We start from the raw sequence: 57,139 nt of genomic DNA, 5'->3' as shown, positions 1-57,139 counted from the left end.
CCGGAACTCTGGGGTTATTCGGACTGAAAGTTATGTTTGTTGGGCCTGGGGGCTCAAATTTGTGGTAGCTCAGTGATCAGTTTACAATATGTCGGCTCGCAAAGTCTCCACCATCCTGTGCGGTGAAAAGACTGGACAGAAGCGGGTGATCAAAGGATTCCGTCTCTGCACATACTTCCAGATTATCCTCCGCGACATAGGTCGTATGGGTCTCACCGTCCACAAGGACGTGGTACCAGGGGCGATCTTTCGGGGGGTGCGAGCTAGCCATAATGTCATACCATTCAGGAGACTGGCTATACACCGCATCCACATCAAAGATCAGGCCGCGATATCCGAACCGGCGGTGGCGGATAACCGTACCGGGGGCGAAGCGGGCTTTGTGGAAATGTGCCATTATTCTTCTCCTACTTGTCGACCACTATCTTCAAATCTCTGTGCTTGCTTCAAGTCGACCAGATCATTTCTTGACCTGTTATCTGCCATTGTACAGGGCGTGCCTTAATAAATGCTGAACTAAAAATACAAAACCGTTAAGGTTTTGGTAATTATCTTACAAAGGTAAATGCCGAGAGGGAGGGATGCTGCAGCTGCGAAGGCTATGCAACTTGCGGAAAATCTTTGACAAAACCTGTACTGCGTCGCATAGGCAGAGCAATCGCGGTTTACTGAGGATATGTAGGATGAGCAAAGATATTTACAAGGGGCTCGGGCAGCTTGGCGCCAAGGTTGAGGCCCCGCAAAAGCCGGAAGACGCACAGCTTGAGTATGTGCCCAACCCGCGCCCCAAAGTCGATTATCTGGTGCGTTTCACATGCCCTGAGTTCACTTCGCTGTGCCCCGTGACAGGCCAGCCGGATTTTGCCCATCTGGTGCTTGATTATGTGCCCGGAGAAACCTTGGTGGAAAGTAAAAGCCTGAAGCTGTTTTTGCAATCCTTCCGCAATCACGCCGCTTTTCATGAAGACTGCACGGTGGGCATCGCCGAGCGGTTGGTGGATGAGATGAAACCGAAGTGGTTGCGCTTCGGCGGATACTGGTATCCGCGCGGCGGCATCCCCATTGACGTATTTTTCCAGACAGGCAAAGCGCCCGAAAGTGTCTGGATTCCGGAACAGGCAGTGCCCACTTACCGAGGCCGGGGCTAGGCGCGGGAGTTTTTATGCACCTTGTTTATCTTGCCTGTCGTTCAACCGTGCCTAGCTCGACAAATCGCCGTGTGGATGCGTTTGAACATGACCAGATGATGGATTGCCTCCGGCGGGCTTTCGAGCCGCATGGCGGCAAAGTCAGCGATGTTGCGTGGGACGATCAAACGGTGGACTGGTCTACGTTTGACGCGGCCCTGATCGGTACGGCGTGGGATTATCCCGACAACCTCCCTGCCTTTTTGGCTGCGCTGGATATGATTGGTGCAAAAATACCGGTCTTTAATTCTCGCGCGCTGGTGCAGTGGAACACTGACAAGGGCTATCTACGTGACCTTGGCGACAAAGGCGTACGGCTTATTCCGACCATATGGCTGGACAAGGTTATCCCACGTGCGTTTGGCGAGGTGTTCGACGCGTTTGGCGTGGACACGATTATTGCTAAACGGCAAGTAGGTGCGGGCGCCGACGGACAGCACAAGATCATTCGCGGCGACGCGGTGCCCGAAATGCCGCACGCTATGATGATCCAACCCTTCATGCCGTCCATAGTGGCGGAAGGGGAAATCAGCTTTATCTTCATTGGCGGCGAGTTCTGCCACGCACTTCTGAAAACTGCCGCAGCAGGGGATTACAGAATCCAGTCATGCTATGGCGGCAAGGAAACGCCTTTGACGCCGTCAGCAGATGACATCGCGGCGGCAAGCGAGGTGCTTGGTGCCTGTGACGAGACGCCGCTTTATGCCCGGGTTGACATGGTGCGTGCGGACGATGGCGGGCTGGTGCTGATGGAAATAGAGCTTGTTGAGCCCTTCCTGTATCCCCTGCAGGGGCCGGAGCTCGGCCCGCGGCTTTATCAGGCGATCAAAGCCAGACTTTAGGGTATGCCGACAAATTTGTGGGTCTGTACGCTCAGATGCCACTTTGGGTGGGCTTTGACATACTCCACCGCAGCCGCAGTGTTTTCTGCCTGCATGGGGCTGTCCATCGGCTGCAGGTAAAAATGTTTGAAGTCCAGCGCTTCGAACTGTGCCGGGTCACCGCCCGCTTGCGGGTAAACCAGTTTCAGTTCTTCGCCCTTCTGCACAATCATGTCCGAGCCGATTTTAGGGCTGATACAAAGCCAGTCGATACCCTCTGGCGGTTCGACTGTGCCATTGCTTTCAACCGCGATCTCAAATCCGGCGTCATGAAACGCCGCAATCGCCGCGTCATCCAGTTGCAGCAGCGGTTCCCCGCCGGTGCAGACGATAAACGGGATGCCGCCTGCACCAGCAGGCCACAGGGCTTTAACAGCCTCGGCAAGGTCATCCGCTGCCTTGAATTTGCCGCCACCGTCACCGTCGGTTCCCACGAAGTCGGTGTCGCAGAACTGGCAAATGGCCTTGGCGCGGTCCTGTTCGCGTCCGGTCCAGAGGTTACAACCGGAAAAACGGCAGAACACAGCCGGACGACCGGCATTCGCTCCCTCGCCTTGCAGAGTGTAGAACATCTCTTTGACCGTATAGACCATATCTAGTCCTGATACCGGGTTGGATCGGTCAGCCCGGCTTCCTTGAAGCCCTTGGCGCGCAACTGGCAGCTGTCGCAGTGACCGCAGGCGCGGCCTGCCGCGTCGGGGTCGTAACAGCTGATTGTCATGGCGTAATCCACGCCCAGTTTTGTACCCGCACTGACGATTTCAGCTTTTGTCATATCAATAAGTGGAGTCTGGATGCGAATTTTCTCTGCGTCTGTCACACCTGCCTTGGTGGCGAGGTTCGCCATCGTCTCATAGGCCGTGATATAGTCTGGTCGGCAGTCCGGATAGCCGGAATAGTCCAGCGCGTTCACGCCGATGAAGATGTCTTTAGCGCCGATCACCTCAGCATAAGCCAGTGCAAAGGATAAGAAAATAGTATTGCGGGCAGGCACATAGGTGACGGGGATATCATGGCTCATGTCATCGTCTGACCGGTCTTTGGGCACGTCGATGTCCGCCGTCAGTGCGCTGCCGCCAAACAGGCGCAGGTCAAGCTCCGCGGTTTTATGTTCGCTGACACCAAGATGCTTCACTACGCGGTCAGCGGCCTCAAGTTCAACGCTATGGCGTTGGCCATACCGGAACGAGATCGCGTGCACGTCAAAGCCCTGATCGCGGGCGATCGCAATCACGGTCGCGCTATCGAGCCCGCCCGAGAGAAGCACTACGGCTTTTTTCTGCTTATCCATCATTTCACTCATATAAATCAAAACTGCCGGGCGCCCTATAGCACCCGGCAGCCGGATTGATAAGAAAAAACCTGTGCGGAACGCTTGGCAGCCTTAGTCTACCGGTTCTGCAAGGAAGACTTTTTCGTCCAGTTCGCCTTCCCATTTGGCAACAGCGGTGGCAACAGAGAGGTCGCCGGTGACATTGACCACCGTACGGACCATGTCGAGCGGACGGTCAAACGGGAACACAAACCCCACGATGATAAAGGTTTGCGCATCGTCAATGCCCAGTACGCTCATGACCGTGGCCAGAAGGAACAGGGACGCCGACGGCACGGCGGCTGTGCCGATGGACACCAGCGTGGCGGACAGGGCGACCAGCAGGTATTCTGCGATACCCATGTCGACGCCCAGCGCCTGAGCGGCAAACACAGCGAGAATACCGACATAAATGGCCGAGCCGTCCATATTGATTGTGGCACCCAGCGGTAGCACAGAACTGGCAACCGATTTTTTCACGCCGAGGTTTTCCTCAGCCACCGTCATGGTGACGGGCAGGGTGCCCGAGCTGGAAGAGGTGGAGAAGGCGACGAGTTGCGCGCCTGTGATGTCGCGGAAAAATCGGCTCGGTGGCAGTTTGAGCAGAAACTTCATGATACCGCCATGCGTGATCAGCACATGCAGCAGGCTCGCCGCCATGAAGGTTATTACCAGTGGCAGCACGTCAAGCAAAAGGCCAAGGCCACCCTGGCCAACGAGGCCGGCAATAAGCGCAAATACACCAAAAGGCGCAACTTCCATCACAAGGTGGGTAATTTTCAACATGACCTCGGAGCCGGAATCGAAAAGCTTGCCGACTGCATCGCCCTTTTTACCCGTCAACAACACGCCCGTGCCCAGAAGCAGCGCGAAGAAGATGATCGCCAGCATGTTGCCGTCCACCAGCGCCTGCACAGGGTTAAGAGGAATGATCGTAAGCAAGCGGTCCTTAAGGGATTGTGCCTCGGCAAGGCCCTTGGCCTCAGCGCCGGCCAGATCAACACCGATGCCGGGCTGGATGATCGCCGCCATGGTCAGGCCGATAGTGATCGCGATCAGGGTGGTGCCAATATAGAGGCCAAGCGTTTTGGCGCCCAGTGAACCAAGGCGCTTTGGATCGCCCATGGCAACAACACCGGACACCAGGGTCACGAACACAAGCGGTACCACAATCATCCGGATCAGGCGCAGGAAAATATCGCCCATCCAACTGACAGACAAGGCATTTTCGCCAGCGACGGCACCAAAGATAATGCCAAGGACCAGCATCGCCATGATGCGTTTCCAAAGTGTAATTTTGAACCAAGCGGATACCATGGCGTGTTCTCTCCCCAGACAGCCTTACTTATTTTGAGCCTAGGGTTAAGCTATTCTGTGGTCAAGGCAAGGGTGAATTGCAGATTACCCCCCTCCTTTTTGCTACAGATATGCTGTTACTGTTTGTAATACTTGTTCTTTTCATGTTTCGACTGACGGCGCACGTGCTGCCGCAATGCGCTTGCTCTGACACAAAACTGCGCTAGGGTAAGGGGTGAATAGCCAAAAAAGGGGACACAGGGTGCGCAACACAGGTTTTTGGAGAAAGGCGCAGGCCATGGCTGCGGTCATGGTGCTCTGCACTGCAGGATCAGGCATCTCCGCGGCGACCGACGATGCGGGCGATAATGACTTGCCGATCCCGGCCCCGATGCGGGTTGAGACAAGCCACAAGGGCATTTTTGGCGGTGTCAGGACAGAATATAAAGCCATCGTTTCCAACCTGTCGCTCAAGAATGAAGCGGGTGAAGTGTATGCAGATGCAGTCACCACAGCTTATATATCGGAGCGACAGCCGGGCCGTCCGGTGACTTTCGTGTTCAATGGTGGGCCGGGCTCGTCGTCCATATGGCTGCATATGGGGCTGGTGGGCCCGAAACGTGTTGTGGTGCCAAGTGACGCTGAAGACCCCGGTCTGGCACCATACCGAGTGGTGGATAACGAGCATTCGCTCATCGGTGTGTCGGATGTCGTGATGATCGACCCCATCGGCACCGGCTACAGCCGCCTGGCTGGCAAGGGCGCGCCTGAGGATGTGTACGGCCTGGCGGAAGATGCCCGCACAGTGGCCCAGATCATCCGCGAATGGGTGCGCGCGAACAACCGCTGGAATACACCGGTTTATATTCTGGGCGAAAGCTTCGGCACCACCCGTGCCGCCGCCATGCTGCCGTATCTGGAGGGGGGCGCCGAGCCGCTGAGGGTAAATGGCTTAATCCTTATATCCCAGGCACTTGACTATACCGGTAGCTCTCCGTTTCCTGATAACTTCGTCGCTTATGTCACGTATTTGCCGACCGAGGCGGCAACTGCATGGTACCACGGCAAGGTTGCGAAACAGGGCAGTCTGGAAGACTACCTTCAGGAAGTTCGCGCTTTTGCGGTGGGGGAATATCTGCCAGCACTTTTCAAGGGTTCAAGCCTTGGCAAGGACGAGTTGGAGCGGGTGGCCGGCAAGCTGGCTGGCTATCTGGGGCTTGATGTCGGCTACGTCAAGCGCGCCAACCTGAGGGTGCTCGGTGGGCGCTTCGTGAAGGAACTACTGCGTGATAAAGGGCTTGCTGTTGGTCGTCTTGATAGCCGCTATGTGCTTGATGAGATTGACGATACCGCAGATGGTCCGCGTACCGATGCGGCGAGTGCTGCCATTTCCGGTCCGTATTCCGCCGCCTTCCACAGTTACATGAGAAATGACCTTGGCGTGGAGCTGGACAGGCCTTATTATGTATCAGGCCCCGAGGTGGGGCGTGAATGGGTCTGGGTTCGTGAACCTGAGGGGTATTATGAGCCCGAATATGTAAACACGGCACCGGATCTGGCGGAAAGCATGCGCTCAAACGCAAGCCTTCGGGTGATGGTGGCATCGGGTTATTATGATTTTGCGACCCCGTTTTTTGACGCTGAGTATACCTTCTGGCGTCACGGGATCGATATGAGCCGGGTGACAATGACATATTATGAAGCGGGCCACATGATGTACCTGCACCAGCCATCGCTTGAAGCGGTTGCCAGGGACATAAAAGCGTTCATAGCGGGGGAATAAAGCAGGTTAGCGTTTTGAGCCTGCAGTATTGGGCAAAAAAAGTTAACGCACGGGAGTGAAAAACAAGTTTCCTGACGTTCATGCTTTTTTTATAGACCTCTGCTAGAGTGTGCAAAACTGGCTGGATTCTGTGCAGAAAGTGAGCAGGGTTTCTGCCAGATCTGTGCAGGATATGTGTCGGGTTTGTGCAGTGCTGTGCATGAAATTGGCGCACGGGAACGTAAAGCGGAAGAGTGGGTATATGATCAAAAAGGCATGGCAAAAATTTATTGCCTCAGGGGCGGTAGCGGCGGTGATGAGTACGGCTGCTTCAGCGTCTTGTGTCTCAGTCGAGGAACTGCGTGCCGATCAGGTACGGTTTCTGGATATGCAGTTGCGCGTGGCGGCGCTTCAGTGCCGCAACCGGGGTAACGGTTTTCCCGGATTATATAACGCGTTTGCCTTGACCCACAAAAAATCGATACAGGCCAGCCGCATGCCGGTTGAACAATATCTCGCCCGCCTAAGTCACATCAATATGGACGGCTATACCACCCAGTTGGCTAACCGTCTGTCGTTCGAGAGTATAAAGGTTAAGAATTTCTGTGAAGAGGCAGCACTGTCTGCTGTCTTCATGGTGGAACTGGCGGACCCGCTGGACGGCCTTGACCTGATGCCCATCAACTACAGCGCCCCGCGCGGCATGTGTGCCGATACCGCGATGTTTCTGGGCGAATCACGGCTTGGGCCAGCCACCTTGCGTTAGCCCGATACCGAATGCTGGAGAAGACCGAACGCGGTATGACCATGTGCCGGGCGGAGCCAGCCTCAAAACCGCATATAGAAAAAGGCCAGCCGGTTAGGGCTGGCCTTTTCTTTTTTCATGAGCTGAAGTTTAGCGCTTCAGGACAATTTCAGCACGACGGTTTTGCGGTTCACGCACGCCGTCACCGGTGGAGACGAGCAGATTGCTCTCACCCTTGGCATCGGTCATGATGTTGTCCGCATTCACGCCTTCCGCGATGAGGGCCGCTTTCACAGCTTCAGCACGGCGCTGGGCAAGGCGCATGTTGTAGGCTTCGGTGCCTACCGTATCGGTGTGGCCCGTGGTTGCCAGCCGCACGACCTTCTGTTCTTTGAAGGCTTTTGCAGCTTCCCGGATAATGCGGGCGGCATCGGCTGTGATGTCGGCTTTATCGAAATCAAAGAATACGATGAACGGGCCGGGCAATACGGCCGGTTTCGGCTCTGGCTTCGGCTCTTCTTTGACAACAGGTGTTACGACAGGTGCAGGCTTAGGCGTTGCGACCGGCGCAGGGGCGGGTGCTGGTGCAGCCTTTGGCTCTTCACCGCCAAATTTCCAGCCGAGACGCACAAACAATTCGTTGTTGCGTACAGCATAGCCCACGTTTCCGTCTTCGGAGTTCATGGTATTGTCGAAGGTGCGGAAGTGACGGGCGCCGACACCCAGTTCCATGCCGCCTTCAAATTCGCGGATCAGTTGAATCATGCCCTGACCGGCAGTAGACCAACCGCTGTCATTGCCGATAACCTTTGAACCGGTACGGAAATTGTTCACATCAATGTTGGCAACACCAAGCCCGAGACCGGCGAACAGTTTCCAGTCTTCATTGCCGGCAAGCTGATACCAGGCGTTCGCCATCAGCGCGGTTGACTTCTGGTTGCCAGCGGCCTTGCTTTCACCCAGAGGAAGAGCCAGTCCGCCACCGTTATCTACATCGATGCCTTCGATGCGGTTCTTGCGAACGGCCATCTCGCCTTCGACGCGCCAGCGCCCCATGGCTTTACCAAAGTAAAGGCCGAGCATGCCGCCGAGTTTCTTGTCGTCTTCAAGGTCAAGGCCGGTAACGGTCCGTTCCATTTCGGTATCGCGTGAAGACGTCAGGCCAGCTTCAAAGCCGCCGTACAGGTGATCGTCTGCCATGGCCATCGTGGACGCGGTGCCAAGCAGGAGAGGGAGTAGAATCTTGCGCATAATTTTCACCTTACAATTCGTGAGGTCGTATATATTGGTCGGCACTGGGGTGCCACTTGAAACAATCTTTGCTGAATTACCGGTAAATTGAGGCAGAAACAAGGAAAATAGCGCCCGGTACGCTGCATTTGTGGCAATCCTGCCGCACATCTGTTGCAGATGTATCGCAGGCAGCAATGCGCCATTTTTGCATAGCTGAGCTAGCATTGTGACGGTGATATGTGCTTCTGTGCAACTTTGGTTGGGCTCAAAATACCATAAGGCAGCAGGGCTTGACGGCGGCTGACCGTGGATGGATGCTTTTCCCCTATAGGCTGTTTTTTGCCGCTTATGGATTATTTTTTTGACAAGAAAAAGGCTCACGGACCGATGTGTTAAGTCAATGAAAGTCGCTGAGAGCTAACGAACTCAATGGTGGATGGATTGATCAAGACTTCGGCAGTTAGGATAACTTTGAAGAAGGGCAAGGCGAATGATAGACAGCACGTGTGCAAAGCCTGTTTCAGCAATTGCCTATAGCATGGTCCCCATTCAGGGGTATTATCGTTACTGTCGTCAATCGGTGATAATTGAAGAAGGGTATAGGTAGACGCATTATTCACTTTGCGATGGGTACTAGTTTTTTGGCGCTCCTCGAATTAGCGATGCTCATGGGACTTGCTCCATGGGAAGCCGATGAGAAACTCTTGTTCGCTGTTATGGCATTCATGGGCGGCGTCTATGTTTCCAAACGAACAAATTTGCAAAAGAACGATGATTAGGAGGGAGAGGCGATGGATGAGACAGAGCTCGCTATCAGAAACACAGAAATACAACAAAATCATGCTTTGACTGTTTATCAAAGCAAGATTGACCTCGCGAAGGTAGCAAGCGGGATAGGGCTTTTCTTTGTTAAGTCGCTGATTTTGATTAATGGCGGTGCAATAGTGGCTCTATTGGGGTTGCTTGGTGGTGTCGGTGGACCGGCAGGTCTAGCCGCTAAATTAGCTCATCCAACCATTACTCTGATTGCTGGTATCGTAGCGGGCATGTCCAGCGCTGGTGCCGCTTTTATTGGCCAAGGTCTTTATGTTCATGACCAATACAATTGGGGCAACCTGTGCGCCGCTCTAAGTTATATATTTGGGGTTGTTAGTTTGGCAGCATTTGCGTCGGGAGCATACAATGCTGTCACAGCAATTGCCGAGTTCAGTTCTGTCAGCTGAAGCTCAGCAAATACGCGGAATTCATGAATGAAGGCCTGATGAACTGTTACCCTGATGTTACCCCGAAAGAAAAAGGGCCTAGCTGGATTTCAGCTAAGCCCTTTATCAGATTGGCTCCCCAGGGCGGATTCGAACCACCGGCCAAGCGGTTAACAGCCGCTTGCTCTACCACTGAGCTACTGGGGATCATGGTAGATGTCCGCAGGGCTTACCGCGCCGCGAATGGGGCCTTTATACTGAAAATTTTTCGCCTGCCAAGCCCTAATTTCATTTTTCTGAAATGTGAACGCAAAAACCGGCGAACGATAGGGTTTTTAAGGCTTCGCCCTGTGTAGTTATCCCGCATAAACGCTGCGTCGGCCGAGTGAAAACATCACTATTCGTTCCCGGTGGCGGGAATTCCGCGCAGACATTTTCCGGCTGTGTCACTGCTGCGTCTTTGAGGTCACCGGCAGGCTGGCAGCCCGAGATATAAGTGCTTGTGCCGCAATGCATTGCTGTGGGAAGCTTTTGCCATTGGCATAACAATCAGGTGGGGGCAGGGATGCTGCAAGGTTTCAGTCGAGTTGTAACAGCGATACTCGTGTCTGGCGTGTTTTCGCTATCTGTCGGGGCAGCCGACTATGAAATGCCGGACGCTCAGGCGATCAAGACACTCCATGTTGATTTTGAAGACAAGCTGAAGGAGCTGAATATTCCGGGCGGGTTGATCGCGGTGTATCAGGATGGCAAAATCCTGCACATAAAACCTTTTGGCCTGGCGAACGTTGAACTTGATGTGCCGGTGACCGAAGACAGTGTTTTTGAGATCGGCTCGATCAGCAAGCAGTTCACAGCCGCCGCAGTGATGATGCTGGCCGAGGAGGGCAAGCTGGCGCTTGATGACCCGATCGGCAAGTATCTGCCCGGCTTGCCCGGCGAGTGGATGCCCGCCACCATCAGGCAGTTGATGCTGCACCAGTCTGGTATTCCGGACTATGAAGAGATTCGCAGCTATGATGTCTATCGTTTCCGACTGACGCCTGAGGAGGTGATAAAAATTGCGCATTCCCGCCCGATGGATTTTGCGCCAGGCACGGGTTTCTACTATAGCAACACCGGCTATTATCTGCTCAGCATGATCGTGGAACAGGTTGAGAAAAAGTCCCTGAGGGATGTCTTGAAGGCACGCATCTTTGACCCGCTCAAGATGACCCACACCCGGTTCGCCGACCCTGCGGCGATTATCAAACACCGGGTAGAGGGATACTGGGAAAACAAGGTGGGCGAGTTGATCAACCGGAACCCGACCGAATATTCTTCAACGCTGGGTGCGGGTGGCATGCTGACCTCGGCGGCCGACATGGCCAAATGGGATGCGGCGCTGAACGGCGACAGGCTGCTGTCTGGAAAGTGGAAAGCCGAGATGTGGACCTCCGGCAAGCTGCCAGACGGCACAGAGACCAATTATGGTTACGGCTGGGACCTGAAGCCCTACGGGGAAAACCATACAGCCCGCACCCACAGCGGGCAGGTGGGCGGCTTCACCGCTTTTTATGCCCGTCTGCCGGATGAAGGGCTGTCTTTCATGCTGTTCATCAACCGCTATCAGGCGCGTGGTGTCCGGGATGCAACCCGCAAGCTGATAGACACATTCCTCCACACCACGGCGGCGGAATAAAGCATGAGGCCGGTGTCGCAGTTCAGAACTTCCGTGCCTGAACGATATAGGCGGGGATGGTCTCATCCCCCACTGTTTTACAGGCCTCAAGCCGGTTGACACCTTCAATCAGCACATAACGTCCCTTGCCCTCGCGGACACGAACGGGTTTTCTTGCCGCACCGTCCATCATCTCGGCGACGATGGTATCGATCTCGCTTTGCTTGATCTCTTTGCGGCGATCGGTGGGGATATAGATATCTTCAATTTTGATGGGGGCGGTTTTGAGCATGATTTATCCTCTCATGCTCGCACCCTATGCTGCCTCACGCTGTGCGTAAAGCTGATCTTTCAAGCATGGCAGTATTATTGCTTCTGGTACTTGAAGCCAGGCATTGCCCGTGATTTTTTCGGGAAAAATTGGAGGCGCGGACCGGAATCGAACCGGTGTACACGGATTTGCAATCCGCTGCGTCACCACTCCGCCACCGCGCCTCTCATGGTGTTCGCACCGTATAGAACCCCGCTCAGGGGTGGTCAAGGGGCTTTTTATTGTCGGCCGCCACTCTTTGAGACTATAAGGGCGTGAGAGACAAGGTGGTGGTGGGGCATCTCCTGCGTCAGGGTATTGGCAATGCTCGCGGGGAACGGGGAGATGTACGTGGGATTTCACGAAAAAATTCTGGTGATCGATGACAGCGCCATCGTGTTGGAGATGATCGAACGCAGCGTTGGTGATATGGCCGATGTCATCACGGCGCAGACCGGCAAGACTGGCTTGCTCAGGCTGCTGGAAGAGAAACCGACCGTTATACTTCTGGATGTGAAGCTGCCGGACATTGACGGCCTGAAACTGTGTCGGGCGATCAAGGCTGATAGCCGCACAAAGCACGTGCCCGTATTATTGATCACCGGCGAGGATACCGGCGCAGACGCGGAGGCCACCGCCTTTGGCGCCGGGGCTGCAGATTTTATTCGCAAGCCCATGCATCCGGCGGTGGTGCGTGCGCGGGTGAAACTTCAGCTTGATCTGGAAATGCGCACACTTGCGCTGAATGCCGCAAATGTGGAACTGCAGCGCCTCGCCAGCCTCGACACGCTGACAGGCTGTCTGAACCGCCCTTATTTCATTAGCGCTGCCGATGCTGAACTGAGCCGCATGAAGCGGCATCGCTATCCCGTTAGCATTGCGGTGCTTGACCTTGACCATCTTGAGCATATCGGCGAGGCCTACGGGCGCGCCGTTGGCGAAGAAGTACTGCGCGGCGGAGCCACCTGCATGAAGCAGTCGCTAAGGCAGGAAGATTCGCTGGCGCGGCTTGGTAGTGGCGAGTTTGGCGTCTTGTTGCCAGTGGCCGGCGCGGAAGGCGCAAAGCGGGTTCTGACCCGTATGTGCGAACGCCTCCATAGCCTGCAGATCAAGGGCATGGACCCTGACGTTGGTTTATCTGTCAGCATCGGCCTGGCGGAAGTTCATCTTGACGATATGCATGTTGAAGACACGATTGCTCGCGCTTCAGCAGCGCTTTCTCTGGCGCGAAAAGCGGGGCCGGGTACTCTCCGCGTGGCATGACCTGTCCTGCGTGGCGGGTTGGTTTTTATTGTTAGTGTCGTAAGAAGATGTAAGCTTGCGGGGGTTGCGCCCGGCTGAAGCTGCCGTAATAATCGGCTTCGGACACGATGGCCACGAATGCGCGAGTAAAGATTTTGACTGAAGATGTGATTATGATCGTAGAGGATATTCGCGTAATGGCGAAGCTCCTGCAGTCTACCGTTTGCGATTTGGCCGAGGTCAGGGCCGTGGCAAGCGGTGAAGAAGCCTTGAGAACGGCGGCAGATTTGCAGCCCAGCCTTATTTTGCTTGATATCGTGTTGCCTGACATCGACGGTTTTGAAGTATGCAAACGCTTGAAGGCTGATGATGCCACCAAGGATATTCCGATTATCATCGTCACCGGGCTGCACACGGAAACAGAGGATGAAACCTCGGGTTTTGCCTTGGGCGCGGTGGATTATATCCTCAAGCCGTTTGAGCGAGAAATCGTAAGGGCACGGGTCAAGACTCAGTTGGAGCTTGTGCGCGGCCGCCGTGAACTGGAGGCAGCCAACAAGGAACTGGCGTATCTGGCCGCGGTGGACCCGCTGACAAAATGTTTCAACCGGCGCTATTTCATGAATACGGCGGAAAGTGAGATCGCGCGCATGAAACGCCATGGCACTAACCTGACGGTCGCCATGCTGGATATCGATCGTTTCAAGTCCATCAATGACAGGTTTGGGCACGAGGTGGGCGACCTTGCGCTGTCGAACGTTGCAGAAATATGTGAGCACACACTGAGGCGCGAAGATACGCTGGGGCGTCTGGGGGGCGAGGAATTCGGCATTATTCTGCCGGCAACAGCCCAGGAAGGCGCGATGGAAGTGCTCAACCGGCTTAAAACCCTCATCAGTCATCAGGTTTCCATGCTGGATGGGGAAACCGTTTCCTTGACAGTGAGCGTCGGTCTGACCGATGTCTGTGATCAGGACGCCTCTATTGATGATGCGCTTCGCCGGGCCGATAAGGCGCTGTATACTGCCAAAAAATTGGGTAGAAACCGTATTGTTTTTGAGCCCAGCGTGCCTGCGGCCTTACCGCCCAGCTCGTTTCCCATGCATCCCTCGCAGGAGGGCGAGCATAGGTAACGGCAGGGGCTGCATGTGTGCCCGGTTCACCGCGTGTGGTGTTCCATTTGCCGCAGCGTGGTATGGTGTCATGCCTCACTGTGGCAAAAAGCCTCGCCAAAACATGTATTTTTGCATGAAAACGCGTTGCCTAGTTGCGCTTGCCTATTTATAAAGCGGCAAAGCCGTATGCAGTTTTTATGAGATAGAGGTTCAAGCCGTGACCGAATCAGCCGTAGCCCGCAGCAATATGATCGCCCGTAGCCACATGATCGATTGTCAGCTTCGTGTGAATGAAATGAATGACGAGCGAGTAATCGACGCTATTCGCGCGGTCCCGCGTGAGCAGTTCGTGCCGAAGGCGAAGCGGTCGGTTGCGTATGTGGACGAAGACCTGCCCATCGGCAATGGCCGCTACCTGATGGAGCCGATGGTATTTGGGCGTTTGTTGAGTGCCGCTGAAATCGGACCGAAAGACCTTGTGCTGGATATCGGCTGTGCCACAGGGTACTCGGCTGCGGTGATCGCCGGCCTCGCCGACGCTGTTGTTGCGCTTGAAGCTGACGCCGACCTTGTTGCACTGGCCGAGAAAAAACTGGCCACGCTTGAAGTGATGAACGCCGCCGTTGTGCAGGGTGTGCATGCGGCCGGTGTCGCCAAGCAAGGTCCCTTCGACGTTATTGTGATAGAAGGTGCGGTAGAAGAAATTCCCGCAGCTCTTGTCAAACAGTTAAAAGAGGGTGGACGCCTTTTGTGCGTAAAACTTGAAGGTGGGCAGGGTCGCGCCCATATCGTGACGATGGAGGCGGGTATTGCCGCGGGGCGCGATCTGTTTGACGCGAACACGCCGCTGTTGCCCGGCTTCGAGAAAGAAAAAGGTTTTGTGTTTTAGAATAACCTGGAAAACCATCGCTTGTTTGATGGCGTGGTAATCCGGGTAGAGTTGATATTAGAAAGGTGGTAAAAAGCCACCACCCCTTGGTGTAAAAGCTGATAAGAAGGCTTGAAGCCAATAATAACCACAGCGAGGAAACAAGGAGACACAAATGAAAAAGGGGATCGTATCTCTGTTGGCCATGGCCACAGTGATCTCAGGGACGTTCACAGCCAGCGGCGAAACGCTCGAAGAAGCGCTCGCGGCTGCCTATGAAAGCAACCCGCAATTGATGGCGCAACGGGCAGCACTGCGTGGCGTCGATGAAAGTATCTCGCGCGCTAAGTCGGCCTTTTTGCCGTCGCTTCAGGGCGAGTACAGCTATACCGATACCAGCACAAGAGCGATAGGGGACAGCGGTGAATACGATCCCTCTACGCCGGGTGAATCCGAACAGTATGGTGTATCCGCCAGCATGAACGTGTTTCGCGGCTTTCAGGACCGTAACGCGGTCAAGGGTGCGCGTAACAATGTCATGGCCGGTCGGGCGCAATTGCAGTCGGTCGAACAACAGATTTTGCTGGATGCTGTCGCAGCCTACATGAACGTGGTGCGTGACGAAGCCGTTGTGCGCCTCAACACCAACAACGTTCAGGTGCTGGACCGTCAGCTTCAGGCCAGTCAGGACCGTTTCCGCGTGGGCGAAGTGACCCGCACCGATGTGGCGCAGTCCGAAGCGCGGCTTGAAGGTTCCAAATCGCAGTTGTTGACCGCGCAGGCAACGCTGGCTGCCAGCCGGGCGCAATATCGCCGCGTGGTGGGTCGTGCGCCAGCCACGTTGGAAACACCGGGCGGCAAACCAGACCTGCCAAGCAGCCTTGATGCCGCGATTGAACTGGCCATGGAGCTGAGCCCCGGTGTGATTGCCGCGCAATATACCGAGCGTGCTGCCGATTATTCGGTCAAGCAGGCCAAAGGTGCGCTATTGCCGACCGTTGGTGTGCAAGGAAGCTGGACTGATAGCTCTAGTTCAGGGCTTACTGAATCGCAGCAGGGACTTGTGCCTTTTTCCAATGATAGTCAACGCAGGGCGATCGGCGTACAGGTCACCGTACCGCTTTATGCCGGTGGTGCCCGCTATTCAGACATTCGCAGGGCTAAGCAAATCCGTAGCCAACGGCTGATGGAAATCCGTCAGGCTGAGCGGGTAGCGCAGGAAAATGTCTTTGTCGCGTGGGATCAGTACCGTGCTGCCGTCGGCCAGATTACCTCATCCGAGGCACAGGTTCGCGCAAGCGAAATCGCGCTGGAAGGTGTCCGCCAGGAAGCCTACGTCGGTTCCCGCACCACGCTTGACGTGCTGAACGCGGAGCAGGAGCTCCTGAACGCGCGTGTCGCGCTTGTGCGTGCCGAGCGGGATGAGTTTGTCGCTGCCTACAGCCTTGTGTCGGCAACCGGACGCCTGACCGCCAAAGACCTGGGCCTTGGTGTCACCCGCTATGACCCCGACGCCTATACCGACAAGGTGGATGACAAATTCTTCGGCATGGGTGTCGAATAGAATTTGAAGTGAATATGATGACAAAAGGGGCCTTTTGGCCCCTTTTTCTATGACCTGCGAAAGTTTTTTTGTCGCCATTGCTTTTTCGACGTGTTGTTCGTAACTTCCTTTGTTAGTTTAAGAATTATTGACACCTGACTCTCTTAACGGTACCTCTGGTCTAGGGAGTTTTAACAGTGGCTGGTCTATGAGCGATAACGCATCCGAAGACGAACCGACTATGGAAGAGATACTGGCGTCTATTCGCCGGATCATTTCTGACGAGTCGGACGATGAAGCAGCAGAGCCGGAGGTGGATGACACCTTCGATGAAGCCGCTGCGCCACAGCCTGAACCCGAGCCAGAACCGGAGCCCGAACCACTGCCCGAGCCCGAGCCACTACCTGAGCCGGAACCAGTGCCAGAACCTGAGCCGCTACCGGAACCAGAGCCAGTCCCTGAGCCTGAACCCTGGCCTGAGCCTGAACCTGTTGCCGCAGCGCCAGAGCCGGAAGAGGAAGACGTCTTTGAGCTGACCGATTTCGCCAGCGCGGGAGATGTTGAGGCTATTGTGTCCCCGCCCGTTGAAACCCGCACGGCCGAAAGTTTCGCCCACCTCACGCAAATGATGGTCGCAGGCTACGCAGGCGCTGACAACACGCTTGAAGCGCTGGTGCGCGCCATGCTTAAGCCTATGTTGCAAGGTTGGCTGGACGAAAACCTGCCCGGCATTGTGCAGGACGCGGTTGAGCGCGAAGTTGCGCGCATTTCGCGCCGTAAATAGACCAGCTTTTCATCACATCACAGCTGCATGGCGGGGTGCGCTTTCAGACCACGTTGCTTTGCTTTTTGTCAGGCATGCCTGATGTTCGGGCTCGCACCGCCCGCGCGAACCCGGTTTGCCGGGGAAATGTGCTCCAAATACCCAGTTGAGGCTTTTGTTTTGTGCCAGAATTGTGCATTGTGCGCCCCCGGATTGCCCGGAAATATGAAGGTGCTGCAACCGATGCGGCATATGTGTGACAAAACGGAATAGAAGATGCTCGACAAGACATACACCCCGGCGGATATTGAAGCCAAATGGTACGAACACTGGGAAAGCACTGGCGCGTTTGAATGTGGCAAGCGCAAGGATGCCGAGCCCTATGTCATTGTCATGCCGCCGCCGAATGTCACCGGCAATCTTCATATGGGCCACGCGCTGGATAACAGCCTGCAGGATGCGCTGGTGCGCTTTGAACGCCTGCGCGGCAAGGATGTGCTGTGGCAGCCGGGCACTGATCACGCGGGTATCGCCACCCAGATGGTGGTCGAGCGTCAGATGGACGCCGAAGGCAGCAATGTTAGCCGTCAGGACATGGGCCGTGAGGCCTTTATCGAGCGCGTGTGGAAGTGGAAAGCGGAATCCGGCGGTGCCATCACCACCCAGCTTCGCCGCCTTGGTGCCAGCTGTGACTGGTCGCGCGAGGCCTTCACCATGGATGAGCCGCGCTCAAAGGCGGTGCTGAAGAAGTTTGTTCAGCTCTATAAGGAAGGCCTGCTTTACAAGGACCAGCGCCTCGTAAACTGGGATCCCAAGCTCAAAACCGCCATTTCTGACCTTGAAGTTGAGCAAAAGGAAGTGGACGGCCATTTCTGGCATTTCAATTACCCGATTGCCGAGGAAGAAGGCCGCTTTATCGAGATTGCCACCACCCGGCCCGAGACCATGCTGGGCGATACCGCCGTTGCCGTGCACCCCGAGGACGAGCGTTTCAAGGACCTGATTGGCAAGCATGTCAAGCTGCCGCTGGTGGGCCGCCTGATCCGCATTGTAGGTGATGAACACGCCGACCCCGAGCAGGGCACAGGTGCCCTGAAGGTCACGCCTGCGCATGACTTTAACGACTTTGAAATCGGCAAGCGCCACGACCTTGAAATGATCAACATTTTCGACCGTGACGCGGCGGTGAATGAAAACGCGCCTGAGAAATATCAGGGCATGGACCGCTTTGAGGCCCGCAAGGCTATTGTGGCCGACATGGACGCCGCCGGTTTCCTCGTCAAGGTGGTGCCGCACCGGCACATGGTGCCATATGGTGACCGTGGCGGCGTGGTGATTGAGCCCTGGCTGACAGAGCAATGGTATGTGGACGCGGCCACGCTTGCGGCGCCTGCCATTGAAGCGGTCGAGACCGGCAAGACCAACTTTATCCCCAAGAACTGGGAAAAAACCTATTTTGAATGGATGCGCAACATCCAGCCGTGGTGTGTATCGCGCCAGTTGTGGTGGGGCCACCGTATCCCGGCGTGGTATGCGGCCGATGGCAGTGTTTTTGTTGAGGAAACCGAAGAAGCGGCCCTTGCCGCCGCCCGCGCCAAGCTGGGTGGGGACGTTGAGTTGACGCAGGACCCGGATGTGCTCGACACGTGGTTCTCCTCCGCCATGTGGCCATACAGTACGCTTGGCTGGCCTGAGGACACCGCTACGGTCAAAAAATATTACCCCAACAGCACGCTCATTACCGGGTTTGATATCATCTTCTTCTGGGTAGCACGCATGATGATGTCCGGCATTCACTTCATGGCCGACCCGGAGAATCCGGAAGAAATCCGTGTACCGTTCAAGAATGTGTATATCCATGCGCTGGTGCGTGACGAACACGGCGCCAAGATGTCCAAGTCCAAGGGTAATGTGATCGACCCCCTTAAGTTTATTGAGAAATATGGTGCGGATGCGCTGCGGTTCACGCTCATTGCGATGGAAGCGCAGGGGCGGGATATCAAGCTCAGTGAAAAACGGGTGGAAGGTTACCGCAACTTTGCCACCAAGCTTTGGAATGCCGCCCGCTTCTGCGAGATGAACGAGATCGCGGGCTCAGAGAGCGCGCACGCACCTGAGGCCACCCTGGCGGTGAACAAGTGGATCATTGGCGAGGTTGCCAAAACCACGGCAGCGATCACGCAGGCGTTTGACGCTTTCCGTTTCAATGATAGCGCCGACGCCATTTACCACTTCACGTGGGGTACCTTCTGTGACTGGTATGTGGAACTGATCAAACCGGTCTTCTGGGGCGAAGACGAGGCCGCGAAGGCCGAGACCCGCAAGGTTGCTGGCTGGGTGCTGGATCAGATTCTGGTGCTTTTGCACCCCTTCATGCCCTTCATCACCGAGGAACTTTGGCACGCCACCAAAGCTGACCGCCCCTATGACCTTATCCACGCGGCATGGCCAGCGGTGGACGAGGCCAGCGCGGCCGCAGGCGAGGATGTCAACTGGCTGATCCGCTTTATTGGTGAGATCCGTTCAACCCGCGCCGAGATGAATGTGCCAGCGGGCGCCAAGGCAACCGCGCTGGTGGTGGGCGCGAGCGAGGGTACCAAAGCGCGCTTGACCGAGTTTCAGGACATGCTGTGCCGTCTTGCGCGGCTTGAAAAAGCCGAAGCTGTGGACGCGGCAGACAGCAAAGGGGCCGCCCAGCTTGTGGTGGACGAAGCGACGGTGTATCTGCCACTTGCCGACCTGATGGACCTGGATGCCGAGAAGGCCCGGCTTGAGAAAAACCTTGAAAAGCTGATGAAAGAATCGGGCGCGCTGAAGGGGCGTTTGGGCAATGAGAAGTTCGTCGCCAAAGCGCCGGAGCATGTGGTCGCTGAAGCGCGTGAACAACTGGTCGAGCTTGAAGAGCAAGCGGCCAAGGTGAAGGCGGCGCTGGCGCGGCTATAGGCGCATCATTGCTTGCTTCGCCACCGGAATGATAAAAAGGCGCTCCGTCATGGGGCGCCTTTTCTATTTTTACCACCCCCCACGCCAGCGCAGCATCAGGTTAAAGTGATACTTTAAGTGTTGAGTCGCAGCTGATTCGGAATCGGGAAGTTGGGTGTATTTGCTTAGCCACCCTAATTATCGCGAAATGATCGCCGCGTAAGGGCAGTGTGTTAGTTTTTCGGCTGACGCCCTTCGGCGATCAGATACAGAATATCGCAGGCGATGGTCGCCCCGGCGAGCGCCGTGATCTGCCCTGGCCCTTCATAGTGGGGTGCCACTTCAACCTGATCGCCGCCGACGATATTCATGCCCCTGAGCGCCCTCAGCACATCGCGCGCGTAAGCCACATTGGGGCCACCCACCACCGGTGTTCCGGTTGCGGGCGCATACGCCGGGTCGAGAAAATCAATATCGAAGGTCAGGTAGGCGGGGCGGTCGCCGACGCGCGCGCGGATACGCTTTGCCATTTCCTCAGCCGGGGTGCGCAGACATTCAAGCCCGTCATGCACCAGCATACCGTGCTGGTCCGGGTTTGGGGTGCGCATGCCAAGCTGGATGGAATTGTCTGGGACGATAATGCCTTCCTGAATGGCGTGATAGAACATGGTGCCATGGTTCAGGTCTTCATCTGTCCAGGTGTCCGAATGCGCATCAAAGTGAATAAGCGCCAGCGGTCCGTGTTTGCGTGCATGCGCCCGCAACAGCGGGTAGCTGATGGAGTGGTCACCGCCAATGCTGAGGAGCTGCGCACCGGTGGCCAGCACTTTGTCGGCTGCGGCTTCCACGCAGGGCATCATGCGGTCCGTATAAGCAGTGAAGCCTGTCACGTCGCCAAGGTCGGCCACCTTGAACCTGTCACGGAAATGATACTCCCACGGCCAGACGCCCCACGGGAATTCTGCCATGGTAAGGGACATTTCGCGCACCCCGCGCGGGCCAAAGCGCGCGCCGGAACGGCCCGTGGTGGCCAGATCAAACGGCACGCCCATCACGGCGATATCGAGCCCTTCCGCTGAAGGGGCAAACGGCATGCGCAAAAAACTGATCAGGCCTGCATAGGGTTCCATCATGCCTTGGGACACGGCGAGAGCTCCTCAACGGGGTGAAAAACAAGCCCCATCTATAGGCTGCGCCTGCGTGACTGGCAATGGATTTGGGCGAAATTAAAATACAAAAAATGGCTTTTTTCTTTTCATTTCTTATCGACAGCCGCAGGCGGGGCGGCTATGGTCGCGCGGATTATGACCTACTGATGCAAGTCAGTGATAAAGCCCCTGTCCGGAGAGCCTGAAATGCCCGAGTATCGTTCCCGTACTTCTACCCATGGCCGCAATATGGCGGGCGCCCGCGCGCTGTGGCGCGCCACCGGCATGAAGGATGACGATTTCAGGAAGCCGATTATCGCGGTTGCCAACAGCTTTACCCAGTTTGTGCCGGGGCATGTGCACCTGAAGGACATGGGCCAGCTTGTCGCGCGCGAGATTGAGGCTGCGGGCGGTATCGCCAAGGAGTTTAACACCATCGCCGTTGATGACGGCATTGCCATGGGTCATGACGGCATGCTCTACAGCCTGCCCAGCCGCGAGATCATCGCCGACAGTGTGGAATATATGGCTAATGCGCACTGTGCGGATGCCCTTGTCTGTATCTCCAACTGCGACAAGATCACACCGGGCATGCTGATGGCGGCCATGCGGCTCAATATACCGGCGGTGTTTGTCTCGGGCGGACCGATGGAAGCGGGCGAGGACGATTATGACGGCGAGGTCAGGAAGCTTGACCTTGTGGACGCCATGGTTGACGCCGCAAACCCGAATGTGTCGGACGAGGATGTCGCGCGTATTGAACGCAGTGCATGCCCTACATGCGGCTCATGCTCGGGCATGTTTACCGCCAACAGCATGAACTGCCTCACCGAAGCGCTGGGCCTTAGTCTGCCCGGCAACGGCACCACGCTTGCGACCCACGCCGACCGGAAGGAACTGTTCCTGACTGCAGCCCGTGTGATCGTGCAGGCGACAAAACGTTATTATGATGAGGGCGACCAAAGTGTGCTGCCGCGCAACGTGGCCAGCTTCGGCGCGTTTGAAAACGCCATGGCGCTGGATATTGCCATGGGCGGTTCCACCAACACGGTACTGCACATCCTCGCCGCCGCGCAGGAGGGTGAGATCGATTTTACCATGGCAGACATTGACCGGCTGTCGCGCAAGGTGCCGAATCTGTGCAAGGTGGCGCCCGCAACGCAGAAATATCACATTCAGGACGTGCACCGCGCAGGCGGCATTTTCTCTATCCTTGGTGAGTTGAACCGCGCCGGGCTGATCAACGGTGAATGCACGACCGTGCATACCCGCACGATGAATGAAGCCATCAGCCGTTATGACGTGCGGCTGAGCAACGACCCGGACTTGCATCATTTTTTCCGCGCGGCGCCCGGTCGCGTGCCCACGCAAGTGGCATTCAGCCAGAACAAACGGTATGAGGAACTGGACCTGGACCGGCACGAAGGTTGTATCCGCGATGCGGAGCATGCCTATAGTCGCGATGGCGGCCTTGCGGTGCTGTACGGCAATATTGCCGAAGATGGCTGTATCGTCAAAACAGCCGGTGTGGACGAAAGCATCCTCAACTTCACCGGTCGTGCGCGCATTTTTGAAAGCCAGGACGCCTCGGTTGCCGCAATTCTGGGCGGTGAAGTTGTCGCGGGTGATGTGGTTGTTATCCGCTATGAAGGACCGCGAGGCGGGCCAGGCATGCAGGAAATGCTCTATCCCACCAGCTATCTCAAGTCCATGGGGCTTGGCAAGGAGTGTGCCTTGCTGACCGACGGTCGTTTCTCAGGCGGTACCAGCGGGCTTTCCATTGGGCATGCCAGCCCGGAAGCCGCCGAGGGCGGTGCTATCGGCCTTGTGGAAGAGGGCGACATTATCGAGATATCGATCCCGAACCGTACCATCAACGTGAAGGTGGATGCCGCCACCCTTGCCGCCCGCCGCGAAGCGATGGAGGCCAAGGGCGACACAGCATGGAAGCCGGCGCATGCCCGGCCCCGCAAGGTGTCAAAGGCGCTTCGGGCGTATGCCGCCATGGCGACATCGGCCAGCCGCGGTGCCGTGCGTGACGTCTCAAGGTTTGAGTAACGCCTATGCCGTTTCGTGATGCGCACGCGGGTGACCATACCCGCCTGTTTGAAATCTGGCATGCTGCCGTTGTTGCCACCCATGATTTCCTGACCGAGAACGACAGGCAGGAGATCGCCGAGGTCGTCAGGCATGAGTATCTGCCAAACGCTACTTTCACGGTGTATACCGATGCGCATGACCGTATATTGGGCTTCATGGGGTGCACGGGCAATAATATCGACGCGCTGTTTGTCGACCCTTCGCATCACGGGCAGGGCATCGGCCGCTGCTTCACCGAGCGTATGCAGCGCGAGTTTGACAGCGTGACCGTGCAGGTAAACGAGCAACAGCCGCAGGCGCATGCCTTCTACCGGTCGTGTGGTTTCACTGATATCCGGCGCGATGCCGTTGACGATGCCGGACGGCCGTTTCCCATTATTCATATGCGGTGGGGTCGATAGAGCTTTTCAATCTGAAATTGATTGGCTAGTTTTAGCCCTTGTTCATTAGATCAGGGGGTATCGCCGTGAACCCAAAATTTCCCATAGTCGAGTTCATAAAGCAGTCTTTTACGCAAACATTTGCCTATCCCCTGGGGTTGGCGATCACCATAGGCTTCCTCGTCGGCGTTGTCGTTCTGGCCGGCGTGGTTATCAGCCTTGCGGGTATGGTTCTGAGCGACCTTTTGCCGCAAATGCTGACTTTGGCGTTGGCATCTGTTGCGATACTTTTGGTTGTGGTCCTTGTCCTTGGGTGGGGTTTTAATTTTTGGGTGCGCTACGGGGCAGAGGGGCGTGACAATGTTCTGCCGGCAGGTTTCAAGGGCAGTATCACCCCTGCATTGGAAACCGGGTTAAAGTTGTTTTTCATTACGATCCTCCTTGCCATTGTTGCGTCGGTCATGTTTCTGATCGCCGGAATATTCGGCTTTGGCGTTTCCCTGAAAGAACTTGCCACCCTTTCCGAGATGAGCACTGCCGAGATGATTCGCAAAGTGGGCGTGTTATACCTTTTTACCTTTGGCGTGACATGTGCCGTTTATTCGGGATTTTCCTCAAACCTGACCAAAACCGCGATGGGGCGCGCAAATGAAGAGATTGGCGAACCTCACATCGGCGAATTTGCCGTGGTGCTGTTCAGCATATATTTGATTTTTTATGTTCCTTTGACCCTTATTCAACTAGCGACACCAGCGATCATCGGTGAAATTTTTGAAATTCTGGTGGGTCTTTTGCTGCTCGCGGTTGTTCCGGTGGCGCACGGCCTTCGCTATGACTGGCAACGGCAGGTATATGCTGCACGGCAGGACGGCGATATGTCTGGCGCGTGACTGTGGCGAGAAGGCCATCATATGGGGAGCACGTGGGAGCGTGCCCCAATTTTCGTCGCCATTGATGTTGACGGCAGCCCCTTCATACGCCATATCCGCTGTCGGTTGCGGGTTATTGTGCAGCCGGTAGCAAAAGGATAGGCCGTTTGAGCAAACCTCACCTCGATGGCGCATTACGCCCCTTCATGTATGGCAAGCTGCACCGTGTGACAGTCACAGGGGCTGAGCTTAATTATGTTGGCTCCATCACGGTGGATCCCGTTTTGCTGCGCGCATCCGGCCTGCTGCCCCATACGGCGGTGGATGTGGTCAATATCACCAATGGCGAACGCATCACGACCTATATTATTGAGGGCAGCGAGGGCTCAGGCGTTATCTGCCTTAACGGTGCGGCAGCGCATCAGTTCTCGAAAGGCGACCTCGCCATCATCATGGGTTACGAGCAGGTGCCGGCCCGCGACCTGCCGGGCCGTATCTCCCGCGCGGTGCATGTGGACGCCCAAAACCATATCGTCGCGGTGGATGAATATATCACGCCCAGCCTTGATGAATTAGGCAAACCTGCCAATAACCGGGAAGGCGAAGTCTACGAAACCGTGGACGCCTGAGCTTCAATCGATATCCAGTTCAATCCACACAGGCGTATGGTCGCTGGCTTTTTCCTTGGCACGAGGCAGGCGGTCCACTTGCGCATCCTTGAGCATGTCGGCTGCCTGCGGTGATAGCAGCAAATGGTCAATGCGAATGCCGTGATCCTTGGGCCATGCGCCGCGCTGGTAATCCCAGTAGCTGTACATCGGGCCGGACGGTGTGATCTGCCGGATGGCATCCAGATAGCCAAGATTGAGCAGGCTTCTGAGCCGTGCGCGGCTTTCCGGTTGTGTTAGTGCATCATCGACCCACGCTGCAGGGTTGTGACAATCTTCATCGTGGGGGATGACGTTATAATCACCCGCCAGCACAACTGGCACCTCGAGCGTACGCAGATATTTTGCCCGCTCGATCAGCCGGTCCATCCAGCCTAGTTTATAGTCAAATTTCGGCCCCGGTTGCGGGTTGCCGTTGGGCAGGTAGATGGACGCGATACGCACACCTTTGATGGTCGCTTCGATATAGCGCGCCTGTTCGTCTTCCGTATCATCGTCACCATCCATGCCGGGCAGGGCCCGTTTGATATCCTCGATCGGGTGTTTCGAGAGCAGGGCAACGCCGTTGAAGGATTTCTGGCCAAACGTCTCCACGTTCCAGCCTTTTTCCTCAAGCTCAAGGCGTGGGAAATTATCGTCAAGGCTTTTGATTTCCTGCAGGCAGGCGACATCGGGTGAAAATTCGTCCAGCCATTCAAGAAGGCGTGGCAGGCGTGCCTTCACGCCATTAATGTTGAAGGTCGCAATTTTCATTGAGGAAGTCGCCTTTTGCTGCGCGCCGTTAAATGGCAAAGGAGGAGCCACAGCCACACGATGACGTAGCATTCGGGTTTTTCACCTGAAAGGAGGCGCCGACAAGGTCTTCAACAAAATCAACTTCCGACCCCATCAGGTACAGCAGGGACATGTTGTCCACCAGAAGCTTTACGCCTTCGCGCTCGACGACAATGTCGTCGTCCTTTTGCTCTTCGTCGAAGTCAAAGCCATACTGGAAGCCGCTACAGCCGCCACCGGAAACCGAAAGCCTCAGCTTCAGGTTCGGGTTGCCTTGCTGGTCAATCAGGGCTGCGACACGTTTTGCCGCGCGTTCGCTAAAGCCCACTGGTGGTGCTTTGTCCGTCATGGTGTCTCGCTGGTTCGTTTTGGCCTCAAGGGCGTTATGTGAAGTCATGACACATATGTAGGGATAGGAAGGCCGTGCGTCAATTCACGAGCCTGTTGTTAGCAGAATAATTACGGCGCACCGCTTACTGCGCCCTCAGGGGTGGTCAGCGGTGAAGGCGGTGAAATCAAGCTCTTGCCGGTTATGTTTGCTGAAATCAAAGGCCAGCATCATGGTGTCAAGTTGGCCTGCCGCGGCATCGTAGGAAAACGGCAGCACCAAAGCGGTGAAGTCAATCCGCCTATGGTCTGTTGGTATAAAGGAGCCCTTATAATACATCGGAGCATCGGCCAGGATTGTCTCGTTCAGCATGGTATGCATCACATCACGTATATTGACATCCTGTGGCTCAACGAGACGGCCTTTGTGTGGTCCGAGCTGCAAAACCTCGGATATGGTGTCGCCCGTCAATCTGTCAGCATATTCGCCTTTGCGATTAACCGACACGACCGCGATCTGCGATAGATATTTTGCGAATTTTTGTGGTCGGAAATCGCGCTGTATCGGATAGGCGGTGCTGCGCTGGATCTGCTGCCAGTGCTCAAAGATATTTTTCTGGAATTCACCACCATGTGGTGCCAGCGTGTCTCCGATTTTGAACGAGATATCTATCATTCAGCCAACATGGTTAATATTGTATTAACAACAACATGGTATGTTAACTATTCGTTAACTGTTTGGAGTTTGCCAGAGCACTCCAGAAAAATCCAGCAAACAGTTGCTCAAAAAATTAGGCAGCTTTACTGTGCCGAAAACTGGCCCGTAATCGAGATGGAGAGACCATATGAACGAAGCTTTGCCGCGCTACGAAGAGACGCTTGCGTCCTATGCCTGCAAACCGTCCGAAACCCGCGGCCGAGTGTTCAAAGAACCTGAGACCCCGAATCGCAGCTGTTATCAGCGCGACCGTGACCGGGTGATCCACTCGTCATCGTTCCGGCGCCTGAAGCACAAGACGCAGGTTTTTGTCTATCATGAGGGAGATCACTTCCGCACGCGGCTTACGCATTCGCTTGAAGTGGCGCAGATCGCGCGCTCGATCTCGCGGTCGATGCACCTTAATGAAGACCTTGCGGAGGCATTGGCGCTGGCGCATGACCTGGGCCATCCGCCGTTTGGGCATATCGGAGAGACCGTGCTGAACGACTGCATGGGCCAGTTTGACGGTTTTGACCATAACGCGCAGGCGCTTCGCCTGTTGACGCGGCTTGAGCACCGCTATGCTTCCTTTGAGGGCCTGAACCTGACCTGGGAAACGCTTGAAGGTCTGGCAAAACACAATGGGCCCCTTGCTGACGAACCGATTGACCCGGCGAACCCGCCCGAAAGCCTGCCGTTTGGTTTCCGCGACTATCTACCGGAAAATGATCTTGAAATTCATACCTACGCGTCGGCGGAAGCGCAGATAGCAGCGCTTGCGGACGATATCGCCTATTCAAGCCATGATCTTGACGACGGCCTGCGCGCGGGCCTGTTTGAGCTGTCGGAGCTTAAGCGCATACCGGTTGTCATGCAGCTGATCGATGAAGTGAAATGGACCTACCCGGACGCGCCTAAAGATGTGACCATCCATGAACTTGTGCGTCGCCTGATCAACCGCATGGTTGCCGACCTGATGGTGGAAAGCACCAAACGCATTACAGCACTTGCCCCGAAGACGCCGGACGATATTCGCAACGCCGGGCTGCCGACAATTTCCTTTGGTGCCGATATGCAACAAGCAGTGAAGGAGTTGAAGGGGTTTCTGTTTGAGCGTATGTATCGCCACTATCTGGTGAACCGTATGGGCAGTAAGGCAAAAAGGGTGGTCACCGACTTGTTCAATCTGTATATATCCGAGCCCGAATGCCTGCCAACGGAGTGGAGCGAACGCGCCGGTGAGCGAAATTCGGCTGAGACCGCCCGTGTGGTTGCCGACTTTATCGCCGGCATGACCGACCGCTTCGCCTTCCGCGAGCACGCAAAATTGTTTGATTTGAACCGAGTATCACTATGAATGTATTTACCCATTTTCGGGGTGCCCTTGAGACGCTTCTGACCACGCTTGCCAAAGAAGGCAAGCTGCCGGACGGGCTGGATTTCAGGAATATTGCGGTGGAACCGCCCCGCGATGCCAGTCACGGCGATATTGCCACTAACGCTGGCCTTGTGCTGGCCAAGCAGGCAGGCATGAAGCCCAGCGATATTGCGGAGCTGCTGAAGCCTGGCCTTGCGGCGCTCGCTGACGTGGAAAGTGTGGAGATCGCGGGGCCTGGATTTATTAACCTGCGTCTCGCGCCTTCTTTCTGGCAAGGGCAGGTGAAAGCCATACTGGAAGCAGGCACGGGCTTTGGTGACAGCACCATGGGTGGCGGTGAGAAGATCAACGTGGAATATGTGTCCGCCAACCCCACAGGCCCGATGCATGTGGGTCACGTGCGCGGTGCCGTGTTTGGTGATGCGCTTGCGAACCTGCTGAAAAAAGCGGGCTTTGATGTGTGCAAGGAATATTACATCAACGACGCTGGTAGCCAGATCGATACGCTCGCGCGGTCTGCTCACCTGCGCTACCAGGAAGCGTTTGGCCGTGACATTGGTGAAATTCCGGAAGGGCTTTACCCCGGTGATTATCTTGTGCCGGTGGGCGAAGCGCTGAAAGCCAAATACGGCGAACAGTATCTTGATGCACCGGAAGAAGAATGGCTGACCCTCTTCAAGGTTGAGGCGTCCGACGCCATGATGGACATGATCCGTGAGGATCTGCGCCAGCTTGGTGTTGAGCATGATGTGTTTTTCTCTGAACGCAGCCTGCACGAAAGTGGCCGCATTCCCGAGGCTGTCGCCGTGCTGAAAGAACGTGGTCATATTTATGAGGGCGTGCTGGAGCCGCCGAAGGGCAAGCTGCCGGAAGACTGGGAACCGCGCGAGCAAACGCTGTTCCGCGCAACCGACTTCGGCGACGATGTGGACCGGCCGCTGCAGAAATCCACCGGTGAATATACCTATTTTGCTGCTGACATCGCCTATCACCACGACAAATACGTGCGCGGTTATCATCAGATGATCGACGTGCTGGGCGCGGACCACGGCGGTTATGTAAAACGCATGCAGGCAGCGGTGAAAGCGCTGGCCGAAGACGGCGCACTGGACGTGCGCCTGTGTCAGCTTGTCAAGCTGTACAGAGACGGCGAGCCGGTCAAGATGTCCAAGCGGTCGGGCAACTTTGTGACATTGCGTGAAGTGGTTGAGGAAGTAGGGCGCGATGTGACCCGCTTCATCATGCTGACGCGGAAAAACGATGCGCAGCTTGATTTTGACTTCAAGAAGGTCATGGAACAATCCAAGGATAACCCTGTATTTTATGTGCAATATGCTTATGCGCGGGTTTGTTCGGTGCTGGCAAAAGCCAGAGAGGCCTTCCCGACGCTTGATACGGGTGATGACGCCCTTGCTGGTGCTGACCTGTCGCTCCTCAGGTCCGAGGGCGAGATCGGCATGATCAAGCAGTGCATGGCGTGGCCACGCATGGTTGAGGCCTCTGCCGAAGCGCATGAACCGCACCGCATTGCATTTTTCCTTTATGATTTGGCGTCAGAGTTCCATACTTTCTGGAATAAGGGCAATGATGACCCAAGTTTGCGGTTTATCATCGAAGGGGATGAGGCGTTGACTGAAGCACGCATGGCGCTTGTACGCGCCGTGGCACTGGTGATTGCGAGTGGACTTTCTGTGCTGGGTGTCACGCCGCTGGAGGAAATGCGGTAACATGAGCGATAACAACAGGTCACCAAACGATCAGGACCGGCTGAGCGCGGAAAAAGATATTCCGCCATGGCTTCAGCCTGTGCCGGAAGAAGAAGAGGCTACGGGGCTGTTTTCTGGCCGCAAAATGTGGGTCATGGCCGGTGTCGCCGTGACGGTCGTTGCGCTTTTTGTAGCGGTGATCTTCGCGCTTTACGATGGCGGTGCGGTTGAGCCACCCCGCCATATTGTGGCGGATACCAGCCCCATCCGGGAAAAACCGGCAGAGCCCGGCGGTATGGATGTGCCTTATCAGGACAAGCAGGTATTTGAACGGGCGAACGGCGATGTCCTGCCGTCAGGCGAGGTGAAACTTGCGCCGCAGCCGGAAGAGCCGCTTGAGGCATTGCCGGAAGACCCGGCTTCGTCAGGCGACCCAATCGGTGACATTGTGGCAGAAGTGACGGAAAGCAAGCCTGCACCTGAAGTTCAAAAGTCGGAGCCGGCGCCTGTTAAAAAAGCCGAGGTGAGCAAACCCAAGGCGGCTGCGCCTGCAAAGGCCCCACCGGCAAAAGCAACACCAGCAAAAGCATTTATGGTGCAGCTTGGAGCTTACGGTTCGGCGGAAAAGGCTGAGAATGCGTGGCGCACAATCCGCGGAAAATACAGCAATTTCCTTTCGGGCCTGTCGCCGTCATATGAACCGGTGAACGCCGGTGGCCGCACCCTGTACCGTCTGCGGGTTGGGCCACTGGAGACACGCGCCGCCGCCGATGAGGTTTGCCTTGGCCTCCGGGCCCAGCAGCAAGCCTGCATTGTTGTAAACCCGTAGGGCCGCCGCAATGATCCCAGTAATTTTTGGCTGCTCAGGCGCGACGCTTACCAAAGAAGAACGTAGCTTCTTCGCACGGGTGAAGCCGGCCGGATTTATTCTGTTCAAGCGCAACTGCGAAGACCCGGATCAGATACGTGCGCTCGTTGCTGATCTCAAGAAAAGCGTGGGTCGCCACAAGGTGCCTATCCTGATTGATCAGGAAGGTGGCCGCGTGCAACGCATGACGGAGCCGCACTGGCGCAAATATCCGCCGATGGCAACCTTTGGCAAAGTGGCGGCAAAAGACCCCACCCTTGCGGCCAGCGCCCTCAGGCTCAATTGCCGCCTGATTGCCGATGATCTACGGCGGGTGGGTATTAATGTGGATTGCCTACCGGTGCTGGACGTGATGCGCGACGACGCGGACCCGATCGTCGGCGACCGGGCTTTCTCCCGTGATCCGGACCTTGTCGCCGCATTTGGCCGCATCGTAGTGGACGCCTTGATGGATGGTGGTGTGCTGCCGGTGATCAAACATCTGCCGGGCCATGGCCGGGCAACGGTAGATAGCCATCTGGCGCTGCCGGTGGTGGATACCCCGATCGCGGAGCTGGATAAAACCGATTTCAAACCGTTTCGGGCGCTGCGCGATGCGGCTTTTGGCATGACCGCTCACATCACCTACAGCGATATTGATGCACACCGCCCGGCAACCCTGTCGCGTGTGGTGATCGGCCGCGTCATTCGCATGAAAATGGGCTTCACCGGTATATTGATGTCCGATGATCTGTCGATGAAGGCGCTGTCGGGTGACTTTACCGAACGAACGCAGGGTGCCTTTTCTGCTGGTTGTGACCTCGCGTTGCATTGTAATGGCAACATGAATGAAATGCAGGTCATCGCAAGCGCGGCGCATCCTATCTCAGGCAAGCTTGAGAAACGCATCGCGTCGCTCATATCAGAGGCGGATCAGGCGCCTATCGCGGACCGTGCAGACCTGCGTGCCCGCTATGAAACCCTGATGGAAAAGTTCTAGAGTATAAAGGGTCGTCTGTTGGACATTCTCGCCGATAAATTCTACCTTCTCAGCATCATGGCACTGCCGTTTCTTCTGGCGGTGACATTGCATGAGGCAGGGCACGCCTACGCCGCAAACGCGTTGGGGGACAGCACCGCCAAGTCGCAAGGGCGGCTGTCGTTGAATCCTTTTGTACATATAGACCCCTTGGGCACGGTGGTTATTCCGCTTGTCGCAGTGATGGCAAGCCTGCCGTTTCTCATTGGCTACGCCAAGCCGGTCATGATTCAGCCGCGCTACTTCAAAAATATGCGCCGTGATATGATCATCGTGGCGCTGGCAGGGCCGTTTGGCAACCTGATCGTTGCATTTTTCTGTGCTTATGTGTTGCGGTTTTCTCTCGGCTTCGGGGCTGGCGGGCAGGACTGGATCACCAACACCATGTATTATGGTATCTTCATGAACTGCCTGTTTATGGTGTTTAACCTGTTGCCCATTCCGCCGCTGGACGGCGGTGGCATTGTTGAGCAGTTGCTGCCGCATGAGGCGGCCAGAAGCTATCGTTCGATTGCGCCCTATGGTTTTTTCATCCTGATGGGTATTATCCTGCTCGCAAAAGAGATAATCCTTGTACCGACGCTGTTCATGACCGACCTTGTCGTGAACCTCGTTGGTGTGCCGATATGATGGAATTTGAAGAAGACATCCAAGGTGTGAAGCCACAGGATCATGGTGTGACTCATGACCCTGACCAGCTTGTGCTGCATATGGACGGCTTCGAGGGGCCGCTCGATGTGCTGTTGATGCTGGCGCGCGCCCAGAAGGTGGACCTGACGCAGATATCTATTCTCGAGCTTGTGGAACAGTTCCTCGGGTTTGTGGCGGAAGCCAAGAAACTGAAGCTTGAACTGGCGGCGGATTATCTGGTGATGGCGGCGTGGCTTGCCTACCTCAAATCGCGCCTGTTACTGCCCAAGGACGATGACGACGAAGAGCCCTCAGCTGAAGAGTTGGCATTCAGGCTGCAACTGCGCCTGCAACGGCTTGAGGCCATGCGTGAGGCTGGCGCGCGACTGATGGCGCGCGACCGCATGGGCCGTGATGTGTTCCGGCGCGGCAAGCCCGAGGGGCTCAAGCTACTTAAAAAAGGCACATACGATGTGACAATGTATGAGCTGTTGCGCGCTTATGCAGACAATCGCCAACGTCATTCCATAACTGAAATTCGTATTGAGCGTCGCCCGGTTTATTCGCTGGAGGACGCTATAGAACGGCTTTCGGGGTTGATTGGTGATACATTCACCTGGGCGACTCTGTCGACATTCCTGCCGTCGAATTTGAAGGATGACAGGTTACGCCGTTCTGCTCTTGCCAGCATGTTTGCAGCATCGCTCGAACTGGCCAAAGCCGGCCATGCGGACCTAAGGCAGATGGAAACATTTGGGCCCATATACCTTCGCCAGCGAGCCGATGATGACGGGGCCGACACCAGTAACAAGAATGAATAAAAACGATGCTAACAACTAATGAAACAGAAGCCCGGGCGGTAAGCCCTGAGACCACAATCCAGCACCGCCGCATGGTGGAAGCGATTTTGTTTGCGAGCGAAAACCCGCTTTCGGTTGAGGATATTACCGAGCGTGTGGGTGAAGGTGTTGATGTGGCCGCGCATATCGAAGCACTGACCGAGGCTTATGCCCCGGCGGGCGTTAATCTTGTGCGTGTGGCGGGAAAATATATGTTCCGCACGGCGGAAGACCTTTCCTTCCTGCTCAGACGTGAAGTGGATGAACCGCGCAAACTGTCGCGGGCGGCGGTGGAAACCATGGCGATTATCGCCTACCATCAGCCGGTCACACGCGCCGAGATTGAGGAAATTCGAGGTGTTTCCATCTCCAAAGGCACGCTAGATGTGTTGATGGAAGCGGGTTGGGCCCGCATGATGGGGCGGAAACGTACGCCGGGGCGTCCCGTGACATATGGCACCACCGAAGATTTTCTGGTGCATTTTGGTATCGAGAGCATTAAAGATTTGCCGGGTGTGCAGGAACTCAAGGCTGCGGGCCTCCTGGACAGCGTCGATATGGCGCTTGATAAGATGGGCGGCATGCCGGACCCAGCCAAGGCAGTGGCCGAGGCTGAGGGCCAAATTGACCTTGAAGAGGCGATCGCCCGGTCAGAGCAGGCCGCAGCTGTCGATACGCGCCCACCGGCGCGAGAGAATAGCGGGGAGCCACCGGAAGCCTGACTTGTGTCAGACCGTTTGCATTGCCAGATAATGAATAGAAACCGGCGCGACATGTCGGTGAGAGGGAGAAAAACATATGTTTCCGGGTTGGCTTCAAATAGCACTTGTTGTGCTGCTTATCGTGCTGCTGTTTGGTCGAGGCAAAATTTCAGGCCTGATGGGCGATATCGCGCAGGGTATCACCAGCTTCCGCAAAGGGCTCAAGGAGGGCATGGACACGCCTGAGCATGACGAAACCGTCAAAGCGGTGGAAGATAAAAAGACCATCGACGGTGAAGTCGTGAAATCCTCCGAAAAACAAAAAGACAAAACCGACGCGTAAGCCTGTGCTTGCGTTATAGGGTCGGGAGTCTTGTTTCATGTTTGATATCGGTGCGATGGAGCTTTTTGTGGTCGCGGTGCTGGCGCTTGTGGTTGTCGGCCCCAAGGAACTGCCACGCCTTTTGCGTACGGCAGGGGGGCTGATGCGCAGGGTGCGAGAACTGTCTGCCGAATTTCGGCAAGGCGTGGAACAGCTCGCGGCCGAGGCGGATCTGGACGCTGACCCTTTTCGGGACCTCAAGAAAAAAGAAGGTCTTCGGCCCGGCATGAGCCCGGAAGACATCACCGACCACATTATGAAAAACCGCGAAGCCGAAGAAGCAGCCGAGATGGCCAAAGAGCCTATCAAGCGTAAATCTGACGGTACCACCAAAACCGGGCCAAAGGCGCCTAAGGAAGCTGCGCCTGAGACGACTGACGGTGATGCCAAAGCGGATGGGGACAGCAAACCATGATGACCCCTAATGAGATCGGCAAGCCGGATATTACCGACGAAGAAGACGACGTGGAATCCAGCCGCGCGCCGCTTCTGGATCATTTGAATGAACTGCGCGCCCGCCTGATCAAAGTACTGATCGGCATGGCGGCCGCCTTTGGCGTCGGTGTCTATTTCTCGACCGAGCTTTTCCAGATTCTGGCGCGTCCTTACATGCAGGCGCAGGCCGGTAATGAGAATGCTCGTATGATTTTCACCGGCCTGATGGAAGGTTTTGCGGTGAACCTCAAGGTGGCGCTGTATGCCGCCTTCATTGTGACCTTCCCGCTTTTGGCGACCCAGATATGGAAGTTTGTCGCGCCGGGCCTGTACCGGGATGAGAAAAAAGCCTTTCTGCCATTTCTTGTCGCTACGCCGATCCTGTTTGCGATGGGGGCGTCGCTGGCGTACTTCCTGGTCATCCCGTGGGCGTGGGAATTTTTGCTGAGCTTTGAGCAGTCTGGCGGCGAGGGCGCGATTGCGATTACCGCCGAGGCGCGGGTGAGCGAGTATTTGTCGCTGGTGATGCAGATGATCTTTGGCTTTGGTGTCGCCTTCCTTTTGCCGGTGGCTCTTACCCTGATGGGCCGTGTCGGCATCGTCTCGGCTGAATCGTTGCGGGCCAAACGGCGTTATATGGTGGTGGGTACATTCCTTGCAGCCGCTTTCCTCACTCCGCCAGACCCGATTAGCCAGATCGCCCTTGGCATTCCCATACTGCTCCTGTATGAGATTTCCATCCTGTTGATCGCCAGCACGGAACGTAAAAAGGCACGGGCGGATGAGGCGAATACGACCGACGACGCCAGCTAACGCCTTTCTGAAAAGACCGAGATCATTATGTTTGACCTGAAATTCATCCGTGAAAACCCTGAAGCTTTTGACGCAGCTCTTGCCCGTCGTGGTGAAGCACCGCGCGCGCAGGAAATTGTGGTGCTGGACGAAAAGCATCGGGCGCTGCTGACCGAGGCGCAAACTGCACAGGCACGGCGGAATGAAGCGTCAAAGCTTATTGGCCGCGCCAAGGGGCAGGGCAATGAGGACGAAGCCCAGGCTTTGATGACCGAGGTCTCCGGGCTGAAATCACGCCTCGCGGAACTGGAAGAGGAAGAGCGCGCGGTGGGCGAAGAATTGAACGCGCTGCTGATGAGCCTGCCGAACATGGTCTATGACGATGTGCCGGACGGGGCCTCTGAAGATGACAACGAGGAAGTGCGTACATGGGGCACCCCGCGCGACTTTGACTTTGCGCCCAAGGAGCATTTCGACATTGGTGAAGCGCTGGCCATGATGGACTTCGAGCGCGCGGCCAAGCTTTCCGGTTCGCGCTTTGTGGTGCTGTCAGCTGGTATCGCGCGGCTGCACCGTGCGCTCGGCCAGTTCATGCTGGACCTGCACACCGGCGAGCACGGTTATACCGAGGTTATCACGCCTTCCATGGTGCGCGATACCGCGCTTTTGGGCACTGGCCAGTTGCCGAAATTTGGTGAAGATGCCTTTAAGACGACGACAGATCACTGGTTAATTCCGACATCTGAAGTGACACTGACCAACCTGCATTCCGGTGAAATACTGGACGAGGAAAGCCTGCCTTTGCGTTTAACAGCGCACAGCCAATGTTTCCGCGCAGAAGCAGGGTCTGCGGGCAGGGATACACGCGGCATGATCCGCCAGCACCAGTTCGAAAAGGTCGAGATGGTTACTGTGACCACGGAGGATAAGTCGGACGAGGAGTTGGAACGCATGACCGCCTGCGCGGAAGAAGTGCTCAAGCGCCTGCATCTGCCATTCCGTACCGTGAAGCTGTGCACCGGCGACATTGGTTTCGGCGCGCGCCGCACCTATGACATTGAAGTCTGGCTGCCGGGGCAGGGGCGTTACCGCGAAATCTCCAGCTGCTCGACCTGTGGTGACTTTCAGGCCCGCCGCATGAAGATGCGCTGCCGGCCTAAAGGCGAGAAGCAGACACGTTTTGTGCACACGCTTAATGGGTCCGGCCTGGCAATTGGCCGTACACTCATCGCGGTGATCGAAAATTATCAGCAGGCTGACGGCAGCATCCGCGTGCCGGAGGTCCTGAAACCCTATATGGGCGGCGCAAAGGTTGTCGGCGCCTAAAACTTGAACAGGCGAGGCTTATGACCGCTATTTCCCCAGCACGTATTCTTGTTTCCAACGATGACGGCATCAATGCGCCCGGGCTTGAAGTGCTTGAGCGTATTGCACATCAGTTCAGTGATGATGTCTGGGTGGTTGCACCCGAAGAAGAACAATCAGGCGCGGGCCACTCGCTGACGCTGTCCAAGGTATTGCGGCTGCGGCAGATGGGCGAAAAACGCTGGGCCGTGTCGGGTACACCGACCGACTGTGTGATGATGGCCGTCAATAAGATCATGAAAGATCATAAACCCACGCTTATTCTCTCGGGCGTAAACCGGGGTGGCAATATGGCGGAGGATGTGACCTATTCGGGCACGGTTTCGGTCGCCATGGAAGGCCAGCTTGCCGGGGTGCCGTCCATCGCGCTGAGCCAGTGCACACGGCCGGATACCAAGACCCGTTGGGATACAGCGGAACAGTTTGCGCCTGTGGTTATCAAGCGCCTGATTGAGACTGGTTGGCCAGAGAACGTGCTGATGAATGTCAACTTCCCGGCCATCGCGCCGGAAGAGATCAAGGGTGTCAAGGTGACGGAGCAGGGCCTGAGGGAGCTGTCCGGCACCAATATAGAAGAGCGGATCGACCCGCGCGGCTTCAAATACTACTGGTTCGGACTTGGCCGCGAAATGGGCGTGCCGGGGCACGAGACGGACCTTAAGGCCATTCGCGAGGGCTGTATTTCCGTGACACCGCTGCATCTTGATCTGACACACCATGAAACCCGCCGTTCAATGCTGGGCAAGGTGGATGGCAAGCTTTAAAATCATCTGGTAAAATCGCACTGATCTGTTGCCGAGCGAGGGGCATCCAGCTATCTTTTCGATCATGATGGGCGGAGAATCAATTTTGAAAGGCATAACCCCACGCTTGGGCCTGAGCGTGGCTGTCGTTCTTGTGCTTTCTGCCTGTTCCTCACACGGCTATGTCGTGGCGCCAGCGGATATCCCTGCGGTCGACTTTGTGCGCAACGCGCCAAGACCTGTTCCGTGGCCAAGGGTGAAACCCAATCCGCCGGTGCGCTATGCGTCCACCACACCACGGTCGGCGCACGTCAGCAGTAATAGCGCAGGCAGTCATATCGTGCGCAAGGGGGAAACGCTTTATGCCATCTCCCGCCGCTATGATATTCCGATCCGCGATCTTGTATCCGCTAACAATCTGCGTGCGCCCTACACTTTGGCGGTCGGGCAGCGGTTGCAGGTGCCCACCTCCCAGATGCATACCGTCGCCAAGGGCGAAACCGGCTATAGCATTTCGCGCCGCTACGGTGTGACTGTGTCGGCACTGATGAAAGAAAACGGTATCAGGCCACCCTATACGCTGGCTGTTGGCCAAAGGCTGCGTTTGCCAGGGGGTGCGAGCTCAAGTGGTGTGACGACCGCTTCTGCCAGCCCCAGGGTCGTGAGGCCACCGCAAACGGTTGGGCGCACGGTGCCGCGCACGACACCGCCGCCACGGTCCTCCAGCGGCTTTGACTGGCCCGTGGCCGGACGGCTTGCTTCGCGCTTTGGCGCCAAGCAGGACGGCCTACACAATGACGGAATCAATATCCTCGCGCGGCAGGGCACGCCGGTTAAAGCCTCTGAAGCGGGCGTGGTTGTCTATGCCTCAAACGCGCTTGAGGGGTACGGCAACCTGTTGCTGGTGAAACATGCAGGTGGCTGGATCACCGCCTACGCGCACAATGAACGCCTGCTGGTGCGGCAGGGCGAGCAGGTCAAAAAAGGGCAGGTCATCGCCCGTGTTGGCAACACCGGCGGGGTAAGTGACCCGCAACTGCATTTCGAGATCAGAAAGGGCAGGCAAGCTCTTGATCCATTACGGTATTTAAGCAAAATGACAGCGTCTGCTGGCCATTAAAACCGCACGCGTTTGCCCAGTTCTCCAGCGACATTCACCACAAATTGCCACGCAGTTCTGCCGGAACGGTTACCCCGTGTTTTGGCCCATTCCAGCGCGGCAGGCCGCCAATCAATATTGCTTTTGAGGTCAAAGGCAGTCAGATAGCCTTCGATCATTGACAGATATTCAGCCTGATCGCAGGGGTGGAAACCCAGCCACAGGCCAAAGCGGTCCGAAAGCGCAATTGTTTCATCCATCGATTCGTTTGGGTGGATGCCGGTAGCGCTTTCCTGCTCCATCATCGTACGCGGCAACAGATGACGCCGGTTTGATGTGGCATAGAAAATCACATTGTCAGGCCGACCCTCCAGCCCGCCTTCAAGCACGGACTTGAGGGCCTTGAAGTCCTGATCCGGGTTGTTGAACGACAGGTCGTCACAAAACACAATGAAGCTACGCTCTGCGTTTCTGAGGTCGCCAAGCAGGGCGGGGAGGGAGGCGATATCCTCGCGGTGGATTTCCACCAAGGCGGGCGCTACGGTTTTGCTTTCTGCCGCCACGGCTGCGTGCACGGCTTTGATGAGAGTGGATTTACCCATGCCGCGCGCGCCCCACAGCAGCGCGTTGTTGGCGGACGCGCCCGCGGCAAAGCGCCGCGTATTATCAAGCAGGGTGCGTTTCGTGCGGTCGATCCCTTTCAGGAGCGCCAGCGTGGGGGCTGATACATGCATGACCGACTTCAGCAGGTTTGTCCCGGCGTCAAAGACATAGGCGTCTGCGCTTTGCAGGTCTTGCCCGGCTGTGTCCTTCTCAGTGCCTTGGGCTTCCAGCGCGGCGGTGAGCCGATCTATGGCAGCGATAAGCGCTGTGTTTTGCTCCTGCTTTGCGGTCAACTCTTGCATCCTTTTTAATTTGCACCCATCTAGGGTGGGCTTGATACCACGGTGATTGTTGCATTTGAAGGCAATGAAGCTATAGTCCGGCGAAAGAATTTACCCGGTGGCCGAGGGAGCCACGTCCATTAAGAGGTTTGTCACATGTTATTCTCATCTGTTCTCGCTCAGGCAACGCCAAGCCAGCCTGGCATGCTGGAGAGCTTTCTCCCCTTTATTCTGATCATCGCCATTTTCTGGTTCCTGATTCTCAGGCCACAAAACAAGAAGATGAAAGCGCACCGCGAGATGGTTGCCAATGTACGCCGTAGTGACACAGTGGTAACTGCGGGCGGCCTTATCGGTAAAGTTGCCAAGGTGAAGGAAGACGACAATGAAATTGAAGTCGATCTTGCCGACGGTGTCCGCGTACGGGTTGTGAAAAGCACCCTGACCGAAGTGCGCGCCAAAGGCGAGCCAGCACCGACAGAAGACAAAAAGAAATAATCAAACCGCCCGGCCCGTCATGGTGCCGGGCGCTTGACCGCTTAGGGGACTTCGCATGTTGACCTTTCCGCGCTGGAAAGTGCTGATGATTTTGGCCGTGTGCCTGTTCGGCGTTTTGACCGCCGCACCTAATTTCCTGACCGAAGAGCAGCGTGCAGAGCTGCCGGGCTTCATGCCCTCCAAGTCGTTGAGCTTGGGGCTTGACCTGCAGGGTGGTGTTTATCTCCTGTGGGGCGCGGAGACCGATGACGTGGTCAAGTCGCGTCTCGACAACCTCGCCGACCAGGTGCGTGATGTACGCAACAGTAACCGCCAGTTCAAGATTCGCAGTATTCGCACCGAAGGTCAGCTCGTGCGTTTCCGTGTTGAAGCGGAAGACCAGATTGAAGCAGCGCGGCAGGAATTGTTGCCGTTGACGCAAAACTCGGTCGGCGCCACCAACCCCTTGATGGGCGGCGGTGTGAAAGAAGTTGAGATGACCCGTGATGGCGGCGAATTCACCTTGGCGCTGACGGAACAGGGTATTGAGGTTCAGAAGCGGGATGCAATTGCCCGCGCAATGGAAGTGATGCGCAAGCGTGTGGACCCTGACGGGACAAAAGAAATCACACTGCACCCGCAAGGAAATGACCGCATTATTCTTGAGGTGCCGGGCGCAAGCGACCCTGAGGAAATCAAGCGTCTTATCGGGAAAACTGCGAAGCTCACCTTTCATGACGTGAATACAAACGTCAGCCCTGAAGACATTGCCCGTGGTCGCCTTGGCGCTCGCGAACGGGCTGTGCCCATGGCTGATAGCCCTGGGCAGATCGTGATCAAGGAACGGGTGATCGTGTCGGGTGATGACCTGACAGACGCTAAAGCCGCGTTCGACGGGAATACCGGCCGTCCGGCTGTGGCCTTCACCTTCAATACCGCAGGCGCCAAACGGTTCGGCAATCACACCCGCGATAATGTGGGTCGGCCCTTTGCCATTGTGCTGGATAACACCGTCATTTCCGCGCCGAATATTCAACAACCTATCCTCTCCGGTAGCGGTCAGATTACCGGCGTGGGTACCGCAGCGGAAGCGCAGGAACTTGCGACACTTTTGAAAGCTGGTGCGCTGCCGGTACCGCTGACGGTGCTTGAGCAGCGGACGGTAGGGCCGGATCTGGGCTCAGATTCGATCGAGGCCGGCGAATGGGCAGCAACAGTTGGTTTTGCGGGTGTCATTGTGTTTATGCTGCTCGCCTATGGTGGTTTTGGTCTTGCCGCCAACCTGGCGCTGATCACAAACCTTGTGCTCATTATGGGAATGCTGAGCCTGTTTCAGGCAACCCTGACCTTGCCGGGCATTGCGGGTATCGTACTGACGATCGGTATGGCAGTGGATGCCAACGTGTTGATTTTTGAGCGTATCAGGGAGGAGCAATCCAACGGCCGCAAGCCTTTTGGCGCGATGGAACATGGTTACGGTGAGGCGCTGTCGACCATTATGGATGCTAATATCACCACATTTATTGCAGCGGCTGTGCTCTATATGTTGGGATCAGGGCCGGTTCAGGGTTTTGCCGTTACACTTGCAATCGGTATTCTGACATCAATGTTTACAGCGGTCGTGCTCACGCGGCTGATCCTCGCAACCTGGCTGAAGCGGGCAAAACCCGCACGCCTGCCAATATAAGGGGAGGGGATGATGTTACTGCGTCTCGTACCAGCAAATACAAAAATCAATTTCATGGCAGCCCGCAGGGTAGCTGTTGCTATATCGGGGCTGCTGATTTTGGCATCCGTTGCGCTTTTTGCTGTGAATAGCTTGAACTACGGTATCGACTTCAAGGGCGGTATCGCGATCGAAATCGGCATGAGCGACCGAAGCGATGTACCACTTGCCACTGTGCGGAATACGGCATCGGGCCTTGGCCTCGGTAACGTCTCTGTCAAGGAGTATGGGGACGCTTCTGAAGCGTTGGTCCGCGTCGAACGCCAGCCGGGTGACGAGGAAGCTCAGTCCGCAGCCATGGTGAAGGTAAGAAATGCGCTGACCGAAGCGGTGCCGGGTATCACCTTCCGGCAGGAAAATATCGTTGGCCCTGTTGTTTCGGGCGAGTTGAAGCGTGATGGTACCCTTGCTGTATCGATCGCGGTGATCGCTGTGTTGATATACATCTGGTTCCGCTTTGAGTGGCAGTTTGGGCTGGGTGCCGTTGTGGCGCTTGTACATGACGTACTGTTGACAGTCGGCTTTTTTGCCATCACCCGGCTTGAGTTCAACTTGTCTGTAATCGCGGCGCTTTTGACGATTGTCGGATACAGCCTCAACGATACGGTGGTGGTTTATGATCGCATACGCGAAAATATTCGTAAGTTCCGCAAAAAACCAATGGACGAGCTGATTAACTTTTCGCTGAACCAGACGTTAAGCCGGACGCTGATGACATCCCTGACAACACTGCTTGCCTTGTTTGCACTATATTTCCTCGGCGGTGCGGTTATTCAGGCCTTCACCGCAGCCATGATCTGGGGTGTTGTCGTTGGTACCTATAGCTCGATCTTCATTGCATCCCCGCTCTTGCTTGTGTTCGATATTCGGCGAGACGCCATGATTGGTGAGGATGAGAAAGCTGATCCCACGGTTGATAAATCCCGTCCGACCAACCCGTTTGAGCAGATGTAAGGCAGCAAGTTAAGAAGATGACAGGCAAAAGCTTCACATCCGGTGGCGTTACACTTGAGGCGCAGTCACGCGATGACTTGCTTCTGGTGGAGAGTTACGGTGATGGAGGCTTTCGCCTGATGGGGCGCCGTGTTTCAGGCGGTGTGCTGGTGCTACCAACCGGATTTTTCCCCATTGAGGCAGAGGATGTCAAAAGCCTTAGCACCGCTGACTTCGCCAAGGCCCTGGAAGCTGAGCAAAAACCTGAGCTTGTCCTGATTGGCACCGGGGAGAAGATGCAGCTTATTCCGTCTGCTCTCCGGCAGGCGCTGGAGGCCGCAGGCGTTGGCTATGATGCGATGGACACGGGGGCAGCTGCCCGCACCTATAATGTTCTGCTGATTGAAGGTCGTCAGGTTTCAGCCCTGTTGCTGCCCGTGAATTGACCTCCGCTGTCTGTTTTTGGCGGGCTGTGACACACGGTTCGTCGCAGGTATGGTCAATTTGTCGCAGCAATCCAACCTTCCACCGAATTCATCTTCCCTGTTTTGGCCTTCAGGCGCACGGTTCTATCACAAGAGCGTGATGACGCCCCTGAGCGCGTATGTCACATCAACAGGATAGAGCCGCAAAAGCGGCCTAAGCGAGGAGGTTGGTTATGCCAGCAAAAAATTCTTTCACACGCAGCGCTGCCATTGTGGCGGGGCTTTCATTGTCTGCCTGCATGTTCGCAGGTGCGGGCCACGCCATGGTTACCAGCGATGGCAATAGCCCTAAGGCAGAGAAGGCAGAGAAGAAAATTCGCATCGTCAAGGCAGGAAAGCCCATGGGATCCGGAGCAGAAAAAGCCACACGGAAGGCACGGGCCAAAGCGATCGATGAAACTGAAAAGGCGCTTGCAAAAGTAGAAAAGCGTCTGGAAAAGGCTAGGGAAAAAGCCGAACGGCACGCGCTGGAAGCTGCTGGAGAAGGTCTGCGCACCGCACTCGAGGCGCTGAAGTCGGCGGGAGGCGATATGAACTTTGCCTATGCATATGGCCCGTCGATGTCGGAGATGCGCGAGATAGAGATCAAGGCGCTTGAAGATGCGCTTGACGGTATGGAAGACCAGTTCAGCGACCTGGGCCGTGTACGCCTTGAGTTGAATGCCGACCTTGCCGACGCCCGCGCGGATATCGCGGAGGCGCTGGCAGATATAGAGTTTGAAGTTGATATCGACGATGAGTTGCGCGAGCACCACGCCCTTGGGCTTGAAGAGGCCGCTGCGCAACTTGAGGATATGGAAGAACGTCACCTCGAGGGTCTCAAACGGGCGGAAGAGCATCTGAAGCGCGAGCGTGAGCGGCTTGAGAAGCGGCTTGAAGAACGGCGCCAGCGTCAGGCTGAAGAGGAGGCTAAGGCTCCTGAAGACCGCTAATTCAAGAGATTGTTGGTTTCCTGGGGGCGGTGGGGCATCGCGGAAGCGATGCTTTCCTCCCTTTTTTGTGAAGAGGGCTCGGGTGAAACTTCCTTGTATGAAGTGTAATATTGTAGCATTATCGGGTTAAGTTCCGGCACTTGGGGAAAGTGGCAATGAAACCAATCGCATTCTTATCATTGACAATCGCGGCACTGGTTGGTCCGTCGACCATGGCTGGCGAACGGCCCATGTCCTTTGACGGTGTTGGTTCGATGGTTCTGGATATGGCGGATGAGCCAGCGCAGACAGCAGATTTCACCTCAGGTACGGATTCAGGCATGGCATCGCAGGATGCGGAGCAATGTGAGGACGCCAAAGAGGCTTTCGAAGCACGGTATGAAGCGATGCATTCGGACCTTGAATATCGGTTACAGCATACCGAAGAGGTGTATGCGCAGATTGATTTCGGTGAACTGGCCACGATCAAACAGGATGTCTCTGAGGCCATGGCTCAACGGCCGCTCGAGATCGCTTTTGCGGAGTCGGTAGCCATTGAGGGTGTGAAAGCTACAAAGGAACATGCTGTTGAGAAGGCGCGAATCGCCATTGAGGTGCATCGGCAAGAGCTGAAGTCACGCCTCTCAAAAGTTGATAACAAACATAGCCGGATGGCCCTTCAGCAGGCGGAAAAGGCGCTGAAAATCGCACAGCAAGCATTGGCGCGGTAAAACAGACGAGTTGCCATCGGGCACGGGGAGGTATCAAAGGGTCGGGCCAGTGGTCCGGCCTTTTGGCTGATTGAGCCGGGATCTTGCGGCCATTCAAAAGATAGGCTTATCTGGCGCAACACTATTACTCGCACACATCCATAAACATTCCGATCATTGCGCAATGCCGTTGCGCAGGCGGTTAAATTCCCTTAGAGCTATGCGTCTGGCCTTCGGGCCAATTCAAAAAGCTGTTTTCAACTCCTAATCTGGGCCTATCCGATCATGAGCAATCAGGACTTCTACCGCATTCGCCGCCTGCCCCCTTATCTATTCGCTGAAGTGAATCAGATGAAAGCAGCGGCGCGAGCGAGGGGGGAGGACATCATTGATCTAGGTATGGGCAACCCGGACCTGCCAACACCACAGCATATTGTCGACAAGATGAAAGAAACGGTGGATAAAACCACCACGCACGGTTATTCGGTTTCGCGCGGTATTCCGGGGTTAAGGCGTGCCCATGCTGCCTATTACAAGCGTCGCTTCGGGGTTGATATCGACCCGGAGAGCGAAAATGTGGTGACGCTCGGGTCAAAAGAAGGGCTGGCAAACCTGGCGTCCGCTATCACGACACCCGGTGACGTTATTTTGGTGCCGAACCCCAGTTTTCCCATCCATCCCTACGGTTTCATGATTGCGGGCGCGGCCGTTCGCCATCTGCCGATGGGGCCAGGGCGCGATTTTTTAACGGAATTGAAATATGCGGTTCAGCATGCCATCCCCACGCCAACAGCGGTGATCCTTTGTTATCCCGGCAACCCTACCGCCGAGGTGGTCGACCTCGCTTTCTATCAAGAGGTGGTCGATTTTTGCAAGAAGCATGGCATTTGGGTCCTTTCCGATCTGGCTTACTGTGAAATCTATTTCGATGACAACCCGCCCCCCTCGATCCTGCAGGTGCCGGGAGCGAAGGATATTGCAATCGAGTTTACCAGCCTGTCGAAGACCTATTCCATGGCCGGCTGGCGGGTGGGCTTTGGCGCGGGCAACAAGGATCTTGTGGCGGCGCTTACCCGGGTGAAGAGTTATCTGGACTATGGCGCCTTCACGCCCATTCAGGTGGCTGCGGTGGCCGCTCTCAATGGACCGCAAGACTGTATTGACCAGCACCGCGAGACCTATAAGCGGCGTCGGGATGTTCTGGTGGAGGGCCTCGCCGCGGCCGGCTGGAAAATCCCAAGCCCCAAGGCGTCCATGTTCGCCTGGGCGCCGATCCCTCAAGAGTTTCAGGAAATGGGTAGTATGGCCTTTTCAAAACTGTTGCTGGAGCATGCCAAGATCGCGGTCGCACCCGGTATCGGCTTTGGCGAGTATGGCGAGGGTTTTGTGCGTATCGGTTTGGTTGAGAACGAACACCGCATCAGGCAGGCTATCCGCAATATTAAGAAATTCATGTCACGCAAAGATGAACTGATCGCTGAGTGGCATGCTAAACAGGCTGTGACCTAACAGTATCTGCGCGATAGTCGCGCGTGTGAGTGGAGACATTTATGAATTCGGACTTGAGTGGCAAGATCGTCGTCGGCATTGCGGGGCTTGGAACCGTAGGTGCCGGCGTAATCAAAATCTTGGAAAAACACGGTGCCCTGATTGGTGCCAGGTCCGGACGGGAAATTGAAATTGGCGGCGTTTCCGCGCGCGACCGCAACCGTGACCGCGGTGTTGATCTTTCAGGGTGCCGCTGGTTCGATAATGCCGTTGATATGGCCGCGAAAGACAGCGGCATCAATCTGGTTGTTGAGCTGATCGGTGGTAGTGACGGACCCGCCTTTGCTCTGGCCCGCGAGGCGCTGTCGAACGGCATTGGCTTTGTCACTGCCAACAAGGCGCTTATTGCCATGCACGGCAAGGAATTGGCCGCGCTGGCTGAGAAAAACGGCGCTGAACTCAGGTTTGAAGCTGCGGTTGCTGGCGGCATACCGATTGTTAAAGCCCTGCGTGAGGGGCTGGCCGGGAACGAAATTACTGCCGTGCGGGGTATCCTTAACGGAACCTGCAACTATATTCTGACCCGGATGGAGCGCGAGGGCCTTGCCTTCGGTGATGTACTGGCCGACGCCCAGCGCCTTGGCTACGCCGAAGCAGACCCGACATTTGATATCGACGGGATCGACGCGGCACACAAAACAGCCATTCTCGCATCGCTTGCTTTTGGCGTGGAGCCGGATATGGAAAACCTGCCGACCGAAGGCATCCGCAATATCGCGCCGGTGGATATCGAATATGCCAAGGAGCTTGGCTATCGCATCAAGCTGCTGGGTGTGGCCCAGCGTACGGATGAAGGTATTGAAACCCGTGTGCATCCCGCCATGGTGCCTGTCAGTGCGTCGCTTGCCAATGTGATGAATGCCACCAACGCCGTGGTGGTTGATGGCGATTTTATCGGCCAGACAGTATATGAGGGCGCAGGTGCGGGCCAAGGGCCAACCGCATCGGCGGTCATGGCGGATATTGTCGATGTGGCACGCGGGCAGGGCGGCCCCCGCCTAGGTGTTCCTGCGGACGCGCTGAAGGCATCAACCTCGGTCCCTGTCGCCAAACATCGCGGCACCTATTATTTGCGGCTGCGGGTGCAGGACCGGCACGGTGTGATGGCGGATATCACCAAAATTCTCGCGGAAGAAAAAGTCTCGATCCAAAGCATGTTACAGCGTGGTTGTGCGTCGGATGGCGGTGTATATATTATCATGACCACGCATGAGATTGTTGAAGCTTCTGTTGCGGCGGCACTGAATCGTTTCACTGAACTGGAATGTGTGCTAGAGACCCCCGCAATGCTAAGAATAGAAGCTTAATCAAGGGGAACTGTTTATGTCGTCACAGGATCTGAACCGTATTCTGGTTCTTGAGGTGGTTCGCGTGACCGAAGCGGGCGCTATCGCTGCCAGCAAATGGAATGGGCGCGGTGACGAAAAGGCAGCAGACGCTGCCGCCGTGGAAGCCATGCGCAAGGCCTTCAATAAGCTGCCGATCGATGGCACCGTTGTAATTGGTGAGGGTGAGCGCGACGAAGCACCGATGCTTTATATTGGTGAAAAAGTCGGCGCTGGTGGCCCCAAGGTTGACATTGCGCTTGACCCGCTTGAAGGCACCACGATCTGCGCCAAGGCTATGCCCAACGCGCTTGCCGTGCTGGCGATTTCAGCCGAGGGCGGCCTTTTGAACGCACCAGATGTTTATATGGACAAGATCGCCGTTGGTGGGGGTCTGCCTGAAGGCGTGATTGATCTGGACAAAAGCGCCAGTGAAAACGTCAAGGCGGTGGCGGAAGCCAAAGGCAAGCCAGTTGGCGAGATGACCGTTTGTGTGCTCGATCGTCCCCGGCACACTGCGCTGATCAAGGAACTACGCGAACTGGGCTGTGGTGTTGCGCTTATTGGTGATGGCGACGTGGCCGGTGTTATTGCAACGACCGATGCCGGTACTGGTATTGACCTTTACATGGGATCTGGCGGCGCGCCGGAAGGTGTTCTCGCTGCTGCTGCACTTCGCTGTATTGGCGGGCAGATGCAAGGCCGCTTGTTATTCAGAAACGATGATGAGCGTGGCCGTGCGGCCAAATGGGGCATCGAAGACCTGAACCGTAAATATTCGCTGATGGATCTGGCCTCCGGCGATGTGATTTTTGCAGCAACGGGCGTGACCGACGGCTCCATGCTCAAGGGCGTGCACCGCGATGCCAACGGTAACTTTACTACAGAGACAGTGACGATGCGGTCGAAGACCAAAACCATCCGTCGCGTGCAGTCGATCCACGGCCCCGAAGGCCGCCATTAAGGGCTAATCTTGAACGTAACTGCTGAAAATACCGGTGCGGCGGAACCTCTTCTTGGGGTCCGCCGTTCTGCATTGGGGCAAGCGTGGATGATGCGTGGCGGTGTGCCGCGTATCGCCGAGGCAATAGCCGAACGCCTTGGTGTGCCCATGGTTGTTGGACAGCTTATTGCCGGGCGCGGCATTGGGATGGAAGAAGCTGCATCCTTTTATGCGCCGTCGCTCAAGGAAAGCCTGCCGGACCCGTCCAGCGTTCTGGATATGGACAAGGCAGGATCGCGCATTGCGCGGGCCATAGAGATGGGCGAGGAGATCGCCATATACGGCGACTATGATGTTGACGGTGCGACCTCCAGCGCCGTGCTGTACCGCTACCTGAACGCCCTGGGCGCCCGCCTGCGCATCTATATCCCCGACCGCATGGTGGAGGGCTACGGCCCTAATGCCCCTGCGCTCCTGGGGCTTAGAGAGGCCGGGGTAGACCTTGTTATCACCGTCGACTGCGGCACCCTCTCATTTGAGCCTCTCGCAGCAGCGAAAGACGCCGGGCTTGAAGTGATTGTCGTGGATCACCACAAGGCGGAACCCAGACTGCCGGCAGCGGTGGCTGTGGTGAACCCCAACAGGCTGGATGACGACAGTGACCTTGGCCAGCTTGCCGCAGTCGGCGTTGCCTTTCTGCTATGCGTGGCACTGAACCGGGCGCTCAGGGACGCGGGTCAGTTTAAGGGTGACGTGCGTGAGCCAAACCTGATCGGCCTTCTTGACATTGTTGCCCTTGGCACTGTGTGCGATGTGGTGCCTCTGGTCGGTGTGAACCGGGCCTTGGTGGCGCAGGGCCTCAAGGTAATGGCGCAGCGCCGCAACGCGGGCCTTACGGCCCTTGCGGATGTGGGGCGCGTGTCTGAACTGCCTACATGTTATCATGCCGGGTTTGTGCTTGGGCCGCGGGTTAATGCTGGTGGGCGTGTTGGCGAAAGTTATCTTGGCGCCCGGCTGCTGACGACGGATGACGCCCTGGAAGCGCGTCAGATAGCCGAAAAGCTTGATCTTTATAACGAAGAACGCCGCGCCATTGAGGCTGAGGTGCTGACCGCCGCGATGGAGCAGGTGGAAAGCGCCGTGGGGGCTGCGGGCAGCCCGGATACGCTTGTGGTGGCATCCGGGGAGGGATGGCACGCCGGGGTGATTGGTATTGTGGCGTCGCGGCTTAAGGATAAATACGGCCTGCCAACCTTCGTGATGGCGATTGAGAACGGTGAAGCCAAAGGCTCTGGCCGGTCAATCAGCGGTGTGGACATGGGGGCTGCGGTGATCGAAGCCGTGCAGCGTGGCTTGTTGATCAAGGGCGGCGGTCATGCAATGGCGGCGGGCCTGACGATGGCGGCGGACCGTATTGATGATTTTACTACCTTTCTGCAAGAGTTGATGCGCGCGCCTGTCGCCAAGGCGTTTGAGAAGCGGGCACTGAAGATTGACGGCGTTGTTGCCCTGTCGGGCGCAACGGCGGAGCTTGTTGAGCAAGTGGATGCAGTGGGCCCCTTCGGCGCCGGAAACCCCACGCCTAATTTTGTCATCCCCGATGTGGACCTTTTGAAGGCCGACCTTGTGGGGCAGAATCATCTGCGCTGTATCTTTAAATCGAGGGACGGCAAATCTATCAAGGCAATGGCGTTCCGACAGTGGGATGAGACGCTTGGTGAAACGCTGCGAAGCGGCATTGGTCGCCGCTTTCATATCGCTGGCAAGCTCAAGAAAGATACATGGGCCGGAGGCGGAAAAGTCGAAATGACACTTGAAGATGTGGCGCTTGTCGGCACACCGTAAGAAAAATGCAAAAAGATGTTGACCGGGATGCTGCACCCCGGTATCTAGGCCCCCGTCGCTTCGGAGATTGAAAAAACGGTCCCTTCGTCTAGCGGTCTAGGACGTCGCCCTTTCACGGCGAAAACACGGGTTCGAGTCCCGTAGGGATCACCATCTCCTAAACCGGCCATTCAGATGCGAATGGTCCCTTCGTCTAGCGGTCTAGGACGTCGCCCTTTCACGGCGAAAACACGGGTTCGAGTCCCGTAGGGATCACCATTTCTGCGTCAAAGACGCCCCGCCATGTGTGCGGGGCTTTTTGTTTTTCCTTACATTTTTCCCGAAGTTCCGCCCTTGTCTGGTGCGTAAAACCGCCTGAAGCGGTCGCGAGTGAAATATTCTCCGAAATTGCATCACTATTGTCTCTTTTTTGACAATTAGCTGTCATATTACCTGCATAGACCAACGGCATAACGAAAGGAGGGTAAGGGGAACTCGAATGGTCAAACGCAATTTTTTCAAGATGATAGGTGCGGGCAGCGTGCTTGCCGTTCTGGGCGCGGGCCCTGCGGCGTGCGCGAGCGACCTGCCGGATACTGTCCCTGACCAGCCAGGCGCAGCCGTGACACTTCTGCCGACCCAAGGTGCGGCGCAAGCGGTGCTGCTGAATGTGCTGTCCTATAATATTCAGGGCCTTCCATCGCCGCTTAAGAAACATAAGACACCACTGTTTGAACGTATTGCACAAATCCTGCGCGAACGGCGCGGAGAGGGCAGCCAGCCGCAAGTCGTATTGTTGCAGGAAGCCTTTGACAGCGACGCCAGTATTATTGCTGAACAGACCGGCTATCGTTATGTGCTCAAGGGGCCGGGGCGCAAGGCACGCTCTGAAAAGGGCCGGGTGCACTGGGCGATGCAGACGCGTAAAAGTTATATGACTTTCAGCGACCCGCAGAAATTTACCGGCAGTGGGCTTTACATCCTGTCTGATTATCCGATCGTGGAAGCCCAGCACAAGGCGTTTGACAGTGATATGTGCGCGGGCATTGATTGCCTGTCAAACAAGGCCATCCTGCTGGCCCGCATAGCGGTGCCGGGACTTGATGAGCCGCTGGACATCATTAACTCGCATTTCAATTCACGTGGGTCCGCAAAGGCGCCAAGCCGCCATGTTTTGCGTGCCCATCAGCGCCAGACCGATACATTGAGCTGGTTCATGGACAAGCTGTGTGGTGGTTACCCGGTGATTGTGGCTGGTGACTTCAACACGAAACAGCGCGAACGCTACGATTATTTCCGGCAGACCATCCAGCTTGTTGATGCTGCGGAAGATTGCCTGTCTGGTGAGGGAGACTGCGCGCTGGGGAAGGCCGCCAAACGCGATAATGTGCTTTATAAAACGAACGATAAGCAGTTCTTCCGTACCACAGACAAGTACCGCATTATCCCCACCTATATTGAGCGCAATTTTACCGAAGAAGTAGATGGCAGGCCGCTGTCTGACCATCTGGGCTATGAGGTGGAATATAAAATCACGCCGCTTGGTGCACAGACAGGGAAACAACAGTGGGCACTGCGCTAAAGCGCTGCGGCGCCCTTGTCCTGTTCGCCGTCCTTCACAGTTTGCCAGTAAAAGCCTGGCAGGATGTGGATATGACCCGTAGCGGCCAGCCGGTGTATATCGAATCTGTGCCTGTGGATGATGAGCGCCGCCGTGATGACTGGGTGGGGCAGTTGGGTGTTGGGCTGAACCTCAGCCCCGATTTCCTAGGGGCCGGAGCACAGGAATACAGCCTGCGTGCCGACATCAGGCTCAATTACAAAGACACATTTTTCCTTGAAAACAACAAGATAGGGGCTGTGCTGACGTCGCGGCGTTTCCTGCGTGCGGGCGTTATTGCACGTGTGCAGGATGGCAGGCGTGCCGACTTGAGCCGTGCGGGGATAGCCCCGGCCGACGCCGTTGACGACGCGCTTGAGCTGGGCATTTTTGCCGGAACTTCTGTTTACAAACTGTTTCTAAGCGGCGAAGCTTATTGGGGCGTGAGCGGCGTGCACGGTGGTATGAGCCTCGAGTTTGAAGCCGGATATTTGTTTGAGCTCAACTCAAGCTTCAAACTGGTGCCGTTGATCGGTATCAGCATTGGATCGCCCGATTATATGGACGCCTATTTTGGGGTGGGCCCCAATCATGCGTCGCTGGCTGCCTACAAGCCGTCCGGCGGCATTTATGAACTTCATGCTGAATTATCAGCGGAGCACAGGATTGCCAAGAACTGGTTGCTCAAAGGTAGCCTGCGAGCCTCCAAGCTGAAGGATAAGGCCTACGCGAGCCCCTTTGCCCGGGATAGTCGCGCGCAAGCACGAGCTTTTCTGGGGGTTGTCTGGTTATTTTAGGGGGGCTGAATGCGGCGATTGTTTATGGGGCTAATATCTGTGCTTATCGGTCATGCGGTGTCTGCGGCGCCGGTGCACGAGGGCTTTGTCGACCTTGGGGATTATATCCCCGGCATTGTGATTGAGGCGCGCTATGCCGGGCATGAAAACTTCATGGCCCGCCCGGTCAAGGGTTATCATACCAACAAGGCGTTCATGAGCCGCGCGGCGGCCGACAGGTTAAAACTGATCCAGAAACGCCTGTCGGACTGTGGCCTCACCCTTAAGGTTTTCGATGCTTACCGGCCCCAGCGCGCCGTTGATGACTTTATGGACTGGATCAAAGACCGCGATGATACCCTGGGCAAGCAGCGGTATTATCCTGACATCGACAAAGACAGGCTGGTGCCTGAGGGCTATATTGCCGAGAGGTCCGGTCACAGCCGTGGTTCGACGATTGATCTGACGATTGCCGCCATAGCTGAAGACGGCAGCGTGCTTGAGCTGGATATGGGCAGCCCGTGGGACTTCTTTGGCCCCATCTCCCACGCGCTATCGCTTGACGTGAATATGCAGCAGAGGGCAAACCGCGCGCTGCTGCGCACGCTGATGGTGAACCATGGTTTCAAGCCCTACGAAGCCGAGTGGTGGCATTTCACCCTTGTGGATGAGCCGTACCCGGACACTTATTTCAATTTTCCAGTGGAGTGAAGAACAAGGTGCTGGTTACTTAGTGTCCTTGACGAGGCGTTTCATATAGTCCTTGCCCGGCATTCGCAGGTTCTCGGCTTCGGCACGAGTATAACGCTCCAGCAGTTCGGTCTGGGTCATGTAACCAGCGCCGTCGCGGATATCGGCTTCAATAGCGGCCCTGAGGCCAAAGGGGTTGCGTGTCTCGATCGCCTGCATGATCTCTACGTGCCTGTCGGTGACGTAATGGGTCTCAAGGTTGGCAAGCGCCAGCCGGTGCAGGGGACCAAGTTGAAGCCATATCCGCTCGATCATGGGCAGCGTGACAGCGTGTGGATGGGCCATATAAAGTGCCCGGTGGAAGGCCTGGTTGCCGATGATAATGCCTTGTGGCTCGGGGTCCTCAAACGCTTTGTTCTGTCGCTCATTCAGCGTGTGCAATTCGGCCAGCCGCTCTTCGGTGACATAGGGCAGGGCGCGTTCTGCGGCGTGTACCTCCAGCAGGATACGCAGCTCAAGCAGTTCTGCCAGCCCGGCGGGGGAGAGGTCTGGCACCATAATACGGCGGTTTGATTTGAGCTCAAGCGCGCCTTCCGACGTCAGGCGCCTGAGGGCCTCGCGCACCGGCATGGCCGAGACGTTCAGCATCTCTGCAATACCGCGGATGGTCAGTGCGCGGCCGGGCTGCACCTGTCCGGACATCACGGCAAAGCGGAGTGCGCGGTAAACCCATTCCTGCGCCGTCTCACCATTCTCGCGGGCGAGCTTGTCAAAATTAATATCGCTTTTGTTCATACTCCCCTTCTTACGCAAGGATGGCAAAGCCAAGCAAGGATATTAGCGCCGCGAGTATCGCAAAAGGTAATTGAGTCAGCGCATGCTGGATGGATGTACAGCCGCAACTTTGTGCTGTGAGCACGGTGGCGTCGGCATACAGGCAAGCGTGGCTGCCGAACGTGCTGGCGGAGAGTGTTGCACCAATGATGAGCGGTATGTTGGCATCTGTTGCGATCGCCAGTTCGGCAATGATCGGCAGCGCGATGACAAACATGCCCCAACTCGATCCGGTAGCAAAGGCAATCAGCCCCATCACGCCGAATACGATAAAGGGAAGGGTTTGCGCCGTCATAAACGGTTGTGTGAGCTCAAGGATATAAGATGTCAGCCCCAGTGACCCGTTGACATCCTTTAGCATATAGGCGGCAAAAATGATCGCAAGCGGCTCGATCATTGTCTTGAAACCTTCAATGACGGTATCAAAGGTATCGTGAAGATCGAGGATGCGCAGTGACAATACGGCAAAGACGGTGAGGGCGAGCGTCGCAATGGTGGCGCGCAGGAATTCAAGATCAAAATAAATCGTCAGGGCGACAAGCGCCAGCATGGGCAGCAGGAACAGCGAGATCTTCTTCTCAACACCGGATCGTTCCTGAAGTGCGAGATGCGCCTTGTGGATATGCTCTGCGCCCGGCGGGATGCAGTGGCCAGCCGCCGCGCGTGCCTCTGCTGCTTTCATCGGGCCAAAGAGCGGGATTTTACCGGCCGCAACCAGCGGCACCATGATCACCGCGATCCAGGGGTAGAGCATATAGGGAATGCCGCTGATATAGGCCATAACGCCTTGGCCTTCTTCTGCCATGCCTACATCCACTAGGATGGTGCCAAAAAACACCGCCCACGTGGAGATGGGAATGATAACGCTGATGGGGGCCGCCGTGCTGTCAATGACATAGGCCAGCATTTCGCGCGATATCTTGAACTTGTCGGTAATGCGGCGCATAGCGGCGCCGACGGTGATGGAATTGAGGTAGTCGTCAACAAACAGGGCCACACCCATCAGCCAGGTGGCCATCAGGGCGCCGAAGCGGGTGGTAACACGTCCTGTGACCTTGTCCATGAAGGCGTGCAGGCTGCCGGTGCGGATGAAAAGACCGATCAGGCTGCCCATACCGCCACAGACAAGAATGATCCACGCCAGGTCATCATCCTGAAGCGTGCGCAGGGCGATATCTGCAAAGGCCCCAACCGACGCTGTACCATTGAGCATGATGATACCCGCGATGGCACCCGCGAGCAGGGCTTCAATGGGCCGTTTGATCCAGATAGCGATAATCAGGACGAGCAGCGTCGGTACGAGCGAAATCGCGCCGCTATGGCTCAGGGTGGTACCAATGGCGTCTGTCGCCTGCATGATAGAGTCTCCCCAAATTTCGATACCCAGAAACCAATAAAGGGCGCGGTCTTATCTCCGCGCCCTTCAATTTGCTATAGCTGAACCCACGTCGTTTTCAAGTTGGTATATTTATCGAGCGCGTGGAGCGACTTATCCCGCCCGAAGCCACTTTGCTTGTAACCACCGAACGGGATCGACAGGTCTCCGGTAGGGTCCCAGCAGTTTACCCACACGGTGCCGGCCTGAATGGCGCGAGCCATGCGGTGTGCCTGGCTTATATCCTTGCTCCAGACTGCTCCTGCGAGGCCATAGATGGTGTTGTTGGCGATCTCGATCGCTTCGTCTTCACCGTCAAACTCAAGAATGGCGAGAACAGGCCCGAATATTTCCTCGCGCGCGATCGTCATATTGGGCGTGATGCCATTAAAAATTGTTGGCTCGATGAAATAACCGCCTGATTCTGCACGGGCTACACCGCCTCCAGCCTCAAGCTTGCCGCCCTCTGCCTTGGCCGTCTCAATGAACTTCATGATGCGGCTGTGTTGTTCCTTGTCGACAATCGCGCCAAGGTTGGTTTTGGGGTCAAGCGGGTCGCCGGGCATCCAGTCTTTGGCCGCATTCAGAAGTTTGGCGATGAATTTGTCCTTGATCTTCTTGTCCACCAGAAGGCGTGACCCTGCGGTACAGACTTCGCCTTGGTTGAAGAAGATGGCACCCGCAGCGGCTTGTGCCGCAGCATCAAGGTCCGGGCAGTCATCCATAATAATGTGCGGGCTTTTGCCGCCACATTCAAGCGCGATACGCTTGAGGTTCGACTGGCCGGAATATTCCATGAAATATTTGCCAACCTGCGTGGACCCGGTGAAGGCGAGGCCATCAACGTCCATATGCAGGCCAAGGGCCTTGCCCGCAGTGTGTCCAAGGCCGGGTACAACGTTGAAGACACCTTTGGGAATACCAGCCTCATACGCCAGTTCTGCCAGGCGCAATGCGGAAAGGGGCGATTGTTCAGCGGGCTTGAGCACAACACAGTTGCCTGCCGCAAGCGCCGGGCCCAGTTTCCATGCCGCCATCAGTAGCGGAAAATTCCATGGCACGACAGCGGCGACAACGCCGATAGGCTCCCGCGTGACCATGGCAAGCGAACTTGCGTCAGTGGGGGCAATCTCAT

Annotated in this window: 56 protein-coding genes and 4 tRNA genes (1 of these 60 cut by a window edge); 44 read left to right on the top strand and 16 right to left on the bottom strand. The window is 56.2% G+C overall.

The window, feature by feature from the left end; all coding sequences use genetic code 11:
- Positions 1-76: 76 nt before the first annotated feature.
- Positions 77-397 carry a heat shock protein HspQ gene (hspQ, locus tag ACN0VM_RS07730; RefSeq protein WP_417450288.1) on the bottom strand — a complete coding sequence of 107 codons (321 nt, stop codon included), beginning with the start codon at positions 395-397 and terminating at the stop codon, positions 77-79.
- A gap of 286 nt (positions 398-683) precedes the next feature.
- Here hspQ and queF point away from each other — a divergent pair, with 286 nt between their 5' ends.
- Both queF and ACN0VM_RS07720 read left to right on the top strand, forming a co-directional pair.
- Complete coding sequence (gene queF, locus ACN0VM_RS07725; protein ID WP_417450287.1) at positions 684-1,148, top strand: preQ(1) synthase; 465 nt, start codon at positions 684-686, stop codon at positions 1,146-1,148.
- A 14-nt stretch (positions 1,149-1,162) separates the two neighbouring features.
- Entirely contained in the window at positions 1,163-2,029 is an 867-nt protein-coding gene (locus tag ACN0VM_RS07720; RefSeq protein WP_417450286.1) for an ATP-grasp domain-containing protein, read from the top strand.
- Here ACN0VM_RS07720 and queE read toward each other — a convergent pair.
- From queE to ACN0VM_RS07705, 3 genes are all read right to left on the bottom strand, one after another.
- Entirely contained in the window at positions 2,026-2,661 is a 636-nt protein-coding gene (queE, locus tag ACN0VM_RS07715) for a 7-carboxy-7-deazaguanine synthase (RefSeq protein ID WP_417450285.1), read from the bottom strand. The two genes, ACN0VM_RS07720 and queE, sit on opposite strands and share 4 nt — an antisense overlap.
- A 2-nt stretch (positions 2,662-2,663) precedes the next feature.
- Entirely contained in the window at positions 2,664-3,359 is a 696-nt protein-coding gene (queC, locus tag ACN0VM_RS07710; RefSeq protein WP_417450284.1) for a 7-cyano-7-deazaguanine synthase QueC, read from the bottom strand.
- Between the two features lie 93 nt (positions 3,360-3,452).
- Positions 3,453-4,697, bottom strand: coding sequence for a dicarboxylate/amino acid:cation symporter (locus ACN0VM_RS07705; protein ID WP_417450283.1), 1,245 nt, complete (start codon positions 4,695-4,697; stop codon positions 3,453-3,455).
- A 277-nt stretch (positions 4,698-4,974) separates the two neighbouring features.
- Here ACN0VM_RS07705 and ACN0VM_RS07700 point away from each other — a divergent pair, with 277 nt between their 5' ends.
- Together ACN0VM_RS07700 and ACN0VM_RS07695 are read left to right on the top strand one after the other, a co-directional pair.
- Positions 4,975-6,459, top strand: a complete 1,485-nt coding sequence (locus ACN0VM_RS07700; RefSeq protein WP_417450282.1) for a S10 family peptidase — start codon at positions 4,975-4,977, stop codon at positions 6,457-6,459.
- 241 nt (positions 6,460-6,700) lie between these two features.
- Entirely contained in the window at positions 6,701-7,204 is a 504-nt protein-coding gene (locus ACN0VM_RS07695) for a hypothetical protein (protein ID WP_417450281.1), read from the top strand.
- Between the two features lie 129 nt (positions 7,205-7,333).
- Here ACN0VM_RS07695 and ACN0VM_RS07690 read toward each other — a convergent pair whose 3' ends face one another.
- Positions 7,334-8,434 (bottom strand): OmpA family protein, encoded by a 1,101-nt coding sequence (locus ACN0VM_RS07690; protein WP_417450280.1) that lies wholly within the window; start codon positions 8,432-8,434, stop codon positions 7,334-7,336.
- Positions 8,435-9,207: 773 nt separating this feature from the next.
- On the opposite strand from ACN0VM_RS07690, the gene ACN0VM_RS07685 reads away from it, so the two are divergent.
- Complete coding sequence (locus ACN0VM_RS07685; protein WP_417450279.1) at positions 9,208-9,639, top strand: hypothetical protein; 432 nt, start codon at positions 9,208-9,210, stop codon at positions 9,637-9,639.
- Between the two features lie 111 nt (positions 9,640-9,750).
- Here the strand turns inward: ACN0VM_RS07685 and ACN0VM_RS07680 are convergent.
- A tRNA-Asn gene (locus tag ACN0VM_RS07680) sits at positions 9,751-9,825 on the bottom strand.
- A gap of 358 nt (positions 9,826-10,183) precedes the next feature.
- On the opposite strand from ACN0VM_RS07680, the gene ACN0VM_RS07675 reads away from it, so the two are divergent.
- Positions 10,184-11,299 (top strand): serine hydrolase domain-containing protein, encoded by a 1,116-nt coding sequence (locus tag ACN0VM_RS07675; RefSeq protein ID WP_417450278.1) that lies wholly within the window; start codon positions 10,184-10,186, stop codon positions 11,297-11,299.
- A 22-nt stretch (positions 11,300-11,321) separates the two neighbouring features.
- Here the strand turns inward: ACN0VM_RS07675 and ACN0VM_RS07670 are convergent, their stop codons facing one another.
- Together ACN0VM_RS07670 and ACN0VM_RS07665 are read right to left on the bottom strand one after the other, a co-directional pair.
- A complete protein-coding gene (locus ACN0VM_RS07670) occupies positions 11,322-11,570 on the bottom strand; it encodes a ParB N-terminal domain-containing protein (RefSeq protein ID WP_417450277.1) in 249 nt (82 codons plus the stop codon).
- A gap of 129 nt (positions 11,571-11,699) precedes the next feature.
- Positions 11,700-11,773: transfer RNA gene (locus ACN0VM_RS07665), tRNA-Cys, on the bottom strand.
- Positions 11,774-11,939: 166 nt separating this feature from the next.
- Here ACN0VM_RS07665 and ACN0VM_RS07660 point away from each other — a divergent pair.
- The 6 genes from ACN0VM_RS07660 (at position 11,940) to ACN0VM_RS07635 (ending at position 20,062) form a co-directional block, all read left to right on the top strand.
- The gene (locus ACN0VM_RS07660) at positions 11,940-12,851 is read left to right on the top strand and encodes a diguanylate cyclase (protein WP_417450276.1); all 912 of its coding nucleotides are present in this window, start codon (positions 11,940-11,942) and stop codon (positions 12,849-12,851) included.
- Positions 12,852-13,003: 152 nt separating this feature from the next.
- Entirely contained in the window at positions 13,004-13,963 is a 960-nt protein-coding gene (locus ACN0VM_RS07655; RefSeq protein ID WP_417450275.1) for a diguanylate cyclase, read from the top strand.
- A gap of 199 nt (positions 13,964-14,162) precedes the next feature.
- A complete protein-coding gene (locus tag ACN0VM_RS07650; protein ID WP_417450274.1) occupies positions 14,163-14,834 on the top strand; it encodes a protein-L-isoaspartate O-methyltransferase family protein in 672 nt (223 codons plus the stop codon).
- Between the two features lie 154 nt (positions 14,835-14,988).
- Positions 14,989-16,377, top strand: a complete 1,389-nt coding sequence (locus tag ACN0VM_RS07645) for a TolC family outer membrane protein (protein WP_417450273.1) — start codon at positions 14,989-14,991, stop codon at positions 16,375-16,377.
- 187 nt (positions 16,378-16,564) lie between these two features.
- Positions 16,565-17,140 (top strand): DUF2497 domain-containing protein, encoded by a 576-nt coding sequence (locus ACN0VM_RS07640; RefSeq protein ID WP_417450272.1) that lies wholly within the window; start codon positions 16,565-16,567, stop codon positions 17,138-17,140.
- A gap of 255 nt (positions 17,141-17,395) precedes the next feature.
- Positions 17,396-20,062 carry a valine--tRNA ligase gene (locus ACN0VM_RS07635; protein WP_417450271.1) on the top strand — a complete coding sequence of 889 codons (2,667 nt, stop codon included), beginning with the start codon at positions 17,396-17,398 and terminating at the stop codon, positions 20,060-20,062.
- Between the two features lie 212 nt (positions 20,063-20,274).
- Here the strand turns inward: ACN0VM_RS07635 and speB are convergent, their stop codons facing one another.
- Entirely contained in the window at positions 20,275-21,186 is a 912-nt protein-coding gene (speB, locus tag ACN0VM_RS07630; RefSeq protein ID WP_417450270.1) for an agmatinase, read from the bottom strand.
- 210 nt (positions 21,187-21,396) lie between these two features.
- Between speB and ilvD the strand changes: the two genes are divergently transcribed.
- From ilvD to panD, 4 genes are all read left to right on the top strand, one after another.
- On the top strand, positions 21,397-23,247 hold the full coding sequence (gene ilvD / locus ACN0VM_RS07625; RefSeq protein ID WP_417450269.1) for a dihydroxy-acid dehydratase: 1,851 nt from the start codon (positions 21,397-21,399) through the stop codon (positions 23,245-23,247).
- 5 nt (positions 23,248-23,252) lie between these two features.
- Positions 23,253-23,690 carry an acetyltransferase gene (locus tag ACN0VM_RS07620; RefSeq protein ID WP_417450268.1) on the top strand — a complete coding sequence of 146 codons (438 nt, stop codon included), beginning with the start codon at positions 23,253-23,255 and terminating at the stop codon, positions 23,688-23,690.
- A gap of 65 nt (positions 23,691-23,755) precedes the next feature.
- Entirely contained in the window at positions 23,756-24,559 is an 804-nt protein-coding gene (locus ACN0VM_RS07615; protein ID WP_417450267.1) for a hypothetical protein, read from the top strand.
- A 146-nt stretch (positions 24,560-24,705) separates the two neighbouring features.
- Positions 24,706-25,167 (top strand): aspartate 1-decarboxylase, encoded by a 462-nt coding sequence (panD, locus tag ACN0VM_RS07610; protein WP_417450266.1) that lies wholly within the window; start codon positions 24,706-24,708, stop codon positions 25,165-25,167.
- Between the two features lie 3 nt (positions 25,168-25,170).
- On the opposite strand, the gene xth is transcribed toward panD, so the two are convergent.
- The 3 genes from xth to ACN0VM_RS07595 form a co-directional block, all read right to left on the bottom strand.
- The gene (xth, locus tag ACN0VM_RS07605) at positions 25,171-25,959 is read right to left on the bottom strand and encodes an exodeoxyribonuclease III (protein ID WP_417450265.1); all 789 of its coding nucleotides are present in this window, start codon (positions 25,957-25,959) and stop codon (positions 25,171-25,173) included.
- A 28-nt stretch (positions 25,960-25,987) separates the two neighbouring features.
- Entirely contained in the window at positions 25,988-26,329 is a 342-nt protein-coding gene (gene erpA / locus ACN0VM_RS07600; protein WP_417450264.1) for an iron-sulfur cluster insertion protein ErpA, read from the bottom strand.
- A gap of 135 nt (positions 26,330-26,464) precedes the next feature.
- The gene (locus tag ACN0VM_RS07595; RefSeq protein WP_417450263.1) at positions 26,465-26,983 is read right to left on the bottom strand and encodes a PAS domain-containing protein; all 519 of its coding nucleotides are present in this window, start codon (positions 26,981-26,983) and stop codon (positions 26,465-26,467) included.
- A 169-nt stretch (positions 26,984-27,152) separates the two neighbouring features.
- Between ACN0VM_RS07595 and ACN0VM_RS07590 the strand changes: the two genes are divergently transcribed.
- The 13 genes from ACN0VM_RS07590 to ACN0VM_RS07530 all read left to right on the top strand — a co-directional run bounded on the left by ACN0VM_RS07590 (position 27,153) and on the right by ACN0VM_RS07530 (position 38,984).
- Positions 27,153-28,364, top strand: coding sequence for a deoxyguanosinetriphosphate triphosphohydrolase (locus tag ACN0VM_RS07590; protein WP_417450262.1), 1,212 nt, complete (start codon positions 27,153-27,155; stop codon positions 28,362-28,364).
- Positions 28,361-30,112, top strand: coding sequence for an arginine--tRNA ligase (argS, locus tag ACN0VM_RS07585; RefSeq protein ID WP_417450261.1), 1,752 nt, complete (start codon positions 28,361-28,363; stop codon positions 30,110-30,112). The genes ACN0VM_RS07590 and argS overlap by 4 nt, the downstream gene beginning before the upstream one ends.
- A gap of 1 nt (position 30,113) precedes the next feature.
- Complete coding sequence (locus ACN0VM_RS07580) at positions 30,114-30,920, top strand: SPOR domain-containing protein (RefSeq protein WP_417450260.1); 807 nt, start codon at positions 30,114-30,116, stop codon at positions 30,918-30,920.
- A 10-nt stretch (positions 30,921-30,930) separates the two neighbouring features.
- Positions 30,931-31,938 carry a beta-N-acetylhexosaminidase gene (gene nagZ, locus ACN0VM_RS07575; protein WP_417450259.1) on the top strand — a complete coding sequence of 336 codons (1,008 nt, stop codon included), beginning with the start codon at positions 30,931-30,933 and terminating at the stop codon, positions 31,936-31,938.
- Between the two features lie 18 nt (positions 31,939-31,956).
- A complete protein-coding gene (locus tag ACN0VM_RS07570; RefSeq protein ID WP_417450258.1) occupies positions 31,957-32,607 on the top strand; it encodes a site-2 protease family protein in 651 nt (216 codons plus the stop codon).
- On the top strand, positions 32,604-33,428 hold the full coding sequence (locus ACN0VM_RS07565) for a segregation and condensation protein A (RefSeq protein ID WP_417450257.1): 825 nt from the start codon (positions 32,604-32,606) through the stop codon (positions 33,426-33,428). The genes ACN0VM_RS07570 and ACN0VM_RS07565 overlap by 4 nt, the downstream gene beginning before the upstream one ends.
- Before the next feature lie 5 nt (positions 33,429-33,433).
- Entirely contained in the window at positions 33,434-34,168 is a 735-nt protein-coding gene (scpB, locus tag ACN0VM_RS07560; RefSeq protein WP_417450256.1) for an SMC-Scp complex subunit ScpB, read from the top strand.
- A gap of 76 nt (positions 34,169-34,244) precedes the next feature.
- Positions 34,245-34,490, top strand: a complete 246-nt coding sequence (locus ACN0VM_RS07555) for a twin-arginine translocase TatA/TatE family subunit (RefSeq protein ID WP_417450255.1) — start codon at positions 34,245-34,247, stop codon at positions 34,488-34,490.
- Positions 34,491-34,527: 37 nt separating this feature from the next.
- Positions 34,528-34,944 carry a Sec-independent protein translocase protein TatB gene (tatB, locus tag ACN0VM_RS07550; protein ID WP_417450254.1) on the top strand — a complete coding sequence of 139 codons (417 nt, stop codon included), beginning with the start codon at positions 34,528-34,530 and terminating at the stop codon, positions 34,942-34,944.
- Entirely contained in the window at positions 34,941-35,777 is an 837-nt protein-coding gene (gene tatC, locus ACN0VM_RS07545) for a twin-arginine translocase subunit TatC (RefSeq protein ID WP_417450253.1), read from the top strand. The genes tatB and tatC overlap by 4 nt, the downstream gene beginning before the upstream one ends.
- A 27-nt stretch (positions 35,778-35,804) precedes the next feature.
- A complete protein-coding gene (gene serS / locus ACN0VM_RS07540) occupies positions 35,805-37,082 on the top strand; it encodes a serine--tRNA ligase (protein WP_417450252.1) in 1,278 nt (425 codons plus the stop codon).
- Positions 37,083-37,102: 20 nt separating this feature from the next.
- Entirely contained in the window at positions 37,103-37,885 is a 783-nt protein-coding gene (gene surE, locus ACN0VM_RS07535) for a 5'/3'-nucleotidase SurE (protein ID WP_417450251.1), read from the top strand.
- 85 nt (positions 37,886-37,970) lie between these two features.
- Entirely contained in the window at positions 37,971-38,984 is a 1,014-nt protein-coding gene (locus ACN0VM_RS07530; protein ID WP_417450250.1) for a peptidoglycan DD-metalloendopeptidase family protein, read from the top strand.
- On the opposite strand, the gene ACN0VM_RS07525 is transcribed toward ACN0VM_RS07530, so the two are convergent.
- Positions 38,981-39,868 (bottom strand): ATP-binding protein, encoded by an 888-nt coding sequence (locus ACN0VM_RS07525; protein ID WP_417450249.1) that lies wholly within the window; start codon positions 39,866-39,868, stop codon positions 38,981-38,983. The genes ACN0VM_RS07530 and ACN0VM_RS07525 overlap by 4 nt on opposite strands.
- Positions 39,869-40,003: 135 nt before the next feature.
- Between ACN0VM_RS07525 and yajC the strand changes: the two genes are divergently transcribed.
- From yajC to ACN0VM_RS07450, 15 genes are all read left to right on the top strand, one after another.
- Positions 40,004-40,345: a preprotein translocase subunit YajC gene (gene yajC, locus ACN0VM_RS07520; RefSeq protein WP_417450248.1), complete on the top strand. Its 342-nt coding sequence runs from the start codon at positions 40,004-40,006 to the stop codon at positions 40,343-40,345.
- Positions 40,346-40,400: 55 nt separating this feature from the next.
- Positions 40,401-42,011, top strand: a complete 1,611-nt coding sequence (gene secD / locus ACN0VM_RS07515; protein ID WP_417450247.1) for a protein translocase subunit SecD — start codon at positions 40,401-40,403, stop codon at positions 42,009-42,011.
- A 12-nt stretch (positions 42,012-42,023) separates the two neighbouring features.
- A complete protein-coding gene (gene secF / locus ACN0VM_RS07510; RefSeq protein ID WP_417450246.1) occupies positions 42,024-43,004 on the top strand; it encodes a protein translocase subunit SecF in 981 nt (326 codons plus the stop codon).
- A 17-nt stretch (positions 43,005-43,021) separates the two neighbouring features.
- Positions 43,022-43,429, top strand: coding sequence for an Mth938-like domain-containing protein (locus tag ACN0VM_RS07505; protein ID WP_417450245.1), 408 nt, complete (start codon positions 43,022-43,024; stop codon positions 43,427-43,429).
- 212 nt (positions 43,430-43,641) lie between these two features.
- Positions 43,642-44,400, top strand: a complete 759-nt coding sequence (locus ACN0VM_RS07500) for a hypothetical protein (protein WP_417450244.1) — start codon at positions 43,642-43,644, stop codon at positions 44,398-44,400.
- Between the two features lie 155 nt (positions 44,401-44,555).
- Positions 44,556-45,110, top strand: coding sequence for a hypothetical protein (locus ACN0VM_RS07495; RefSeq protein ID WP_417450243.1), 555 nt, complete (start codon positions 44,556-44,558; stop codon positions 45,108-45,110).
- Between the two features lie 264 nt (positions 45,111-45,374).
- On the top strand, positions 45,375-46,598 hold the full coding sequence (locus ACN0VM_RS07490) for an LL-diaminopimelate aminotransferase (protein WP_417450242.1): 1,224 nt from the start codon (positions 45,375-45,377) through the stop codon (positions 46,596-46,598).
- Between the two features lie 41 nt (positions 46,599-46,639).
- Complete coding sequence (locus ACN0VM_RS07485; protein WP_417450241.1) at positions 46,640-47,944, top strand: homoserine dehydrogenase; 1,305 nt, start codon at positions 46,640-46,642, stop codon at positions 47,942-47,944.
- A 16-nt stretch (positions 47,945-47,960) separates the two neighbouring features.
- Entirely contained in the window at positions 47,961-48,926 is a 966-nt protein-coding gene (glpX, locus tag ACN0VM_RS07480) for a class II fructose-bisphosphatase (RefSeq protein ID WP_417450240.1), read from the top strand.
- A gap of 9 nt (positions 48,927-48,935) precedes the next feature.
- Complete coding sequence (gene recJ, locus ACN0VM_RS07475) at positions 48,936-50,750, top strand: single-stranded-DNA-specific exonuclease RecJ (RefSeq protein WP_417450239.1); 1,815 nt, start codon at positions 48,936-48,938, stop codon at positions 50,748-50,750.
- Positions 50,751-50,827: 77 nt separating this feature from the next.
- Positions 50,828-50,903: transfer RNA gene (locus ACN0VM_RS07470), tRNA-Glu, on the top strand.
- A 29-nt stretch (positions 50,904-50,932) separates the two neighbouring features.
- A tRNA-Glu gene (locus ACN0VM_RS07465) sits at positions 50,933-51,008 on the top strand.
- 220 nt (positions 51,009-51,228) lie between these two features.
- Positions 51,229-52,311 (top strand): endonuclease/exonuclease/phosphatase family protein, encoded by a 1,083-nt coding sequence (locus ACN0VM_RS07460; RefSeq protein WP_417450238.1) that lies wholly within the window; start codon positions 51,229-51,231, stop codon positions 52,309-52,311.
- A 71-nt stretch (positions 52,312-52,382) separates the two neighbouring features.
- A complete protein-coding gene (locus ACN0VM_RS07455) occupies positions 52,383-53,126 on the top strand; it encodes a MipA/OmpV family protein (RefSeq protein WP_417450237.1) in 744 nt (247 codons plus the stop codon).
- A 9-nt stretch (positions 53,127-53,135) separates the two neighbouring features.
- Positions 53,136-53,816, top strand: coding sequence for a M15 family metallopeptidase (locus ACN0VM_RS07450; protein WP_417450236.1), 681 nt, complete (start codon positions 53,136-53,138; stop codon positions 53,814-53,816).
- Between the two features lie 15 nt (positions 53,817-53,831).
- On the opposite strand, the gene ACN0VM_RS07445 is transcribed toward ACN0VM_RS07450, so the two are convergent.
- The 3 genes from ACN0VM_RS07445 to ACN0VM_RS07435 all read right to left on the bottom strand — a co-directional run.
- A complete protein-coding gene (locus tag ACN0VM_RS07445; RefSeq protein WP_417450235.1) occupies positions 53,832-54,590 on the bottom strand; it encodes a GntR family transcriptional regulator in 759 nt (252 codons plus the stop codon).
- Positions 54,591-54,600: 10 nt separating this feature from the next.
- The gene (locus tag ACN0VM_RS07440) at positions 54,601-55,986 is read right to left on the bottom strand and encodes a Na+/H+ antiporter NhaC family protein (protein ID WP_417450234.1); all 1,386 of its coding nucleotides are present in this window, start codon (positions 55,984-55,986) and stop codon (positions 54,601-54,603) included.
- A 74-nt stretch (positions 55,987-56,060) separates the two neighbouring features.
- Positions 56,061-57,139, bottom strand: the 3' portion of a protein-coding gene (locus tag ACN0VM_RS07435) for an aldehyde dehydrogenase (protein ID WP_417450233.1). Its footprint extends 418 nt past the window's final position; 1,079 of the gene's 1,497 nt are visible here — the last part of the coding sequence; its start codon lies off the right edge, out of view — the gene reads right to left on this strand; the stop codon is at positions 56,061-56,063.

Source organism: Kordiimonas sp., from assembly GCF_048260245.1.
Lineage (GTDB): Bacteria > Pseudomonadota > Alphaproteobacteria > Sphingomonadales > Kordiimonadaceae > Kordiimonas.
Note: the sequence above shows the minus strand (reverse complement) of the source record. Positions and strands in the feature narration are given on the sequence as shown.

Coding starts and splice junctions, on each gene's coding strand:
- hspQ (WP_417450288.1), bottom strand. CDS start 397: ATGGCACATTTCCACAAAGCCCGCTTCGCCCCCGGTACGGTTATCCGC.
- queF (WP_417450287.1), top strand. CDS start 684: ATGAGCAAAGATATTTACAAGGGGCTCGGGCAGCTTGGCGCCAAGGTT.
- ACN0VM_RS07720 (WP_417450286.1), top strand. CDS start 1,163: ATGCACCTTGTTTATCTTGCCTGTCGTTCAACCGTGCCTAGCTCGACA.
- queE (WP_417450285.1), bottom strand. CDS start 2,661: ATGGTCTATACGGTCAAAGAGATGTTCTACACTCTGCAAGGCGAGGGA.
- queC (WP_417450284.1), bottom strand. CDS start 3,359: ATGGATAAGCAGAAAAAAGCCGTAGTGCTTCTCTCGGGCGGGCTCGAT.
- ACN0VM_RS07705 (WP_417450283.1), bottom strand. CDS start 4,697: ATGGTATCCGCTTGGTTCAAAATTACACTTTGGAAACGCATCATGGCG.
- ACN0VM_RS07700 (WP_417450282.1), top strand. CDS start 4,975: ATGGCTGCGGTCATGGTGCTCTGCACTGCAGGATCAGGCATCTCCGCG.
- ACN0VM_RS07695 (WP_417450281.1), top strand. CDS start 6,701: ATGATCAAAAAGGCATGGCAAAAATTTATTGCCTCAGGGGCGGTAGCG.
- ACN0VM_RS07690 (WP_417450280.1), bottom strand. CDS start 8,434: ATGCGCAAGATTCTACTCCCTCTCCTGCTTGGCACCGCGTCCACGATG.
- ACN0VM_RS07685 (WP_417450279.1), top strand. CDS start 9,208: ATGGATGAGACAGAGCTCGCTATCAGAAACACAGAAATACAACAAAAT.
- ACN0VM_RS07675 (WP_417450278.1), top strand. CDS start 10,184: ATGCTGCAAGGTTTCAGTCGAGTTGTAACAGCGATACTCGTGTCTGGC.
- ACN0VM_RS07670 (WP_417450277.1), bottom strand. CDS start 11,570: ATGCTCAAAACCGCCCCCATCAAAATTGAAGATATCTATATCCCCACC.
- ACN0VM_RS07655 (WP_417450275.1), top strand. CDS start 13,004: ATGATCGTAGAGGATATTCGCGTAATGGCGAAGCTCCTGCAGTCTACC.
- ACN0VM_RS07645 (WP_417450273.1), top strand. CDS start 14,989: ATGAAAAAGGGGATCGTATCTCTGTTGGCCATGGCCACAGTGATCTCA.
- ACN0VM_RS07640 (WP_417450272.1), top strand. CDS start 16,565: ATGAGCGATAACGCATCCGAAGACGAACCGACTATGGAAGAGATACTG.
- ACN0VM_RS07635 (WP_417450271.1), top strand. CDS start 17,396: ATGCTCGACAAGACATACACCCCGGCGGATATTGAAGCCAAATGGTAC.
- ilvD (WP_417450269.1), top strand. CDS start 21,397: ATGCCCGAGTATCGTTCCCGTACTTCTACCCATGGCCGCAATATGGCG.
- ACN0VM_RS07620 (WP_417450268.1), top strand. CDS start 23,253: ATGCCGTTTCGTGATGCGCACGCGGGTGACCATACCCGCCTGTTTGAA.
- xth (WP_417450265.1), bottom strand. CDS start 25,959: ATGAAAATTGCGACCTTCAACATTAATGGCGTGAAGGCACGCCTGCCA.
- erpA (WP_417450264.1), bottom strand. CDS start 26,329: ATGACGGACAAAGCACCACCAGTGGGCTTTAGCGAACGCGCGGCAAAA.
- ACN0VM_RS07595 (WP_417450263.1), bottom strand. CDS start 26,983: ATGATAGATATCTCGTTCAAAATCGGAGACACGCTGGCACCACATGGT.
- ACN0VM_RS07590 (WP_417450262.1), top strand. CDS start 27,153: ATGAACGAAGCTTTGCCGCGCTACGAAGAGACGCTTGCGTCCTATGCC.
- argS (WP_417450261.1), top strand. CDS start 28,361: ATGAATGTATTTACCCATTTTCGGGGTGCCCTTGAGACGCTTCTGACC.
- ACN0VM_RS07580 (WP_417450260.1), top strand. CDS start 30,114: ATGAGCGATAACAACAGGTCACCAAACGATCAGGACCGGCTGAGCGCG.
- nagZ (WP_417450259.1), top strand. CDS start 30,931: ATGATCCCAGTAATTTTTGGCTGCTCAGGCGCGACGCTTACCAAAGAA.
- ACN0VM_RS07565 (WP_417450257.1), top strand. CDS start 32,604: ATGATGGAATTTGAAGAAGACATCCAAGGTGTGAAGCCACAGGATCAT.
- scpB (WP_417450256.1), top strand. CDS start 33,434: ATGCTAACAACTAATGAAACAGAAGCCCGGGCGGTAAGCCCTGAGACC.
- ACN0VM_RS07555 (WP_417450255.1), top strand. CDS start 34,245: ATGTTTCCGGGTTGGCTTCAAATAGCACTTGTTGTGCTGCTTATCGTG.
- tatB (WP_417450254.1), top strand. CDS start 34,528: ATGTTTGATATCGGTGCGATGGAGCTTTTTGTGGTCGCGGTGCTGGCG.
- tatC (WP_417450253.1), top strand. CDS start 34,941: ATGATGACCCCTAATGAGATCGGCAAGCCGGATATTACCGACGAAGAA.
- serS (WP_417450252.1), top strand. CDS start 35,805: ATGTTTGACCTGAAATTCATCCGTGAAAACCCTGAAGCTTTTGACGCA.
- surE (WP_417450251.1), top strand. CDS start 37,103: ATGACCGCTATTTCCCCAGCACGTATTCTTGTTTCCAACGATGACGGC.
- ACN0VM_RS07525 (WP_417450249.1), bottom strand. CDS start 39,868: ATGCAAGAGTTGACCGCAAAGCAGGAGCAAAACACAGCGCTTATCGCT.
- yajC (WP_417450248.1), top strand. CDS start 40,004: ATGTTATTCTCATCTGTTCTCGCTCAGGCAACGCCAAGCCAGCCTGGC.
- secD (WP_417450247.1), top strand. CDS start 40,401: ATGTTGACCTTTCCGCGCTGGAAAGTGCTGATGATTTTGGCCGTGTGC.
- secF (WP_417450246.1), top strand. CDS start 42,024: ATGTTACTGCGTCTCGTACCAGCAAATACAAAAATCAATTTCATGGCA.
- ACN0VM_RS07505 (WP_417450245.1), top strand. CDS start 43,022: ATGACAGGCAAAAGCTTCACATCCGGTGGCGTTACACTTGAGGCGCAG.
- ACN0VM_RS07500 (WP_417450244.1), top strand. CDS start 43,642: ATGCCAGCAAAAAATTCTTTCACACGCAGCGCTGCCATTGTGGCGGGG.
- ACN0VM_RS07495 (WP_417450243.1), top strand. CDS start 44,556: ATGAAACCAATCGCATTCTTATCATTGACAATCGCGGCACTGGTTGGT.
- ACN0VM_RS07490 (WP_417450242.1), top strand. CDS start 45,375: ATGAGCAATCAGGACTTCTACCGCATTCGCCGCCTGCCCCCTTATCTA.
- ACN0VM_RS07485 (WP_417450241.1), top strand. CDS start 46,640: ATGAATTCGGACTTGAGTGGCAAGATCGTCGTCGGCATTGCGGGGCTT.
- glpX (WP_417450240.1), top strand. CDS start 47,961: ATGTCGTCACAGGATCTGAACCGTATTCTGGTTCTTGAGGTGGTTCGC.
- ACN0VM_RS07460 (WP_417450238.1), top strand. CDS start 51,229: ATGGTCAAACGCAATTTTTTCAAGATGATAGGTGCGGGCAGCGTGCTT.
- ACN0VM_RS07455 (WP_417450237.1), top strand. CDS start 52,383: ATGACCCGTAGCGGCCAGCCGGTGTATATCGAATCTGTGCCTGTGGAT.
- ACN0VM_RS07450 (WP_417450236.1), top strand. CDS start 53,136: ATGCGGCGATTGTTTATGGGGCTAATATCTGTGCTTATCGGTCATGCG.
- ACN0VM_RS07445 (WP_417450235.1), bottom strand. CDS start 54,590: ATGAACAAAAGCGATATTAATTTTGACAAGCTCGCCCGCGAGAATGGT.
- ACN0VM_RS07440 (WP_417450234.1), bottom strand. CDS start 55,986: ATGCAGGCGACAGACGCCATTGGTACCACCCTGAGCCATAGCGGCGCG.